We start from the raw sequence: 57159 nt of genomic DNA, 5'->3' as shown, positions 1-57159 counted from the left end.
TTCGACGCCCCCGGCGACTACGGCAGCCCCGGCCGTCCCCAGCTGACCAAGACCGCGCCCTCCGCCTCCGGCCCCGGTGACCTCGGCCCCATCGACGTGGTCCTGCTCTCCCACGACGAGCACCCCGACAACCTCGACACCTCCGGCCGGGCCCTGCTCGACCGCATACCCCTCACCCTGACCACGCCCGGTGGCGGCGAGCGGCTGCGCGAGAGCCTGGGGGAGCGGGTTCGGGGCCTGGCCGACTGGGGGTCCGTCGCGCTGGACCGCCCGGGCGGCGGCACGGTCACCGTGACCGGCGTCCCCGCCCTGCACGGCCCCGGACCCCGCGAGCAGGTCGAGCCGATCACCGGTCAGGTCGTCGGTTTCGTTCTGACCGGCGAGGGCCTGCCCACCGTTTACGTCAGCGGCGACAACGCCTCACTCGACGCCGTCCGCGAGATCGCCGGCCGCTTCGGCCCCGTCGACACGGCCGTGCTCTTCGCCGGCGCTCCCCGCTTCCCCGTCCTCTTCGACGCCCAGGTCCTCGTCCTGGACAGCGCGATGGCGGCCGAGGCCGCGCAGATCCTCGGAGCCCGCCGCGTGGTCCCCGTCCACTACGACAGCTGGGCCCACTTCACCGAAGGGGGCGACGAGCTGGCGGCCGCCTTCACCGCCGCCGGACTCGCCGACCGCCTGGACTGGGGCAAGGGCGCCTGACGTGGGGCGAGGGCGCCTGACCTGCCGTCACTTCCGCCAGAACAGGTGATGGATCACGCCGCTGGGGCTCGGCACCACATCGCAGTGGAAGCGGTCGAGCAGGTCCTCGGGGGACTCCCACAGCCGTGAGCCGGACCCGAGCACCACATCGGGCGAGACCGCCACGTGCAGCGTGTCGACCAGGTCGGCGTCCAGGAACTGCCGGATGACCGTCGCCCCGCCGCCGAGCCGTACGTCCTTGCCCCCGGCCGCCTTGCGCGCCTGGGCGAGGACCTCGGCGGGATCCCCGCCGACGAAGTGGAACGTCGTGTCGGAGAGGGTGAACGAGGGACGCTCGTGGTGCGTCATCACGAACACCGGCGTGTGGAACGGCGGCTCGTCGCCCCACCAGCCCTGCCACTCGTGATCCTCCCAGGGGCCCCGCTGCGGGCTGAACTTGTTGCGGCCCATGATCTCGGCGCCGATGCCGTGGTGGAAGTCGCGCACCAGGTAGTCGTCGAGGCCGCGGCTCCCGCCCGGGTCGGTGCGGTTCGGCCAGCTCGCGGTCGCGCCGGCCCAGGCGAACATCGTGCCGGGATCGGCATGGCCGAACGGTCGCTCCAGGCTCTGGCCCTCACCGGCACCGAATCCGTCACTCGAGACGTTGAAGTTCTGCACACGCAGCAACTGGGACACGGGGCTCCTCCTGTGGTCGATGCAAGAGAGACCGCCCGGACCGGCGACACTCATCGGCTCGGGTCGGGCGAATCCCGCGGGCTGGGCGAATCCCAAGCGCGGCGAATCCCACGGGTCGGGCGAATCCCACGGGCCGACGTATCCCCCGGCCCGGCGGTTTCAAAGGCCCGGTCTCACCCGGCCTGCGCCACCACGTGGTCGATCACCTGCTTGAAGTCCGCGTCCGGGGAGAACTCCACCAGCTCGGTGTCCGCCAGGGCGAGCGGCACATGGCCAGGACCCCAGTGGTACGCCTGCCCCGCCTCGTACTCCTCCTCGCCGGTGGCCGTCCGCATCCGGATCCGGCCCTTCAGCAGATAGCCCCAGTGCGGGCACTGGCACGCGTCGTCGGGGAGGCCCTTGAGGGCCGGGCCCATGTCCGTGCCCTGGGGCAGAGTGATGTAGCTGACCGACATGCCGCCGCCGATCGGCATGTTGCGCACCTCTACGCCGTCGCCTCCGAGTACGACGGGTACGTCATCGCGAGTCGCTGCCGTCATGGCTCCTCCGCTCGCCGTGGAATCGGCCGTGAAACGGACTTCCTCCTTCCACCCTGAACCGCCGGGGAGCCACCCGCGACATCACGATCCGGTCAAGAGGTGCCTGTGGGGGCTTGATTTACCGCCGTGTAATCGATTCCATCCCTCCGTCGGTGTAATCGATTCCACGAGTACTCGCCCCTGTCGGCGCGGGTGCTCCCACGACTGATCCACAAGGAGGTGGAGCGGCGGTGGCCAGCATCAAGGACGTCGCTGCCGAGGCCGGCGTATCCGTCGCCACGGTCTCGCGCGTCCTGAACGACCACCCGTCGGTCAGCGCCGACGCACGCACCCGCGTGCTGGCCGCCGTCGAGAGCCTGGGCTACCGCCCGAACGCCGTCGCCCGCTCCCTGCGCACCGACCAGACCCACACCCTCGGCCTGGTCATCAGTGACGTGATGAACCCCTACTTCACCGAGCTGGCCCGCTCCGTCGAGGAGGAGGCCCGTGCGCTCGGCTACAGCGTCATCATCGGCAACGCCGACGAGCGGCCGGACCTCCAGGACCACCACGTACGGAACCTCCTGGACCGCCGCATCGACGGACTGCTCGTCTCACCCACGGACGGCGGCTCGCCGCTGATGCTGGACGCCGTACGGGCCGGTACGCCCATGGTCTTCGTGGACCGGTGGATCCCGGGCGTGGACGTGCCGGTGGTGCGGGCGGACGGGCGGAGCGCCGTACGGGACCTCGTGGCGCATCTGCACGGCCTCGGACACCGGCGGCTCGCCATCATCGCGGGCCCGGCGGCGACCACGACCGGCCGCGAGCGCGTCGAGGTCTTCCGGGAGGCGCTCGGCGCGTACGGGCTCGAACTGCCCGACACCTACATAGGGCAGGGCGACTTCCAGGCCGAGAGCGGCCGGCTGGTCACCGAGGGCTTCCTCGACCTGGCCGAGCCTCCCGAGGTCGTCTTCGCCGCCGACAACCTGATGGCACTCGGCGCGCTGGACGCCGTGCGGGCGCGTGGCCTGCGCGTACCGGACGACCTCGCGCTGGCCGCGTTCGACGACATCCGGTGGTTCGTGCACACCGATCCGCCGATCACCGCGATCGCCCAGCCCACGGGCGAGCTGGGCCGGGCCGCCGTACGGGCCCTGGTCGACCGCATCGAGGGACGTCCCGGTGAGTCCGTGACCCTCCCCGCCCGGCTCGTCGTACGCCGCTCGTGCGGCGAGAACCCCACCCCAGTGCAAAGGAGCACGACGTGAGCAACGCGGACGAGTTGCTGCGCATCGAGGGCATACGGAAGACCTTCCCGGGCGTGGTCGCGCTGGACGGCGTCGACTTCGATCTGAGCCGGGGCGAGGTGCACGTCCTGCTCGGTGAGAACGGTGCCGGCAAGAGCACCCTCATCAAGATGCTCTCCGGTGCCTACACCCCCGACGCCGGGCGGATCCTGGTCGCCGGTGAGGAGACCCGCATCCAGGGTGCGCAAGACTCCGAGCGGCTCGGCATCGCCACCATCTACCAGGAGTTCAACCTGGTGCCCGACCTCACGGTCGCCGAGAACATCTTCCTCGGGCGCCAGCCGCGCCGGTTCGGAATGATCGACCGGGGGCGGATGGAAGCCGACGCCGAGGTCCTGCTGAAGCGGGTCGGCGTGGACGTGTCACCCCGCGCGCGGGTCCGCGAACTCGGCATCGCGCGCCTGCAGATGGTCGAGATCGCCAAGGCGCTCAGCCTGGACGCCCGCGTGCTCATCATGGACGAGCCGACCGCCGTGCTCACCTCCGAGGAGGTCGAGAAGCTCTTCGCGATCGTGCGCGCGCTGCGCGAGGACGGCGTCGGGATCGTCTTCATCACGCACCACCTGGAGGAGATCGCCGCGCTCGGCGACCGCGTGACGGTCATCCGCGACGGGAAGAGCGTGGGCCAGGTGCCCGCGTCCACGCCCGAGGACGAACTCGTGCGGCTCATGGTCGGGCGCTCCATCGAGCAGCAGTACCCGCGCGAACGGGCCGACCGGGGCGCCGCGCTGCTGTCCGTCGGGGGACTCACCCGGGACGGCGTCTTCCACGACGTCGGCTTCGAGGTGCACGCCGGTGAGGTCGTCGGCATCGCGGGACTGGTCGGTGCCGGCCGGACCGAGGTCGTACGGGCCGTCTTCGGAGCCGACTCCTACGACAAGGGCACGGTCAAGGTCTCCGGCGCCCCGGTCGCCAAGTACGACGTCAACGCGGCCATGACCGCCGGTATCGGGCTCGTTCCCGAGGACCGCAAGGGCCAGGGCCTGGTGCTGGACGCCTCCGTCGAGGAGAACCTCGGCCTGGTGACGCTGCGGTCGGCCACGCGCGGCGGGCTCGTCGACCTCAAGGGGCAGCGCGAGGCCGCCGAGCGGATCGCGCGGCAGCTCGGCGTGCGGATGGCCGGGCTAGGCCAGCACGTACGCACGCTCTCCGGCGGCAACCAGCAGAAGGTCGTCATCGGCAAGTGGCTGCTAGCCGACACCAAGGTGCTGATCCTCGACGAGCCGACGCGCGGCATCGACGTCGGCGCCAAGGTCGAGATCTACCAGCTGATCAACGAACTCACCGCGGCCGGCGCGGCCGTCCTGATGATCTCCAGCGACCTGCCCGAGGTGCTCGGCATGAGCGACCGGGTGCTGGTGATGGCCCAGGGCCGGATCGCCGGTGAACTCTCCGCCGACGAGGCGACCCAGGACGCCGTGATGGCACTCGCCGTAAGCAACCCCAGCACTGACAAGGAGGCCTCCCGTGGCCACTGACACGCTCAAGAGCGCGACGGGCGCGGGTGGCGCCTCGGGAGGCCTGCGCCGCCTCCTGCTCGACAACGGGGCGCTCACCGCGCTCATCGTCCTCGTCATCGCGATGTCGGCGCTGTCCGGCGACTTCCTGACGACGGACAACCTCCTCAACGTGGGCGTGCAGGCGGCCGTGACGGCCATCCTCGCCTTCGGCGTGACCTTCGTGATCGTCTCCGCGGGCATCGACCTGTCCGTCGGCTCGGTCGCCGCGCTGTCCGCCACGGTCCTCGCCTGGAGCGCGACCTCGGCGGGTGTCCCGGTCGTCCTCGCCGTCCTCCTCGCCATAGCCACGGGCATCGTCTGCGGCCTGGTCAACGGCATCCTGATCTCCTACGGCAAGCTGCCGCCGTTCATCGCCACGCTGGCCATGCTGTCGGTGGCCCGCGGCCTGTCCCTCGTCATCTCCGAGGGCTCCCCGATCGCCTTCCCCGACTCCGTCTCCCACCTCGGCGACACCCTCGGCGGCTGGCTGCCGGTGCCGGTGCTGGTCATGGTCGTCATGGGCCTGATCGCGGCCTTCGTGCTCGGCCGGACCTACATCGGCCGCTCCATGTACGCGATCGGCGGCAACGAGGAGGCCGCGCGGCTGTCCGGCCTGCGCGTGAAGAAGCAGAAGCTCGCCATCTACGCCTTCTCGGGTGTCTTCGCCGCCGTCGCCGGTGTCGTCCTCGCGGCCCGGCTGTCGTCCGCGCAGCCCCAGGCCGCCGACGGCTACGAGCTGGACGCGATCGCCGCCGTCGTCATCGGCGGCGCCTCCCTCGCGGGCGGTACGGGCAAGGCGTCCGGCACGCTGATCGGCGCCCTGATCCTGGCGGTGCTGCGCAATGGGCTGAACCTGCTGAACGTCTCCGCGTTCTGGCAGCAGCTCGTCATCGGTGTCGTCATCGCGCTCGCGGTGCTGTTCGACACGCTGCGGCGCAAGGCGGGGGCGACCCCGGTCGCCGGTGCCTCCCAGGGAGGCAAGGGCAAGCAGGCGGCGACCTACGGGCTCGCGGCCGTGGTCACCGTCGCGATCGTCGGCGCCACGTCGTTCCTGCACAACGGCTCCGCCGCCGCGGACAAGCCGAAGATGGGCCTGTCGCTGTCGACCCTCAACAACCCCTTCTTCGTGCAGATCCGGGCGGGCGCCCAGGCCGAGGCGAAGAAGCTGGGCGTCGACCTGACCGTCACCGATGCCCAGAACGACGCCTCCCAGCAGGCCAACCAGCTGCAGAACTTCACCAGTTCCGGCCTCGGCGCGATCATCGTCAACCCGGTGGACTCGGACGCCGCGAGCAACTCGGTCAAGGCTGCCGACAAGGCGGACATCCCGGTCATCGCCGTGGACCGCGTCGTCAACAACGCCAAGCTGGACACGCTCGTCGCCTCCGACAACGTCGCCGGCGGTGAACTCGCCGCCAAGTCGATCGCCGAGAAGCTCGGCGGCAAGGGCAAGATCGTGATTCTCCAGGGCCAGGCGGGCACCTCCGCGGCCCGGGAGCGCGCGCAGGGCTTCGCGAACGGCCTCAAGGCCTACCCGGGCATCAAGGTCGTCGCCCAGCAGCCCGCCGACTTCGACCGCACCAAGGGCCTCGACGTCATGTCGAACCTGCTCCAGGCCCACCCGGACGTGCAGGGCGTCATCGCCGCCAACGACGAGATGGCGCTCGGCGCGATCAAGGCCCTGGGCTCCAAGGCCGGCAAGTCGGTCTCGGTCGTCGGCTTCGACGGCACGCCGGACGGACTGAAGGCGGTCGAGGGCGGCACGCTGTACGCGTCCGTGGCGCAGCAGCCGTCCCAGCTGGGGAAGATCGCCGTGGACAACGCCCTGAAGGCGCTCCAGGGCAAGGACGTCGAGGAGACGGTCAAGGTGCCGGTGAAGGTGGTCACGAAGGAGAACGTGGCCGGCTTCAGCGGCTGACATCGGGGAACGGCCGGGCGGTTGCCCACAGCGTGGGGTGACCACCCGGCCATGTCACTCACGTGGGGAGCAACGCATGTACGACTACGACCTCCTGGTCGTGGGGTCGGCCAACGCCGACCTGGTGATCGGAGTGGAGCGCCGGCCCGGTGCCGGTGAGACCGTGCTCGGCTCCGACCTGGCCGTCCACCCGGGCGGCAAGGGCGCGAACCAGGCGGTCGCCGCCGCCCGGCTCGGTGCCCGCACGGCCCTGCTGGCCCGGGTCGGCGACGACGCGCACGGCCGGCTGCTGCTGGACTCGCAGCGCGAGGCGGGCGTCGACACGGTGGGAGTCCTGGTGGGCGGCGCGCCGACCGGCGTCGCACTGATCACGGTCGATCCGTCCGGAGACAACAGCATCGTCGTCTCGCCCGGCGCGAACGGCCGCCTCACGCCCGAGGACGTCAGGGCCGCGGGGTGTCTCTTCCAGGGCTCCCGGGTGGTGTCGGCGCAGCTGGAGATCCCGCTGGAGACGGTGGTGGAGACCGTACGGAACCTTGCTCCCGGGAGTCGTTTCGTGCTGAACCCCTCGCCGCCGCGCCCCCTTCCTTCGGAGGTGCTGGCGGCCTGCGACCCGCTGATCGTGAACGAGCACGAGGCGAAGGTGATCCTGGGTGACTCCGCCGTCGGGGACACCCCCGAAGACTGGGCGAGGATCCTGCTCGCCAAGGGCCCGAGGTCGGTGGTGGTGACACTGGGCGGACAGGGCGCGCTGGTGGCGTCCTCGGAGGGGGTCTCGCGGGTGCCGGCCGTGCAGGTGGACGCGGTGGACACGACGGGAGCGGGCGATTCCTTCACGGCGGCGCTGGCCTGCCGGCTGGGCGCGGGCGAGTCGCTGGCGGAGGCGGCGGCGTACGCGGCGCGGGTGGGTGCCGTGACCGTGACGAAGGAGGGCGCGCAAGCGTCCTTCCCGACGGCGGCGGAGGTCGCCGGGGCATGAAGAAGGCCGGAATACTGAACCGCCACCTCTCCGGTGCGCTGGCCGAGCTCGGCCACGGCGACGGGGTGCTGGTGTGCGACGCGGGCATGCCGATCCCCGACGGCCCCCGGGTGGTGGACCTGGCCTTCCGGGCCGGGGTGCCGTCGTTCGCCGAGGTGCTGGTCGGGCTGCTGGCCGAGCTGGTGGTCGAGGGGGCGACGGCGGCACGGGAGCTGCGGGACGCCAACCCGGAGGCGTCGTCGCTGCTGGAGGGGCACTTCCCCGGACTGGACCTCGTGTCGCACGAACGGCTCAAGGAGTTGTCGGCGGGGGCCCGGCTGGTCGTCCGCACGGGCGAGGCGCGGCCGTACGCGAACGTCCTGCTGAGGTGCGGGGTCTTCTTCTGACACCCGCGAAGGGGTGCGGGAGGCTCTGAACGGTTTCGAGGGGGCCCGGTCCGTCGACCGGGCCCCCTCGGCTTTTCCCCTCCGCGTCAGGAACCCCACGATCCCCCCAGATCCCTCCCCCAAGGGTCCTGACACCAAGTACGACCCGCGGGGGGCGGGAAGGGTTGCACGGCGAGTAAGAAATTCTTGCCGGACTCTCGGGGAACTCTCCCGCGTCGGGGCGTCGTACGCTGAATTTATGGCGCTTCTTCGGGCCAATAGGGGGCATACGGGACAGGAATCGTCGGGCGAGCGGAGTTCCCCTGTGTTCGTCGACTCCTCCGGCCGGCGTGCGCGGTATCTGCGACGCACCGGCTACGGGCTTGCCACCGCCGCGGCCACGTACATGGCGGTACTGGTCCTGAGCCTGATGGGAGCAACTCCCTTCGCCCCGGGGGCCATCCTGCCCGGCGACATCGCGGCGCCCGCCGCGCCGGGGCCGCGCACACCCGGCCCGACCGCCCGGGTACCCGGCGAGCTACCCGCGTCCGGCCGTGTGGGCCCCGGCTCCCCGAGCACCCTGCTCGTTCCGCAAGCCGGCGAACCGGGCCCTCTCCTCGCTCCGCCCCAGGTGCCCGGCGACCCAACGGTCGGCTCACCGGCACGCCCTGACACATCAGAACCGCAAGCACCACCAACCTCACCGGGGCAGCCCGCGACCCCCGGTGATCCCGCTGCTCCCAGTCCCACGCCCGGCACGGGCACCGCCCCCGCACCCGGCGCGGGCACCACCCCCGCCTCGCCGCCGCCCGCTCCCTCCGCTCCGCCCGCCCCGCCGACCACCGCCCCACCGGCCCCCGGGTCCCCGGCGCCAACACCGCCGCCCGGCTCCCAGCCCCCGGCGCCGGCCCCCAGTCCCGTGGCGCCGTCCGGTTCCACGGCCACCCTCCTGCCCTCTGCCCCCTCTGCCCCCTCTGCCCCCTCGGCGGCCGAGGCCTCCTGATGCGGCGGCGCCCTCACCGGTCACCCGGCCGCTCACCGAGGGCGCCCGGTCCGCGGCGGACGCGAGCGCTGCGGCCGAGGCACCGGTTCCGCATCGTCGTTCCCCTCGTCCTGCTGGCCTTCGTCGCCTCGGTCCTCCTGATCGAGGGGTACACCACGCGGGGCTTCACCGGTGACCAGGAAGGGCGCGCCGGACGCCCCTCGACCGGAGTCCCCCGCGCGATCGCCGGCGGCGGCCCGGTCGTCGACACCACCCACGATCACCTGCGGACCTATCGCCCGCCGGCCAGGACCGTCGTGCTGACCTTCGACGACGGCCCCGACCCCACCTGGACGCCGCGCGTCCTGGCCGTTCTCGACCACTACGACACACCGGGCACCTTCTTCGTCACCGGGCAACAGACCGTCCGGCACCCCGGAGTTCTGCGCCGTGTGATCCGTTCCGGTCACGAGGTCGGTGTGCACACCTTCTCCCACCCGGACCTGGCCACCCAGTCCTCGAGCGCCGTCGACCGTGAGCTCGCGCTGACCCAACTCGCCCTCGCCGGGGCCGGGGGCATCAACACGTCGCTGATGCGGATGCCCTACTCCTCGACCATCTCGGCCCTCGACAACCGGGCCTGGACCGTGACCCGGCGCCTGGGGGAGCAGGGCTACGTCCTGGCCTTCATCGACCAGGACACCGACGACTGGCGGCGGCCGGGCGCCCGGGCCATCGCCGACGCGGCCGTGCCCGACGCGCCGGCCGGCGGGGTCATCCTGCTGCACGACGCGGGAGGAGACAGATCACAGACCGTCGAAGCCCTCGAAAGCCTGATTCCCCGGCTGAAGGCCCAGGGGTATCGATTCACCACCCTCGCCGACCTCGTCGGCACCGACAGTTTCACCAGCCCCGTCGGCACAGCGGAGTTGTGGCAGGGCCGCATCTTCGTGGCCGCTGTCACCGTGTCGGGGACAGCGGTGTCGGCCGTCAGCGTGCTGCTGCTCGTGGTCGGTTCGCTCGTCCTCGCCCGCTGTGTGCTCCTGCTCGTGCTGGCGCGCCGTCACGCCCGTCGGTACCGCCGCCGGCCCACCGGCGCCCACCGGCCCGTCACCCGGCCTGTCAGCGTCGTCGTACCCGCCTACGACGAGGAGCTGTGCATCCCCAAGACACTCCGGTCGCTCGCCGCGAGCGACCACCCCGTCGAGATCATCGTCGTGGACGACGGGTCCCGCGACGGCACGGCAGACCTCGCGGAGTCCCTCGCCCTGGAGAACGTCACCGTCGTCCGGCAGCCCAACCGCGGCAAACCGTCCGCCCTCAACAACGGTGTCCTGCGGGCCTCGCACGACCTCGTCGTCATGCTGGACGCCGACACCGTCTTCGCCCCCTCGACCGTCGGCCGCCTCGTCCAGCCGTTCGCCGACCCCCGCGTCGGCGCCGTCGCGGGCAACGCCAAGGTCGGCAACCGTCGGCGGCTGCTCGGCCGCTGGCAGCACATCGAGTACGTCATGGGCTTCAACCTCGACCGCCGCATGTACGACCTGCTGCACTGCATGCCCACCATTCCCGGTGCCGTGGGGGCATTCCGGGCCGAGGCGCTGCGGGACGCCGGGATGATGAGTGCGGACACGCTCGCCGAGGACACCGACATCACCATGGCCCTGCACCGGGCCGGGTGGGAGATCCGCTACGTGCCGGACGCGCTCGCCTGGACCGAGGCACCGGCCTCGCTGCGACAACTGTGGCGCCAGCGCTACCGGTGGAGCTACGGCACCATGCAGGCGGCGTGGAAGCACCGGCACGCGCTGGTCGAGCATGGCCCCGCGGGACGCTTCGGCCGCATCGGTCTGCCCGTGCTGACCGTCTTCCAGATCCTCACCCCGCTGCTCGCCCCGCTGATCGACATACTGGCCCTGTACGGCCTGGTGTTCGGGAACGCGCTCACCACGCTGCTGGCCTGGAGCGGCGTGCTGGCGGTGCAGGCCGTCTGCGCCGCGTACGCCTTCCACCTGGACGGCGAACGGCTCCGGCCCCTCTGGGCGCTCCCGCTCCAGCAGGTCGTCTACCGCCAGGTGATGTACCTGGTCCTCGTCCAGGCCTGCCTGACCGCGATCAACGGCTACCGGCTGCCCTGGCAGCGGCTCAACCGCAGCGGAGACGTGATGCTGCCGCCTCAGCCCTCCACCGGCCGGACGTGAACCGGCCTCGAGCGGCGGGCGGTGCGCCCCCTGGGCCGGATGGCTCACCCGGTTCACCGAGACCACCGAGGTCACCGACACGCTCTGACGCCGCCCTTGCCCCCGCCGGCCCGCTCGATCGCCCTCAGCACATCGCACGATCGGGTTGAGTTGGCCCGCCCTCGGGGCCGTCAGCCTTTCTCCCGGGTGCTCTGCGCTCAGGGTGTGATCATGAAAACTTCCCGACTGCACTCCGTGCACCGTTCGCTCGCCCACTCGGCCGGAGCGACCGTCATCGTCCTCGCGGCAGCCCTGACCTCCGCCGCCCCCGTCGCGGCCCACACCGCCGCGCCGCCCCACCACGGCGAAGGCGAAAGCCTTTCGTGCCAGACCACCCGCGTGCAGAGGCAGGGCCTCGAAGGCATCGTCTGGAGCGTGCTGTTCGGGCCCCAGGGCTTGCAGCCGCAGGCGGCCGGGTGCGACGTGGGCACGGCGGCGGGCAAGCAGGAAGAGACCAGAGATGTCCTGCCGCCCAAGCTGGCCCCCTGACCTGCTGACGCGCAGTGCAGCCGAAGTGGTGCGGGCGCCTGGCGCCCCTCCCGGCGGTTTCGGGTACGGGGAGGGAGCCCTGGGCTCCCTCCTGTATTGGCCTTCTCGACACGGAAACGCGGACGGACGGGGCGAGACGCGGAGAGCCGCCGGAGGGCGCCGCACCCGTACGTCAGCTGGAGCGCACCGGGAGCCGGCGCGTCAGCACGTACGTGAGAGCGCCGTCGTCCTCCACGATGTCCCGGGTGTGCTCGAACCCCATTCTGCCCAGCAGGCGCAGTGACGCCTGGTTCTGCGCGGCCACGGTGGCGTGCACCTCGGTCAGCCCGAGCACCTCGAAGCCGTAACCCACCAACGCCTCGGCCAGTTCCGTTCCGAGCCCGCTGCCCCAGACCTCAGGCCCCAGGGCGTAGACGATCTCGTGACCACCGGCCTCTTCGGTGCGCTTGATCTCCGCGTGCCCGACCAGGAGCCCTCCACGCCGGACCGCCCACACGTCGAACAGGTCCCCCGCGTACACCTTGCTGAAGATCCGCCCGAACAGCGCCCGGTCCTCCGCCTCGGCAGCGGGCCCGTCGCCCATCCACCGGGACACCCTCGTGTCCTGGAACAGAGCGACGAAGCTCTCCTCGTCGTCCGGGCTGTAGGCGTCGAGCAGCAGGCGTGGGGTGCGCAGCGTCGGGGGCATGCCGCGGGACCCTACTCACGGCGATCGCGGGGCGGCAATCGACTTTCGCCCGCCCTCAGCGCCCGGTCGCCGAGGCGGTCGCGGCGATGCGCGCGACGGACACCCTGACCGAGTCCAGCGCCGCTGCCCGTTCCTGCTCGGTCAGCCGGGCCGGTCCGTAGGTGATGACCGGGGCGAGGACCTGGAAGCCGACGAACTCCAGCATTCCGCGGTGGATGTGGAACAGGAAGTCGTCCATCGGGCCGAACGCGCCACCGGGCCGGAACGCCTCGCCGGACCCTCCGGTCGTGAACAGCAGCATCGCGCGCTTCCCGGCGAGCGCCGCCTCACCGAAGAGCCCGTGAGGACCGCCGAAGACCCCGCCCATCACGAAGACCCGGTCCACCCAGCCCTTGAGGACCGCGGGCAGCGAGAACCACCACAGCGGGAACGACAGCACGAGCAGATCGGCGGCGAGCAGCCGGTCGAGGTGGCCCCGGACGGCAGCGTCCAGCGTCCCCTCCGCGATCGCGCGCAACTGTGCCGCCTGCGGCTTGAACGGGCCGTCCACCGGCGCGAACTCCTCGCGGGCCAGGACCGGGGCCCAGCCCTCGGCGTACAGATCGAGGACGTCGACGCGGTACCCGGCCTCGCGCAGGGACTCGGCCGCGGCGGCCATCTGGGCGGAGCTGAACGACCGTGGCTGGGGGTGGGCGTGGACGATCAGGGCGGTGGGCGCAGCAGCGAAGGTGGACATGAAGAGATCATATCGACGTATCCCGATTCGTCAATGCGTGCTGATGGGCGCTGACCGGCGGCGGTTCTCAGACGGTGGTGCCGATCGCCCGGGCCAACTGCGCCAGCCGCTCCTCGTCGCGCCGGTAGTGGGTCCACTTGCCGATCCGGGTGGGCCGCACGAGCCCCGCCCGTTCGAGCGTGCTCATGTAGCTGGAGACCGTCGATTGCGCGAGCCCCGCCTTCGCCTGGATGTGCGTGACGCACACGCCGACCGTGCCCCGGTCCGCGATCGGCTCGTACGCGCCGAAATGCGCCTCGGGGTCCTTCAGCCACTGCATGATCTGCAAGCGGGCGGGATTGCCGAGGGCCTTGAACACCTCGATCAGATCACCCGGTTGGAGTTCCGCCGTCGCGGTCATGCGCCACCCTTCCTGACGAGTACCGACACACCACGATATCTCGATGCGGCACGCCCGCGGGGTTTCCGGCCGGCCCTCACCGCCGCAGGCTGTAGCTCACCATGGACGCCCCCACCACCGACCCGAACGCCGGCAGCAGGAACTGCGCGAAGGCCTCCCAGCCCCAGACGATCCCCGCGCACGCCGCCGTGACGTTGATGGCCAGGGACATGATCCACAGGGCGACGCTCTGGGCCTGGGGTGACATCGTTCCTCGTCGTCGTTCGTCGTCGTTCGGGGCCGTGGGAATGGGGCGGCCGAGGCGCGATCAATCCGGCCCCGGACCGAAAAGGGACGGGAATGCCGGCGGCGGCGCCACATTCGGCGGAGCACCGGATGTGCTCACGTTCGGCGCGGAGGCCCCCGGGGCCACGATCGCGTGATGCCCGGACAGGGGAGCCGTCGCGAGCAGGGTCAACGTGCCGACGGCGCACAGACCGACGAGAAGCGTGCCCGCCGTGTACGCGCGCCCGGGGGTGCTCGGGCCTGAGGGGCGCATCGGCATCACGGTCGCTCCGGAATCGAGTCCGCCCCCCTTTTTTCATGGACCTCTGAATTCTTCCACGAGGTGGAATCACAAAGAGGGCAGGCCGGATGCTTGAAGTGTAAAGCTTCCGGCTCTCTTGTGGATTCACCGTGAAAAGGTGAACCCGCCACCGCATACTGATCGGTCGCTTTATCCGAAGGGCCGTTCCGGAGGTCCTGGTCCCGCCACGCTGTCGTACCCGGGCGGTACGGTCGGATCATGACCGATCAGGCGGGGGCCGCCCAGGCGGGCGAGCGGCGACTGGCCACGCTGGAGGGCGTACTCGAACGCATCACGTACGCCAACGAGGAGAACGGCTACACGGTCGCCCGGGTCGACACCGGCAGAGGCGCCGGTGACCTGCTCACGGTCGTCGGTGCCCTGCTGGGCGCGCAGGTCGGCGAGTCCCTTCGCATGGAGGGCCGCTGGGGCTCCCACCCGCAGTACGGCAAGCAGTTCCACGTGGAGAACTACACGACCGTCCTGCCGGCCACCGTCCAGGGCATCCGCCGCTACCTCGGCTCCGGCCTGGTCAAGGGCATCGGCCCGGTCTTCGCCGACCGCATCACCCGGCATTTCGGCATCGACACCCTCACGATCATCGAGGAGGAGCCCAAGCGCCTCGTCGAGGTCCCCGGGCTCGGCCCCAAGCGCACGAGGAAGATCGCCGACGCGTGGGAGGAGCAGAAGGCCATCAAGGAGGTCATGCTCTTTCTCCAGACCGTCGAGGTGTCCACCTCCATCGCCGTGCGCATCTACAAGAAGTACGGCGACGCCTCCATCTCGGTCGTGAAGAACCAGCCTTACCGGCTCGCCTCCGACGTCTGGGGCATCGGCTTCCTCACCGCCGACAAGATCGCCCAGTCCGTCGGCATCCCGCACGACAGCCCGGAGCGCGTCAAGGCGGGTCTGCAGTACGCGCTGTCCCAGTCCACCGACCAGGGCCACTGCTTCCTCCCGGAGGAGCAGCTGATCAAGGACGCGGTCAAGCTCCTCCAGGTCGACACGGGCCTGGTCATCGAGTGCCTGGCCGAGCTGGCCGAGCCGCAGGAGGACGGTGGGGACCCCGGCGTCGTACGGGAGAAGGTGCCCGGCCCGGACGGCGGCGAGCCCGTCACCGCGATCTACCTCGTCCCCTTCCACCGCGCCGAACTCTCCCTCTCCGCCCAGCTGCTGCGCCTCCTGCGCACCGGCGAGGACCGGATGCCGGGCTTCCGGACGGTCGCCTGGGACAAGGCGCTGAGCTGGCTGAAGGGGCGTACGGGCACCGATCTGGCCCCCGAGCAGGAGGCCGCCGTCAGGCTGGCGCTGACCGAGAAGGTCGCCGTCCTCACCGGCGGCCCGGGCTGCGGCAAGTCCTTCACGGTCCGCTCGATCGTGGAGCTGGCCCGCGCGAGGAAGGCCAAGGTCGTGCTCGCCGCCCCCACCGGCCGGGCCGCCAAACGCCTGGCCGAGCTCACCGGCGCCGAGGCCTCCACCGTCCACCGCCTGCTGGAGCTCAAGCCCGGCGGTGACGCGGCCTACGACCGGGAACGCCCCCTGGACGCCGACCTGGTGGTCGTCGACGAGGCGTCCATGCTCGACCTGCTCCTCGCCAACAAGCTCGTCAAGGCCGTCCCGCCGGGGGCGCACCTGCTGTTCGTCGGAGACGTCGACCAGCTGCCCAGCGTCGGCGCGGGCGAGGTCCTGCGGGACCTCCTGGCCGACGGCGGCCCGATCCCCGCGGTCCGGCTCACCCGGGTCTTCCGGCAGGCCCAGCAGTCCGGTGTGGTGACCAACGCGCACCGGATCAACGCCGGCCAACACCCGGTCACGGACGGCATGAAGGACTTCTTCCTCTTCGTCGAGGACGACACCGAGGCCGTCGGCCGGCTCACCGTCGATGTGGTTGCCCGCCGCATTCCGGCCAAGTTCGGCCTGGACCCGCGCCGGGACGTCCAGGTCCTCGCCCCCATGCACCGCGGCCCGGCCGGCGCGGGCACTCTCAACGGCCTGCTCCAGCAGGCCGTCACCCCGGGGCGCCCCGACCTGCCCGAGAAGAGATTCGGCGGACGGGTGTTCCGTGTCGGCGACAAGGTCACGCAGATTCGCAACAATTACGAGAAGGGCAAGAACGGTGTCTTCAACGGCACCGTCGGGGTGGTCACCTCGCTCGACCCGGTCGACCAGCGCCTGACGGTGCTCACGGACGAGGACGAGGAGGTGCCGTACGAGTTCGACGAGCTCGACGAGCTGGCCCACGCGTACGCCGTGACGATCCACCGCTCCCAGGGCAGCGAGTACCCGGCTGTCGTCATCCCGGTCACCACGGGCGCCTGGATGATGCTCCAGCGGAACCTGCTCTACACGGCCGTCACCCGGGCCAGGCAGCTGGTCGTCCTCGTCGGTTCGCGCAAGGCGATCGGCCAGGCGGTGCGCACCGTTTCGGCAGGCCGGCGGTGCACGGCACTCGACTTCCGGCTCGGTTCCGCAAAAAATGATCGATCAAATGAGTCGTGAAGGTCACAAGACACTTCCGGAAGGGGAACGCAGGGGGCAGGATGAGCAAGTTGGCGGCACTCAGTGCCGTCAATAGGCCCGATGGTCGACCCCGAGTGCACTCTCCTGAGCCAAGTGGGGGATGGTAGAGACAGTCAGGGCAACCTCGAAGATGAGGCACAACGTCGGTGAGGGAAGACGTGAGCGACAACTCTGTAGTACTGCGGTACGGCGACGGCGAGTACACCTACCCGGTGATCGACAGCACCGTCGGTGACAAGGGCTTCGACATCGGAAAGCTCCGCGCCCAGACCGGTCTGGTGACGCTGGACAGCGGTTACGGCAACACGGCCGCGTATAAATCCGCCGTCACGTACCTGGACGGCGAAGCGGGCATCCTGCGGTACCGCGGCTACCCGATCGAGCAGCTGGCCGAGCGCTCCACCTTCCTGGAGGTCGCCTACCTGCTGATCAACGGCGAGCTGCCGACCGTCGACGAGCTCTCGGTGTTCCAGAACGACATCACGCAGCACACCCTGCTGCACGAGGACGTCAAGAACTTCTACAAGGGCTTCCCGCGCGACGCCCACCCGATGGCGATGCTCTCCTCGGTCGTCTCGGCGCTGTCCACGTTCTACCAGGACAGCCACAACCCGTTCGACGAGCGCCAGCGCAACCTCTCCACGATCCGCCTGCTCGCCAAGCTCCCGACGATCGCCGCGTACGCGTACAAGAAGTCGATCGGTCACCCGTTCGTCTACCCGCGCAACGACCTCGGCTACGTCGAGAACTTCCTCCGCATGACCTTCTCGGTCCCGGCGCAGGAGTACGAGCTGGACCCGACCGTGGTCTCCGCGCTCGACAAGCTGCTGATCCTGCACGCGGACCACGAGCAGAACTGTTCGACCTCCACGGTCCGCCTGGTCGGCTCCTCGCAGGCGAACATGTTCGCCTCGATCTCCGCCGGCATCAACGCGCTGTGGGGCCCGCTGCACGGCGGCGCCAACCAGTCCGTGCTGGAGATGCTGGAGGGGATCCGCGACTCCGGCGGCGACGTCGACACCTTCATCCGCAAGGTGAAGAACAAGGAGGACGGCGTCCGCCTGATGGGCTTCGGCCACCGGGTCTACAAGAACTTCGACCCGCGCGCCAAGATCATCAAGGCCGCCGCGCACGACGTGCTGTCCGCTCTCGGCAAGTCCGACGAACTGCTGGACATCGCGCTGAAGCTGGAGGAGCACGCGCTCTCCGACGACTACTTCGTCCAGCGCAGCCTCTACCCGAACGTCGACTTCTACACGGGTCTGATCTACCGGGCCATGGGCTTCCCGACCGAGATGTTCACGGTGCTGTTCGCCCTCGGCCGACTGCCGGGCTGGATCGCCCAGTGGCACGAGATGATCAAGGAGCCGGGCTCCCGCATCGGCCGCCCGCGCCAGATCTACACGGGCGTGGTCGAGCGCGACTTCGTCCCCGTCGAGGAGCGCTGAGCGCAGTAACGCGTCAGGTCCCCGTATCCGCTTGCCGGGTGCGGGGGCTTTTGCATGATCTCTCACGGGATTTCTTACGCAATGAAGAAGGCGCCCCGGCGTCGGTCCCCCCACGGGCCGACGACCAGGGCGCCTTCCCAGTCCCGGTACGGATTCCCCCCACGGGATCCGGCCGGGCGTCTGTGAGGACAGCGCCTGAATCGCTGTTGAGCAGAACGAGCAGAACTCGTCGTACCTCTGTGAGGTGCGATCTGCCGGGACAGCGCACGCCCGGGAGGGCCGCTCAAAGCTTCCCGGTGTACGTGCCCCGGCAACGCATCTCTGAGGAAGTCCCCCAAGACATCCCCAGATGTCAGGTAACGCCCCCCAAGACGCTCCCCGACATCGTCAACTTAGACCTTCGAACCCCTCAGATGGTTACGTTCACATCACTGTGATCTGCGTCTCTTGCATATGTCCGTTAGATGCGCAAGAGCCTCGGATATGCCGTCCGAGGCCCCAGCGTAAGGAAGATGCGCGAGCCTTGTGAAGAGCTTATGTGAGCCGGGCCCGGGACTCCAGAGGGGCTCAAAATCGCGTTCACCGTGAACTTAGGGGGAATTCGGGCGACTTCACCGAAATGTCCGCAGTCGCAGACTGTTCGTGACGACGAAGACCGACGAGAAGGCCATCGCGGCCCCGGCGATCATCGGGTTCAGCAGGCCCGCGGCGGCCAGCGGCAGCGCGGCCACGTTGTAGCCGAAGGCCCACACCAGGTTGCCCTTGATCGTGGCCAGGGTCCGGCGGGACAGCCGGATCGCGTCCGCGGCCACCCGCAGATCGCCGCGGACCAGCGTCAGATCACCCGCCTCGATCGCCGCGTCCGTCCCGGTGCCCAGGGCCAGGCCCAAGTCGGCGGCGGCGAGCGCGGCCGCGTCGTTGACGCCGTCGCCCACCATGGCTACGACCCGCCCCTCGGCCTGCAGCCGCCGTACCGCTGCGACCTTGTCCTCGGGCAGGACCTCGGCCACCACCTGCTTGATCCCCACGGCCGCGGCCACCGTCCCGGCCACCGTCCGGTTGTCCCCGGTCAGCAGCACCGGCGTGAGCCCCAGCGCGCGCAGCTCCCGCACGGCTTCGGCGCTGGTCTCCTTGATCGCGTCCGCCACGGCCAGCACGGCCCGCGCCGTCCCGTCCCAGCCGGCCAGGACGGCCGTACGCCCGGTCCGCTCGGCCTCGTCCCGCGCGCGGGCCAGCTCGGGCGGGACGTCGTCGAAGAGCCGTCCGACGGCGACGTCACGGCCCTCCACGCGGCCGCGTGCGCCCCGCCCCGGGACGTTCTCGAACCCTTCGACCTCCGGGAGCGGCCCGGTGCTCTCCTCGGCGCCCCGCGCGATCGCACGGGCGACGGGGTGCTCGGAGGCGTGCTCCACGGCGCCCGCGAGCCGCAGCACCTCCTTCTCGTCGGTGCCCTCGGCGACGTGCACCTCCTGGAGGGCCATCCGGCCGGTGGTGACCGTGCCGGTCTTGTCCAGGACGACGGTGTCCACCCGGCGCGTGGACTCCAGGACCTCCGGGCCCTTGATGAGGATGCCGAGCTGTGCGCCCCGGCCCGTGCCGACCATCAGCGCGGTCGGGGTGGCCAGACCCAGCGCACACGGGCAGGCGATGATCAGGACCGCGACCGCCGCGGTGAACGCGGCGACACCGTCCCCGGTCAGCCCGAGCCAGGCCCCGGCCGTCGCCACGGCGATCAGCAGCACCACCGGCACGAAGATCCCGGAGACCCGGTCGGCGAGCCGCTGCACCTCGGCCTTGCCGTTCTGCGCGTCCTCCACCAGCTTCGCCAACCGCGCGAGCCGGGTGTCGGCGCCGACCCGAGTGGCCTCCACGACCAGCCGGCCGCCCGCGTTGACCGTCGCGCCGGTGACCGTGTCCCCGGCCGTCACGTCCACCGGCACGGACTCGCCGGTCAGCATCGAGGCGTCGACCGCGGAGGTGCCCTCGACGACCGTGCCGTCGGTGGCGATCTTCTCCCCGGGCCGTACGACGAACCGGTCGCCGACGGCCAGGCGCTGCGCCGGGACCCGCACCTCGCGCCCGTCCCGCAAAACGGCCACGTCCTTGGCGCCCAGTTCCATCAGGGCCCTGAGCGCGGCCCCGGCGCGGCGCTTGGAGCGGGCCTCCAGGTAACGGCCCAGCAGGATGAAGGCGGTGACGCCGGAGGCGACCTCCAGATAGATCGAGGAGGCGCCGTCGCCACGCGAGACCGTGAACTCGAACGGGTGCCGCATGCCCGGCATGCCCGCGTCACCGAGGAACAGCGCCCACAGGGACCAGCCGAACGCGGCGAGCGTGCCCAGGGAGACCAGCGTGTCCATGGTGGCGGCGGCGTGCCGTGCGTTCGTCCAGGCGGCCCGGTGGAAGGGGAGTCCGCCCCAGACCACGACCGGTGCGGCGAGCGTGAGCGAGAGCCACTGCCAGTTGTCGAACTGCAGGGCCGGGGCCATCGCCAGCAGGATGACGGGCAGGGCGAGGGCGGCGGAGACGGTCAGGCGCCGCCGGAGGGTCGAGAGCTCGGGGTCCTCCTCGGTGCCGGCGGTCTCCTCCCGCGGGGGCGCGGGCTCCTCGGCGGTGTAGCCGGTCCTCACCACGGTGGCGATCAGATCGGCGACCTCGGTGCCCTCGGGATAGGCGACCCGTGCCTTCTCCGTCGCGTAGTTGACCGTGGCCGTGACGCCGTCCATGCGGTTGAGCTTCTTCTCGACGCGGGCGGCACAGGAGGCGCAGGTCATCCCGCCGATGAGCAGTTCGACCTCGGCGAGCGCGGGCTCCCGTGCGGTCGGCGGCTTGGCGGTGGTGCTGGTCATGTCCTCACTCCTGGAGATGCGGGACGCCCGGAAGCGGAACGGGCCGTACGGGCCGGGGCGGCGGCGAACGGCCCGTACACGGGTACGAGTGCCAGGGCCGGCGCGTCTCAGACCTGTCGGCCGGTGCCGGAGCCGGCGCGTCTCGGACCTGCCGGCCGGTGCCGGGCCGGCAGGGCTCCGACGTGTCGGTCGCTGCAGGGCCGGCGCGTCTCGGACCTGGCTGCCGCCCGGCCCGGGCGGCTCAGGCCCGGCCGGCGAGTTCGAAGCCGGCCTCGTCGACAGCGGCGCGCACGGCCTCGTCGTCGACGGGGATCGCGGAGACGACGGTGACCTCGCCGGTCTTGGCGACGGCCGTCACCGAGCTCACGCCGGAGATCTGGGAGATCTCGCCGGAGACCGCGCCCTCGCAGTGTCCGCAGCTCATGCCGGTCACCTTGAAGACGGTGGTGACGGGGCCCGTGGTGTCGGTCTGGGCGGTCATGTCGTTACTCCTCGCAGAGGCATGTGGGGCTGTGGGGTCCACTGGGGGATCCGCGCCATCCACTGTACCCCTAGGGGGTATCGGTGCACGACGCACCCGCCAGCGGTCGCAAATACCGCAGAAGGGCGTCCTTCAGCTCCTGGATGTACGCCTCCCGCTCGGCGCCCTCATGGGCCAGGATCAGCTCCAGGCCGGCCTTGTAGATGCCGACACACATCCGGGCGGTGCGGGTGACGGCCGGGGCGGAGGCGTCGGGTACGAACGGGACGAGGAGCGCCTCGACCCGGGCGACCAGTGTGGTGTGCAGTGCGTCGTGCTCCTCGGCGATGCGACCCGGGATGTCGGGGCCGTGCATCAGTGCGAAGAAGGCCGGGTGGCGGCCGTTGAACTCGATGAAGCGGTCCACGGCCCCGGTGATCACCTCTTCGAGTGAGGTCATGGCGGGGTCGATCGGGGTCAGGACCTCGTCGTACGACTGCCGCATCTCGTGCATGAGCCGGCTGCCCAGCTCGATCGCGATGGCTTCCTTGTTCGGGAAGAACTGGTACAGCGTGCCCGGCGAGACGCCTGCCTCGCGGGCGATGGCGTTGGTGCTGGCGGCCGTGTAGCCCGTCGTGGAGAAGACCGCGGCGGCGGCCTCGAGCAGCTGGGTGATGCGGCGCTCGCCGCGGGCCTGGCGGCGGCGCGGCCGCTCCTCGGCCGTCGGCGTCGTGGTCGTCGTGGTCGCCGCGCTCTCTGTGGTGTCCGTTGCGGACTTATCGGTCTTCTCGGGCACGCGTTTTCCCCAGGTCTCATCACGCGATTGACAAACGCGAGTGGTCACTCGCATTCTGGATCCAGGAATGCGAGCGATCTCTCGTGTTTGCCAGTCTATGGCAGCCCCGTGCTGTCAGGCTGCGCCTGGACACGGGTCACGGTGAAGGGGACACCGCACGATGACCGAAGTCAACACACCACCGCGCGTCGGGGGCTGGACCCGTTTCGTCACCGCCCGGCCCAGACTGTCGCTGCTGGTGGCGCTCGTGCTCACCGCGCTCGCGGTCCTGGCCGGCAGCGGCGTCGCCGACCGGCTCGGCGCCGGGGGCTGGGAGGACCCGGCCGCCGAGTCCACGTACGCGACCAAGGCCCTGGAGCGCGAGTTCCCCGGCTCGCAGCCCAACTTCCTGCTCCTGCTCGACGCGGGCGGAGCCTCGGTCGACGACCCGGCCGTCGCCGCCGAGGCCGAGCGGCTCACCGAGCGGCTGGCGAGCGAGCGAGGCGTCACCGGCATCGGCTCCTACTGGCAGTCCGGCGCCCCGGCCCTGCGTTCGGAGAACGGTCACGAGGCACTGATCGCCGCCCGCATCACCGGTGACGAGAAGACCGCCGGCGAGACCCTGGAGCGCATCGCGCCCCACTACCGTGGCGTGCACGGCCCGGCGGAGGTCACGGTCGGCGGACCGGTCGCCGTGCGGCACGAGATGCAGACGATCATCCAGGAGGACCTGACCAGGGCCGAGCTCATCGCCCTGCCGGTGACGCTCGTCCTGCTGGTGATGGTCTTCGGCAGCGCCGTCGCGGCCCTGCTGCCGCTCGGCATCGGCATCGCCGCCATCCTCGGGACCAACGCGATCCTGCGCGCCCTCACCGAACTCACCGACGTGTCCGTGTTCGCGATCAACCTCACCACGGCACTCGGACTCGGCCTCGCCGTCGACTACGCCCTGTTCATCGTCCGCCGCTTCCGCGAAGAACTGGCGACGGGCGCCGAACCCGTGACGGCGATCGGCACGACCCTGCGTACAGCAGGCCGCACCGTGCTGTTCTCCGCCCTCACCGTCGCGGTGTCCCTGGCCGCGATGCTGGTCTTCCCGCAGTACTTCCTGCGGTCGTTCGCCTACGCCGGGATCGCCGTCGTCCTGCTGGCCGCGGCGGCCGCGCTGATCCTGCTCCCGGCCGCGCTGGTGCTGCTCGGGCACCGGGTCGACTCCTGGGATCTGCGCCGCGTGTTCCGGCGAGGCCACCGGCCGAGGCCGGCCGGGGAGGAGGGCAGGGCGTGGGCGCGCACGGCGGCCCTCGTCATGCGCCGAGCCCCGTTCTTCGCGCTGGGCACCACGGCCGTTCTCGTCCTGCTCGGACTGCCCTTCCTGGGCGTGAGGTTCGGCACCGCGGACGACCGCCAGCTCCCCTCGGCCTCCGAGTCCCACGTCGTGCAGCAGCACATCCGGGAGGGCTTCCCGGGCAGCCCCGGCGGCGGTCTCGAAGTGCTGGCCGAGGGCCGCGCCACCGAGGCGCAGTACGGCGCCTACAAGGAGCGAATCGCCCGGCTCCCCGATGTCGCGAGGGTGGACGGGCCACTGGTGAAGGGCGAATCCGCGTTCTTCACGGTGCTGCCGAAGGGCGAGGCGGTCGGCGATCCGGCCCAGCGTCTCGTCGGCGAACTGCGCGAGACCCGGGCCCCCTTCGACACCAAGGTGACGGGTACGGCGGCCGTCCTGGTCGACTCCAAGGACGCCATAGGGGAACGCCTGCCCCTCGCAGCCGTCTTCATCACGATCGTCACCCTGCTCCTGGTCTTCCTCCTCACGGGCAGCGTGCTGATCCCGGTCCAGGCGGTCGTGCTGAACGCGCTCAGCCTGACGGCCATGTTCGGCGCGGTCGTCTGGGTCTTCCAGGACGGCCACCTCTCCGGCCTGCTCGGCTTCACCAGCCCCGGATCCATCGAGACGACCCTGCCGGTCCTGATGTTCTGCGTGGCCTTCGGCCTGTCCATGGACTACGGAGTGTTCCTGCTCTCCCGCATCAAGGAGGAGTACGACCACACCGGCGACCACGACCAGGCCGTCCGCCGCGGCCTCCAGCGCACCGGCGGGCTGATCTCGGCGGCGGCCGTCATCCTGGCCGTGGTCATGGTCGCGATAGGCACCTCCCGGGTGACCAACACCAAGATGCTCGGCCTGGGCATCGCCCTGGCGGTCCTGATGGACGCGATGATCGTCCGCAGCCTCCTGGTCCCCGCGGTCATGCGCCTCACGGGCCGCGCCACCTGGTGGGCCCCGGGCCCCCTGCGCCGCTTCCACGCACGGTTCGGCCTGACCGAGGGGGAGGAGACGGCACCGGCGGGGGAGGCGGAACCGGCCCGGGACAAGGCCGGGGCCCGGGGCTAGCGTTCCCCCGAGGCGCGACCGACCGGGGCGCCGGCGACCGGGGCGCGACCGGCCGGCGCGCAAGGGCGATGGGCGGTCCCGGACACGAACGGAAGGCGGGGTGGGTCCATGCGGGCCGTGGTGTTCGAGCGGTACGGGGAGACGGCCGAGGTACGGGAGGTCGCGGACCCGGAGCCCGCGGAGCACGGGGTCGTCGTACGGGTCGGGGCCACCGGGCTGTGCCGCAGCGACTGGCACGGCTGGCAGGGGCACGACCCGGACATCGTCCTGCCGCACGTGCCCGGGCACGAACTGGCCGGGGTGGTCGAGGCCGTGGGCGCCCGGGTGACCGGATGGCGGCCCGGCGACCGGGTCACCGTGCCGTTCATCTGCGCCTGCGGCACCTGCCCGTCCTGCGTGGCGGGCGACCACCAGGTGTGCGAGCACCAGACCCAGCCGGGCTTCACCCACTGGGGATCCTTTGCCCAGTACGTGGCGCTGGACCACGCCGATGTGAACCTCGTGGCGCTGCCCGGGGAGCTGTCCTTCGCGACGGCGGCCTCGCTCGGCTGCCGGTTCGCCACGGCGTACCGGGCGGTGGTGCAGCAGGGCCGGTTGCGGGCGGGGGAGTGGGTCGCGGTGCACGGCTGCGGCGGGGTCGGACTCTCCGCGGTGATGATCGCGGCGGCGTCGGGCGCACGGGTGGTGGCCGTCGACGTGTCGGCCCAGGCCCTGGACCTGGCCCGGACGTTCGGGGCCGCACAGTGCCTGGATGCCACGTCCGTGCCGGACACCGCGGCGGCCGTCCGGGACCTCACCGGCGGCGGCGCCCACCTCTCCCTCGACGCCCTCGGCTCACCCGGCACGTGCGCCGCCTCCGTGAACGGCCTGCGCCGACGCGGCCGGCATGTCCAGGTCGGCCTGCTGCCCTCGCCGGACGGCACGACACCCGTGCCGATGGCCCGCGCGATCGCCCTGGAGCTCGAACTGCTCGGCAGCCACGGCATGGCCGCGCACAGCTACCCGCCGATGCTGGAGCTGGTTCGCAGCGGCGTGCTGCGCCCCGACCTGCTGGTGACGTCGACGATCGGGCTGGAGGAGGTGCCGTCCGCGCTGGCGGCGATGGGGACGGCACCGGGAGCGGGAGCGACGGTCATCGAGCCGTGGAGCTGACGCGGAGCTGACGCCCCGGCGGGCGACCGTGCCCCACGCGACGGTGGGGCACGGGGCGCAGGGATCGGGTCAGTCGGTTCTTCGGCCGCGGTTGCCGGGCCTGGAGGCGACCCAGGCCCGGACCGTGTCGGCGTACCAGTAGGGCTTGCCGCCCTCGACATGGTCCGGCGGGGGCAGCAGCCCGTGTTTTCGATAGGACCGCACGGTGTCCGGCTGCACCCGGATGTGCGCGGCGATCTCCTTGTAGGACCAGAGTCTTCGGTCGGTCATGACGTGCACCTCCCCGCGCGCACCACGGCGGCGGCCGTGGACGGCCGTCCGGGGGAGCCGGGCGCTGCGCTGGCGATCAACAAGCCTGTGTCCGGTCAACGACGCCCAGTGAGACCGGGCAGGGCCTGTGCGCGGGGTGTGACGGAAGACCCGCGTACACGCGACATGTGTGACAGGGGAGGGGCGTTTGTGACACAGCCGGGGCAAAGACGCGCGCCCGTGCGGCGGCGGGGCGCCTTGACGCTTCACCCGGCAGGGTGCGGACGGGGCGCCGCATGGAGAAAGCGCTGTCATGATCTGGTCCGAATGTCTGGACAAAACATTGACAGGGTGTCGAGAGGGGGGCTACAAAGCCGGGGAGAGCCGAGCATCTAGGGGACACCGATGACGTACGACCTGATCACCATGGGGCGGATCGGAGTGGATCTGTATCCGCTGCAGACCGGCGTCCCACTGCCGCAGGTCACGTCCTTCGGCAAGTTCCTCGGCGGTTCGGCGAGCAACGTCGCGGTCGCGGCGGCCCGTCTGGGACTGCGGACGGCGGTGATCACCCGCACCGGCGACGACCCCTTCGGCACCTATCTCCACCAGGCCCTGCGGGACTTCGGCGTGGACGACCGCTGGGTCACCCCGGTCCCCGGCCTGCCTACCCCGGTCACCTTCTGCGAGGTCTTCCCGCCGGACGACTTCCCGCTGTACTTCTACCGCCGCCCCAAGGCCCCCGACCTGGAGATCGACGCCCACGAACTCGACCTCGACGCCGTCCGTGACGCCCGGGTCTTCTGGGTCACGGGCACGGGTTTGAGCGAGGAGCCCAGCCGTACGGCGACCCTCGCGGCCCTCGCCCACCGCGCCAAGTCCGGCACGACGGTCTTCGACCTCGACTGGCGCCCGATGTTCTGGGCCGACCCCGATACGGCCCGCCCCTTCTACGCGGAGGCCCTGCGGCACACCACCGTCGCTGTCGGCAACCTCGACGAGGTGGAGGTGGCCACAGGCGTGCGCGAACCCCACGCCGCCGCCCGTGCGCTCCTTGACGCGGGCGTCGAACTCGCCGTCGTCAAGCAGGGCCCCAAGGGCGTCCTCGCCGTGAACCGCGAGGGTGAGAGCGCCGAGGTCCCGCCGCTGCCGGTGAACGTCCTCAACGGCCTCGGCGCCGGCGACGCCTTCGGCGGCTCCCTCGTCCACGGCCTGCTGGCCGGGTGGGACCTGGAGAAGACCATGCGGCACGCCAACGCCGCCGGGGCCATCGTCGCCTCCCGCCTGGAGTGCTCCTCCGCGATGCCCACTCCGGACGAGATCGAGGCGGCCGTCACCGCGGGGGCCGTCCGATGACCGTCGACATCTCCGAGCTCGTCAACCTGCGCAGCCACCGCCCCGAGGCGATCGCCGAGGCCGCCGCCCGCCGCACCCGCCGGCCGCTGCTTAACACCAGCGGCCGTTTGATGATCGTCGCGGCCGACCACCCCGCCCGCGGTGCCCTCGGCGTCGGCGGCCGCAGCCTGGCCATGGCCAACCGCGCCGACCTCCTCGAACGCCTCTGCCTGGCCCTCTCCCGGCCGGGCGTCGACGGCGTCCTCGCCACCGCCGACATCCTCGACGACCTGCTCCTGCTCGGCGCCCTCGACGGCAAGGTCGTCCTCGGCTCGATGAACCGCGGCGGCCTCCAGGGAGCGCGCTTCGAACTCGACGACCGCTTCACCGGCCACCGCCCCGAGGACATCGAGCGCCTCGGCTTCGACGCCGGCAAGCTGCTCCTGCGCATCGACTACGACGACCCGGGCTCCCTCACCACGATGGAGTCCACCGCCCGCGCGATCGACGACATGGCCGCGCGTCGGCTCCCCGTCTTCGTCGAGCCGTTCCTCAGCCACCGCGACGAGCAGGGCCGGCTGCGCAACGACCTCTCCGCCGAGGCCGTCACCAAGTCCATCGCCATCGCCTCGGGCCTGGGCGGCACGTCCGCCTACACCTGGCTGAAGGTGCCGGTCACCGAGAACCCCGACGACATGGCCGAGGTCATGGCGACCTCCACCCTGCCCGCCGTCCTGCTCGGCGGCGAGGTCGGGGGCTCCGCCGAGGAGCAGGCCGGGGCGTACGAGAAGTGGCGCGGCGCCCTGCGACTGCCCACCGTGCGCGGGCTGGTGGTCGGCCGCTCGCTGCTGTATCCGGCCGACGGCGATGTGGCCGCCGCCGTGGACACCGCCGTCGGACTGCTGTGAGGGCCGCGTCATGACCACCCCCACCTTCACCACGGGCGACAGCACAGAAGACCGAGCGTTCCCCCTCCCGGGCAGGTCCCGGGTCCAGATCGCCTCCGGCGCGGGAAGCCGCTTTGCTTTGGCAGGAGCGAAGAGCGAGCGACAACTCCCCGCCCGCTACGGCCCCGCGCCGGAGGTCTCCCCAGCGAGACGCACGCCGCCTCGCCCGGTGAACGCCCGGTGCGGCCGTCGCGTATCCGTGACCACCCGGCGGGAGGGACACCGATGACCTCGACGACGAGACTGACGGTCGCACAGGCGCTCGTGCGCTTCCTGTCGGCCCAGTACACCGAACGCGACGGCGTCCGGCAGCGGCTCATCGGCGCCACCTGGGGCATCTTCGGCCACGGCAACGTCGCCGGGATCGGCCAGGCCCTCCTCGAGCACGCCGGGGAGATGCCGTACCACCAGGGCCGCAACGAACAGGCCATGGTGCACGCGGCGGTCGGCTACGCCCGGCAGTCGAACCGCCTGTCCACCCACGCGGTGACGACCTCCATCGGCCCGGGCGCCACCAACCTCGTCACCGGCGCCGCCCTCGCGACCGTCAACCACCTGCCGGTGCTGCTCCTGCCCGGCGACATCTTCGCGACCCGGCCCGCCGACCCGGTCCTGCAGCAACTGGAGGTGCCGTACGCGGGCGACGTGTCGGTCAACGACTGCCTGCGCCCGGTCTCCCGGTACTTCGACCGGATCACCCGGCCCGAGGCCCTGGTCCCGTCGGCGCTGAACGCGATGCGCGTGCTCACCGACCCGGTCGAGACCGGCGCCGTCACCCTCGCCCTGCCGCAGGACGTGCAGGCCGAGGCGTACGACTGGCCGGAGGAGTTCTTCGCCGAGCGCGTCTGGACCGTACGGCGTCCCGGCGCCGACCCGGCGGAACTGGCCGAGGCGGTGGGGATCATCCGCTCAGCGAAGAGGCCCCTGGTCATCGCGGGCGGCGGCGTCCACCACAGCCGTGCCGAGGAGGCCCTCGCCGAGTTCGCCGGGGTGACCGGCATCCCGGTCGCCTCCACCCAGGCGGGCAAGGGTTCACTGCGCCACGACCACCCCCAGGACGTCGGCGGCGTCGGCCACACCGGCACCGCCACCGCGGACGAGCTCGCCCGCACCGCCGACCTGGTGATCGGCGTCGGCACCCGCTACACCGACTTCACCACCGCCTCCGGCACGCTGTTCGGCAACCCGGACGTCCGCTTCCTCAACCTCAACATCGCGCCCTTCGACGGCCACAAGCTCGCCGGGCAGCCGTTGGTCGCGGACGCCCGCAGCGGCCTGCAGGAGCTCACGGGCGCCCTCCGGCTGCACGCGTACCGGGTCGCCGGTACGTACGCCACCGAGTACACCGAGGACAAGGAGCGCTGGGAACAGCGGGTCGACGCCTGCTACGAGGTGGACGAACCCGACACCCGCCCGACCCAGCCCCAGGTCCTCGGCGCCCTGGACGAGATCGCCGACGCGTCGGACATCCTGATCAACGCCGCCGGTTCCCTCCCCGGCGATCTGCACAAACTGTGGCGGACCCGGTCACGCGACCAGTACCACCTGGAGTACGGCTACTCCTGCATGGGCTATGAGATACCGGCCGCCATCGGCGTCAAGATGGCCGCCCCGGACCGGCCCGTGTGGGCGCTGGTCGGCGACGGCACGTACCTGATGATGCCCACGGAGATCGTGACGGCCGTGCAGGAGGGCATCGCGATCAAGGTCCTGATCGTCCAGAACCACGGCTACGCCTCCATCGGCGGCCTGTCCGAGTCGGTCGGCGGCGAGCGGTTCGGCACCGCCTACCGTTTCCCGGCCGAGGACGGCTCGTACACCGGGGCGCCGCTGCCCGTCGACCTCGCCGCCAACGCGGCCAGCCTCGGCATGCGTGTCCTGCGCGCGAAGACCGTCCGGGACCTGCGCGAGGCCCTCGCCGAGGCCCGGGCCGCCGACACTCCCACATGTGTCTACGTCGAGACCCAAACGGCAGACACAGTGTCGGGCGCGCCTCCCGCCCAGGCCTGGTGGGATGTACCCGTGGCCGAGACCGCGACACGGCCGTCCGCGGTCAAGGCACGTGAGCTGTACGAACGGCACGTCTCCACCCGACGCCGCCATCTGTGAAGGAGTTCCCGGCCATGACGAAGATCGTCAACCACTGGATCGGCGGCAAGACCGTCGAAGGCGCCTCGGGCACGCACGGGCCGGTGACCGATCCGGCGACCGGCGAGGTGACGACGAAGGTCGCGTTCGCCTCGGTCGACGAGGTGGACGCGGCGGTCGCCGCCGCGAAGGACGCCTACCTGAGCTGGGGCCAGTCCTCGCTGGCCCAGCGCACCTCGATCCTGTTCACGTTCCGCGCCCTGCTGGACGCCAACCGGGACGCGATCGCCGAGCTGATCACCGCCGAGCACGGCAAGGTCCACTCCGACGCCCTCGGTGAGGTCGCCCGCGGCCTGGAGATCGTCGACCTGGCCTGCGGCATCAGCGTGCAGCTGAAGGGCGAGCTGTCCACGCAGGTCGCCAGCCGCGTCGACGTCTCCTCGATCCGCCAGCCGCTGGGCGTCGTCGCGGGCATCACCCCGTTCAACTTCCCGGCGATGGTGCCGATGTGGATGTTCCCCATCGCCATCGCGTGCGGCAACACCTTCGTGCTGAAGCCGTCCGAGAAGGACCCCTCGGCCTCCATCAAGATCGCCGAGCTGCTCGCCGAGGCGGGCCTGCCCGACGGCGTCTTCAACGTCGTCCACGGCGACAAGGTGGCCGTCGACCGCCTGCTGGAGCACCCGGACGTCAAGGCCGTCTCCTTCGTCGGCTCCACCCCGATCGCCCGCTACATCCACACCACGGCCTCCGCGAACGGCAAGCGCGTCCAGGCGCTCGGCGGCGCCAAGAACCACATGCTGGTCCTGCCCGACGCCGACCTCGACGCGGCCGCCGACGCCGCCGTCTCGGCCGCCTACGGCTCCGCCGGTGAGCGCTGCATGGCCATCTCCGCGGTGGTCGCCGTCGGCTCGATCGGCGACGAGCTGGTGGAGAAGATCCGCGAGCGCGCCGAGAAGATCAAGATCGGCCCGGGCAACGACCCGGCCTCCGAGATGGGCCCGCTGATCACCAGGGTCCACCGCGACAAGGTCGCCTCCTACGTCGAGGGCGCCGCGGCCGAGGGCTGCGAGGTCGTCCTGGACGGCACCGGCTTCACCGTCGACGGCTTCGAGGACGGCCACTGGATCGGCATCTCGCTGCTCGACAAGGTGCCCACGTCCGCCAAGGCCTACCAGGACGAGATCTTCGGCCCGGTGCTGACCGTGCTGCGCACCGAGACCTACGAGGAGGCCCTGGACCTGATCAACGCCTCCCCGTTCGGCAACGGCACCGCGATCTTCACCCGGGACGGCGGCGCGGCCCGCCGCTTCCAGTTGGAGGTCGAGGCCGGCATGGTCGGCGTGAACGTCCCGATCCCGGTCCCCGTCGGCTACCACTCCTTCGGCGGCTGGAAGGACTCGCTCTTCGGCGACCACCACATCTACGGCAACGACGGCACGCACTTCTACACCCGCGGCAAGGTCGTCACCACCCGCTGGCCGGACCCGGCCGACGCCCCGGCGGGCGTGGACCTGGGCTTCCCGCGCAACCACTGACACCGAGTGTCCCGGGGCCGTCCGCATCGCAGACGGCCCCACTTCTTCCACGGACAGGCTCAAGAGGGGCGCGGGGAACCGCGCGAACACCACGACGCACCCGCACCCGGCAGATCCCGGCACCTCCCGAGCTCCCCGTACACCACCCGCAGTACGCGGAGAACTCCGTGTACACCCCTGGGAGGGCTCCCACTTCGGCCTCCGGTCGACAACTGTTCGACAGCTTCACCCCGTACCGTTGACGCATGGATCTTCGACTGCCCGGACTCCACGGGCTGCTGCGGAGGCCCCGGAGGCTCCTCGCCGCCGGGGCCGCCGTCGTCGTCCTCGCGGGCGCGGGCACGTGGACGGCCGTCGCGAACGACGAGACGCCCCCGGTCCACCGCGAAGACCGCCTCCTGGCCACCGGCGACGGCGTCCGCGTCGACACCTCGTTCTTCACCTCCGGAACAGACCGCCGCCGCCCCGCCGTCCTGCTCGGGCACGGCTTCGGCGGCAGCAAGAAGGACGTACGGCAGCAGGCCGAGGACCTCGCCCGGGACGGCTACGCGGTCCTGACCTGGTCGGCCCGCGGCTTCGGCAAGTCCAACGGGAAGATCGGCCTCAACGACCCCGAGGGCGAGGTCGCCGACGTCTCGAAGCTCATCGACTGGCTGGCGAAGCAGCCCCAGGTCGAGCTCGACAAGAAGGGCGACCCCCGCGTCGGCATGGCAGGCGCCTCCTACGGCGGCGCGATCGCCCTGCTCACCGCGGGTCATGACGACCGCGTCGACGCCATCGCCCCGGCGATCACGTACTGGAACCTCGCCGACGCCCTCTTCCCGAACGGTGTCTTCAAGAAGCTCTGGGCCGGCATCTTCGTCAATTCCGGGGGCGGCTGCGAGAAGTTCGAGCCCGCGCTGTGCCGGATGTACGAGCGGGTCGCCGAGTCGGGCAAGCCGGACGCCGCGGCGCGCAGGCTGCTCCAGGAGCGTTCGCCGTCCGCCGTCGGGAAGAACATCAAGGTCCCGACCCTACTGATGCAGGGCCAGACCGACTCCCTCTTCCCGCTCGGCCAGGCCGACCGGGCCGCGAAGACGATCCGGGCCAACGGCGCCCCCGTCGACGTCGACTGGATCGCCGGCGGCCACGACGGCGGCGACATGGAGACCGGCCGGGTCGAGGGCCGCGTGACGTCCTGGTTCGACCGCTACCTCAAGGAAGACAAGGGCGCCGACACCGGCCCCGCCTTCCGCGTCACCCGCACCCTCGGCACGGGCTCCGGCGACGGTGAACCCCGCCTGACCGGAGTGACCTCGGACCGCTACCCCGGCCTGGAGAGCAAGCAGCGCTCCGTCTCCCTGGCCGGCCGCGAGCAGAGCTTCGACAACCCGCCCGGCGCCAGCCCGCCCGGCGTCTCCGCCCTGCCCGGCCTCGGCGGCTCCGGCGGTCTCAGTCAGCTCTCCACGCTCGGCATCGGCGTCTCCCTCGACTTCCCCGGCCAGTTCGCCGCGTTCGAGTCCGCCCCCATGCGCGAGGACCTCCAGATCACCGGCTCACCCACCGCCACCGTGCACGTGAAGTCCACCAGCGACGAGGCCGTCCTCTTCGCGAAGCTCTACGACGTCGGCCCGGGCGGCGGCACCCAGCAGGTGCTGCCCTCCCAGCTCGTCACACCCCTCAGGGTCGAAGGCGCCAAGGCCGGCAAGGACGTCACCGTCACGCTCCCGGCGATCGACCACGAGATCGACGACGGCCACCGGCTCCGCCTGGTCCTCGCCTCCACCGACCTCGGTTACGCCTCCCCGACCGCCCCGGCCACGTACACCGTCTCCCTCGAGGGCGATCTGACGGTCCCCTCGGCCCTCGGGCAGCGCGACACCCAGGACGGACTGCCCGCCTGGGTGTGGTGGCTGCCGCTCGCCGGCGCGGGCATCGCGCTCGCGCTGATCCTCACGGGCCGCCGCCGCACGGCCGCCCCCGCCCCGCCGGACCCGGCCCTGGCCGAAGTCCCCCTCCAGATCACGGACCTGACCAAGCGGTACGCGAAGTCCACCGACCGGTACGCCGTCAAGGACCTCTCCTTCCGCGTGGAGCAGGGCCAGGTCCTCGGCCTGCTCGGCCCCAACGGAGCGGGCAAGACGACCACCCTGCGCATGCTGATGGGGCTGATCAAGCCCGACGGCGGCGAGATCCGCGTCTTCGGCCACGCCATCGCCCCCGGAGCCCCGGTCTTGTCCCGGGTCGGCGCCTTCGTCGAGGGAGCCGGCTTCCTGCCGCACCTGTCCGGCCGCGAGAACCTGGAGCTGTACTGGCGCGCCACCGGCCGCCCGGCCGAGGACGCACACATGGAGGAGGCCCTGGAGATCGCGGGCCTGGGCGACGCGCTCGCCCGGGCGGTGCGCACCTACTCCCAGGGCATGCGCCAGCGCCTCGCCATCGCCCAGGCCATGCTCGGCCTGCCGGACCTGCTCATCCTCGACGAGCCGACCAACGGCCTGGACCCGCCCCAGATCCGCGAGATGCGCGAGGTGATGATCCGCTACGCCGCCGCCGGCCGCACGGTCATCGTCTCCAGCCACCTCCTCGCCGAGGTCGAGCAGACCTGCACCCACCTCGTGGTCATGGACCACGGGCAGCTCGTCCAGGCGGGCCCCGTCGAGGACATCGTCGGGTCGGGCGACACCCTCCTGGTCGGGACGGCCACGCCCGTGGACGAGCCCGTCGTGGAGAAGGTCGCCGCCCTGCCCGGCGTCGCCTCGGCCGTGCGCGCCGACGAGGGCCTCCTGATCCAGCTCGACGCCGACGGCACCCCGCAGCGCCTGGTCGCCGACCTCGTACGGCTCGACGTGGCGGTGCGCTCGGTCGGCCCCCACCGCCGCCTGGAGGACGCCTTCCTCACCCTGATCGGAGCCGAAGCATGAGCCAGCTCGCCGAGCCTCCCGTCGAGGTCGCCGCCGGCTACCGCGCGGGCCGCACCCTGCCCTTGCGCGTCGAGCTGGCCCGGCAGCTGAAGCGGCGCCGCACGATGGTGATGGGCGGCGTCCTGGTCGCCCTGCCGATCATCCTGCTGATCGCCTTCCAGGTCGGCGGCGACCCGGGCGGCAACAACAACCGCATCAACCTCATGGACACGGCGACCGCGTCCGGGGCCAACTTCGCCGCGGTCAACCTCTTCTCCGCCGCGGGCTTCCTGCTCGTCATCCCCGTCGCCCTGTTCTGCGGCGACACGGTCGCCTCCGAGGCGAGCTGGTCGTCCCTGCGCTATCTGCTCGCGGCCCCCGTGCCCCGGGCCCGGCTGCTGTGGTCCAAGCTCGCCGTCGGACTCACCCTGAGCCTGGCGGCGATGGTCCTGCTCCCGGTCGTCGCCCTCGCCGTCGGCACGGCCGCCTACGGCTGGGGCCCGCTCGAACTGCCCACCGGAGGCAGCCTGTCCACCGGCACCGCGGCTCAGCGCATCCTGATCGTCGTCGCATACATCATGGTGTCCCAACTGGTCACCGCCGCCCTCGCGTTCTGGCTGTCGACCCGGACGGACGCCCCGCTCGGCGCGGTCGGCGGCGCGGTGTTCCTCACCATCATCGGCAGCGTCCTCGACGAGGTGACGGCCCTCGGCGACTGGCGCCACTTCCTGCCCGCGCACTGGCAGTACGCCTGGCTCGACGCCGTCCGGCCCCGGCTGGAATGGTCGGACATGATCCAGGGCACGTCGATCTCCGTGACCTACGCACTCGTGCTGTTCGCCCTGGCCTTCCGCGGTTTCGCCCGCAAGGACGTCGTCTCCTAGGCCGGCGTCAGGTCAACGGAGGGTCACCCACCGGTCTCGAAGGGCCGCCCCCGTGGCCGCTTCGAGACGCTTCCGCAACGCCCCGTACCGCACGTTCGGGCCCCCTGCGCCGTCACAGTCGCAAGAAGCCGACGCCAACGGATGCAGGGGGTACGGACGATGGAGCGGTTCCGGACACGACAAGCGCTGCTCGCCCTCACGGCCGTGAGCGGCCTGCTGCTCACCGCGTGCGGCGGGGGCGCCGGCACCGGGGAGGGCGGCAAGGCCGCCGACCGCCCCGAGTACGGCTCGGGCGAGCCCGCACCCGCCCACGGCGACGAGGACGGCAGCAGCGAGCGGGACGACCTCCGCGAAAACCCCGACCACGTCTCCACCTTCGCCCTCGACGTCGACACCGCCTCCTACGACTACGCCCGCCGCGCCCTCGCCGACGGGCGGCTGCCCGACCCGTCGACGGTCCGTCCCGAGGAGTTCGTCAACAGCTTCCGCCAGGACTACGACCGGCCGGACGGCGACGGCTTCTCGGTCACCGTGGACGGCGCCCGCACCGAGGACGAGGACTGGTCCCTGGTCCGCGTCGGCCTCGCCACCCGCACGACGGAACGCTCCGGTGAACGCCCGCCCGCCGCCCTCACCTTCGTCATCGACGTCTCGGGTTCCATGGACGAGCCGGGCCGCCTGGACCTCGCCAAGGAGTCCCTCTCGGTGATGACGGACCGGCTGCGCGACGACGACTCGGTCGCGCTCGTCACCTTCAGCGACGAGGCGAAGACCGTCCTGCCCATGACCCGCCTCGACGGCAACCGCGACGAGATCCAGGACGCCGTCTCCGACCTGGACACCCAGGACTCCACCAACCTCGGCGCCGGCGTAGAGACCGGCTACGAGACGGCCGCCGAAGGCCTGCGCGAGGGCGCCACCAACCGGGTCGTCCTCATCTCCGACGCGCTCGCCAACACCGGCGACACCGACGCGGACGCCATCCTGGAGCGCATCGCCGGCGAACGCCGCGAGCACGGCATCACGCTCTTCGGCGTCGGCGTGGGCAGCGACTACGGCGACGCCCTGATGGAACGCCTCGCCGACGAGGGCGACGGCCACACCGTCTACGTGTCCGACTCCGACGAGGCCCGCAAGGTCTTCTCCGAGCAGCTCCCGCGCAACGTCGACCTCGCCGCCCGCGACGCCAAGGCCCAGGTCGCCTTCGACCCGGAGACGGTCGAGGAGTTCCGCCTGGTCGGCTATGACAACCGGCGCGTCGCCGACGAGGACTTCCGCGACGACCGCGTCGACGGCGGCGAGGTCGGCCCCGGACACACCGTCACCGCCCTGTACGCCGTGCGCACCGAGCCCGGCGCCGAGGGCCACCTCGCCACCGCCACCGTGCGCTGGCTCGACCCGGAGACCCGCGCCCCGCACGAGGAGACCGGCGATCTGGAGGCCGGCGCCCTTCACGGCTCCCTGCGCGCCGCCCCCAGCCGCTTCCAGGTCACCGCGGTGGCGGCCTGGTTCGCCGACGCCCTCCGCTCGCGGGACGACCGCCACGACCGCCTCCCGGGCGCTCCGGCCGGCTTCGCCGAACTCGCGGACCGGGCCCGTGTATTGTCCGGCGCCACGGAGGACGGGGCAGTGCGCGGACTCGCCCGGGCCATCGGACAGGCGGAACGGCAGCGGGACTGAAGACCTCCCGGCCTTCCGGGGCGGGACGCGGGCCAACCGGGTGAACCTGCGGAACCAATTCTTCTGCACCGGGTTGATGAGGCAGTAGAGCATGCGGCGCCACGAGAAAGGAACGCGCAGTGCTCAAGGAGGCAATGATCGCTGCGGCGGCCGCCGCTTCCGCCATTGATGTGCCGGTGACGGCCGCTGTCCCGGCACTCGCCGGCGGACCGGTCGTCGCGCAGGGCAACGGCGCGTAACGCCGTCTCCGCAGCCCTTGAGCCGCGAGGCAGCATTCGACACGCCTGATTCCTGTTCAGCGCTGCGACCTGTTCATGCCGCCGCACCGTCGGCCCTGGATGTGGACCCCCGCACCGAGGCCGGCCGCCCCGATTCTTCAAGCAGGAGGACAACTGCAATGCGACAGACCCTGAGCAAGGGAGCGTTCGCGGCGGCCGCCGCCACGGGGATTCTGTCCCTGTACGGCAGCCCCGCCCTCGCCGACTCCGACGCGTCGGGAGTGGCGAAGGATTCTCCTGGTGTGCTGTCCGGGAACAGCGTGCAGGTGCCGGTCGAGGTGCCGGTCAACCTGTGCGGCAACACCGTCAACGTGCTCGCGGCGCTCAACACCGCGTTCGGCAACTCCTGCAGGAACATCTCGCACAAGTCGTCGGGCCACGAGGAGGGCGCGGACGCGTCGGCGGTCGTCAAGGGTTCTCCCGGCGTGGGTTCCGGGAACAACGTGCAGGTGCCGGTCGAGGCGCCCGTGAACGCCTGCGGCAACAGCGTCAACGGGGGCGCGCTGTTCAACGACGCGCTCGAGAACGACTGCGAGAACGGCTCCTACGGCGGCGGCTACGGCGACGACGACAAGCCGTCGACGGAGGAGGAGAAGCCGAAGCCCCCGGCCAAGGGCGGTTCCGTCCCGCCGGACAGCGAGAAGCCGCGTTCCACGACCCCGGACACCGAGGACTCGTCCATCACCGAGGAGGCGGAGGAGCAGGAGGAGCCCGGCTCGCTGCCCCAGCTGGCCGAGACCGGCAGCGAGGCCCTGGCCGCCGCATCGGCCGCCAGTGCCGTCCTGATCGCGGGCGGAGTGCTGATGTACCGCCGCGGCCGCACCACCTCGTCCCGCTAGCCGTTCCCGAGGCGGCCGGGTGCCGGAAACCTCTCCCGTACCCGCACGCCACGTCGCCATCTCTCCGAGGGCGAGGCTGTGGCCGCCCCGGACCGCACGACCCGCACCCCCCGTCGACCTCGGTCCGGGGGGTGTCGGCCGTCGTGTCACACCGGTTTGCCCGACCGGCCTTCCCGGTACGGAGGCGGGCCGCTGACGACGCTTCAGCCGTCAGCGGCCCACGGGTCACCGGGCGGGGCCCCCGGTCAGCGGTGCACGGGCGCCGGCGACTCGCTCCGGCTGCCGTCCACGGGAGCGGGGACGACGCCGCCCACCGGCATGGCGCCGAGCCGGCGGCGTACTCCGCGGACGAGTGTCGACGCCGTGAAGGACGCGCCCTGCACGAAGCGCATGGCAGGGCCGAAGCCCGAAGCCGTCACCAGACCCGCGAGGAACAGGCCGGGGTAGGAGGACTCGAAGCTGCGCCCGACCTCCGGGGAGCCGTCCGGCAGTGCCGCGAGCGTCCCGCGCAGCTCGGGGGTGAGCAGTCCGAGCCGGTCGCAACGGGCCCGGAACCCCGTGGCGGCGATGACGTGTTCGGTCTCCAGACTGCGCGGGGCACCCGTACGGCTCGCCATGTCCAGCCGCACCCCGCCCGGCACCGCACAGGCCGCGGTGACCTCGTGGCCCGGCAGCAGCTCCACCACGCCCTCCACCCGGTCCCGTACCCACCAGGCGCCCGCAGGCCCCAGCGCCGTGGTCGCGATGCGTGCCCGGGTCGGCTCAGGCAGCCGCCGGAAGAGGTTCGGGCGCTCCGAGTAGAACCAGTTCCGCCAGCCGGGGCCGAGGCCGCTGTGGGGGGAGCGGGCCGACTGGTACCAGGGGCGCTCCCAGGGCGGGGGCACGTCGTTCCACCGCAGCTGTTCCGCCCTCGCCAGCACACGGACTCGCGTGCCCTGTTCGGCGAGCAGTGCCGCCGTTTCCAGGGCCGCCTGCCCGCCACCGATCACCGTGACGTCCTTGTCGCGGAAGCGGTCGAGGTCGCTGTGGTGGCTGCTGTGCGTCACCAGGGCGGGATGCAGTCCGCGCAGTGCCTGCGGTACCTCGACGAAAGGCATCACACCGACCGCCAGGGCCACCGTTCGCGCCTGCACCTCCTCCCCGTCCTCGGTGACCGCCGTGAAACCGCCCGGCCCGGCCGCCACACGGGTCACCGTGCGCTCGTCCACCTCCGGTACGGCATTGCGCGCGAACCACAGGCCGTACTCCGCGAACGCCTCGACCGGGATCGGCTGCGCATGACGTGCCGTCAAGCCGTGCTGCGCGCAGTAGACGTCCAGACGCCACTGCCCGGCCGGGTCGGAGAGGTTGGACGCCCACGGCTCCGACTTCAGGAACATGCCGCGGGGCATGTTGTCCCGCCAGGACGCCATGGGCCGGCCGAACACGCGCAGGTTCAGCCCGGCGGCCGCGGCGTGGGACGCGATCGACAGACCGTACGGGCCTGCGCCCACCACCAGAAGGTCGTACACCATCAACTGCTCGCTTTCTCGTTGTCGGTCAGGGAGGGCGAGGCCGCCCGGGGGATCCGCCGAGGCGTCGGCACCGTCGTCGTGCTCAGCCGCTCGTACAGCCGGCGCGACACGTGCCGGCACCACTGGGCCCACATGACCCGCCCGGGGGAGCGGTCGTCCGCGGCGTACCAGGCCAGTTCGCGCCCGCCCGGCGCCGCACGCAGCGCCGCCATCGGCGCGTAGTTCTCCACCACGAACGCCCGCCCGGCCATCGGGGCCCCGGCCGGCAGTGAACGGCCCGTCAGATCCAGGTGCAGGGCCCGCACGACGTCCAGGCCCGCGCTGTCGGCGAAGAGCCGGAACTGGGCGCCGGCGCGCGGGTTGAAGTCGAGCAGGTGGTAACGGCCCGTCTCGCCGCAGCGGCGGAAGTCGAGGTCGAAGATGCCCCGGTAGCCCAGCTCGCCGGTGAGCCGCTCGGCCAGCGCCTGCACCTGGGGATTGGGAGTCCAGCAGCCCACCGCGGTCAGGCCCGCCCCCCGCGGCCAGGCCAGCTGCTTGCGGCCCGGACCGCCCGCGCGCACGCCGCCCGAGCGGTCGGCGTAGCCGTGGAAGAACCAGTCCCGGTCCGGCCCCGGTGACAGGTACGCCTGGAGCAGCAGCCGGGTCCCCGCTTCCTCGGTGCGCAGGAAGAGCTCCCGGGCCTGCTGCGCGGACCGCACCAGCACCGTGCTGCGCAGCCCGCTGCCGGTGGGCAGCAGCCAGGGACGGCTCCACTTCGCCACCAACGGCAGCCCGAGCTGCCGCAGGGCCTCATCGACCTCGGCCCCACTGTCCGGGATCAGCGTCTGCGGGTGGGGGACATCGGCGGACGCGCACACGGCGGCCAGTTCCGCCTTGTCGGCGACGCGCTCGGCCAGGGTGCCGGGCATCTCCGGCAGAAGGTAGGAGGGCGCGAGTTCGTCCCGCATACGCCCTACGGTGATCGCGCTCGCGTCGTCCATCGGGACCAGGACGGCGGGTCGCGCGATCCGGTCGGCCACGCGGCGCAGCACGGCGAGGATGTCCTGCGCGGACGCTCCCGGGGGCGGCGGCGGGTGCATTTGCCGTACGTAACGTGACGCTCCGACGGGACTTCCCGCGGTGTCAGCGACGACGTGTACCTCCACTCCCGCCCTGCCGAGCGAGCGCACGGCCCCCAGCGTTCCGTGGTGGAAAGGATTCCGGTCGATCCGCAGCACAACAGCGGGGACGCGGATGTCGAGCAGCGACACGAATTCTCTCTTTCTCTTCGATCGGCTCACCCGCACGGGCGATCCCGGCACTCGAAAGCCGCAAGGGCACTGGCGCTCCATGCTTTTCTATGACTCACTTATATGACTGCCCGTCAATAACACCAATTGCGGCAGCACTCCGGACGAGAGCGAAGAAAGGAGCAGGCATGGCTCCACAGCACAGGCGGGCCAAGGCCCGCCGGCTGGCCTTGGGCGCGGCAGCGGTCGCCGCGTCGGCCGCCCTGGCGTCCGGCCTCGTGGCGGAGGTGGGGGTGGCGCAGGCCGCCGAGCCCCGGGCTCCGGCGCCGACCCCGGTGGCGCCCGCCGTCACGCCCTCGGCCCTCACACCTCCGGCCCTCACACCTCCGGCCCTCACGCCTCCGGCCGTCACGCCTCAGGCCCTCGCACCTCAGGCGATCGCCCAGTCCCCGACGCCCACCCCGGTCGCCCCCACCGCGGCGGACGGTGAGGGGATTCCCGCCTTCGGCGTCTTCCTCAAGTCCGATGCCCGGGGCGTGGCGCGGATGCCGCTGTTCAGCCACTGGCTGGGGGGCACGGAGCTCCGCGTCGGCCACACCTACCTGCCGGGACACCGCTGGCGCGACATCGAGGGTGCCGCCGACTTCCTTGACGTGTGGGCGCACTGGCGCAACAAGAAGGCCGACCGGATGCTGGTCCTCAACGTCCCCATGCAGGAGCGCAACGAGGAGGGCGTCTCCGACAACGAGGTCCGGCAGCTGCTGCGGCGCGGCGCTGCCGGGGAGTTCGATCACCATTTCCGCGTCCTCGCCGAGCGGTTGGTCGCGCTGAAGGTGCCGGACACGGTCATCGTGCTCGGCTGGGAAATGAATGGCACCACGTACACCCATCGCTGTGGGCCGGACCCGGAGGCCTGGAAGAAGTACTGGAACAGAATCGTCGCCACCATGCGTTCCGTGCCGGGCCAGAAGTTTCGGTTCGATTTCACGCCGAGCCGTGGCCAGGATGCCGTTCCCTGGACGAAGTGCTACCCGGGGGACGACACGGTCGACGTCATCGGCATGGACTCTTATGACCAGCCGAACGGAATGTCGTTCGATCAACAGGTGAAAGAGCCCTACGGGCTGCAGCACCACGTGGATTTCGCGAAGGCTCACGGCAAACCCATTTCCTATCCGGAATGGGGGCTCTTCCGCAACGGTGACAATCCCGAGTACATGCGGCGCATGCTCGCCTGGATGGACGAGTACAGGCCGCTCTACAACACGCTGACCGACTACTGCCCGCACGGTGTGTGGCAGTGCGGCGCCAACCCGAAGTCGTCCCATCTCTACCGGTCCACCCTGTTCGGCCGCGGCGACCAGGCTGCCCCGCCCCTCACGCCCACGCCCACGCCGAAGCCGACCCCGCCCGGCACGACGCCGCCCCCGGCGGACTGCACGCCCCTGGACCTGGGCAGTTGGGTCGAGGAGTGGCTCGGCGGAAAGCTCTGCCTCCGCTTCGACTGGTGGTGATCCGCCGGCCGAGTGAGACGCCGCTCCCCGGTGCCGTGCCGGAGCGGGCCCGCCGTCGTCACCGTTGTCCGCGCACATCTGCGGCGGCGGCCGGGCCGGGCACGGAGGGGGCGGGAGCGACCTCGCCGTCCCGGCCGCTCCTCCTGGGCCGCGCCAGCAGGGCCAGGCCGCCCAGCAGACCGCCGGCGCTCGCCCCCACCAGACCGGTCACCGCCGGCGACGCGGACGTCGGCTCGCGCGGCTCCACCGCCCGGGAGAACTTCACGAGCCGCACGTGGGTGCTGTCGCTGCTGTCGTCCGCGTGGCGGGTCAGGGAGCGGGTGACCGCGTTGGCCATGTCGACGGCGAGGCCGGGGCGCGAGGAAGTGGCCGAGACGGCGACCATCGGCGCGTCCGGCGACGTCGCCGTGCGCACACTGTGCTGCAGGGTTCGCACCGGGACGCCCGCGTACACCTGAGCGTCCCCGAGCACCGCGAGCTGCGTGGCGACCCGGCCGTACGCCTGGGCGAATCCGAGGGCGGCGTCCGGCGTGGACTTCTCGGTGGGTACGGCGATGACGTAACTCGTGGCCGTGTACGTGGAGGGTGTGAGCAAGCCGTAGGAGCCGCCGAGCAGACCCCCGACGAGGGTGCCCGCCGCCAGCACGGACCACAGGGGAAGGCCCCTGAGACGAGCCGGGGACAGGCGGTGCTGACGGGGCGGAGTGTCGGTCATGACGAGGTGGCTCCCAGAGGTGAGAGGGACGGCGAACTGGAGACCGCTGTCGCGTACACGTCCGTGAGACGGGCCGCGCAGTGGGTGATGCTGTAGTGGTGGGCGACCTCCGAGGCACTGCGGGGCCCGGCGCCGGCCGCGCGGACCTCGGTCATCGCGCGGGCGTAGGCCTCGGGGCCGCCGCGCACGCACCGGGCGCCGGCGGCGGCGGACGGCCGCACGTCCTCGATGGCCGGGCAGGAGGCGTAGAGCACGGGCAGTCCGGACGCCAGAGCCTCCACGGCCGCCAGACCGAAGGCCTCCTCCGTGGACGGGGACGCGAGCAGGTCCATCGCCGAGGTGAGCGAGGGCAGATCCGGTCCCGGCGCGTCGCCGCGCACGTAGGGACGTTCGCCGGTGAAGACGACGCGCTCGGCCACGCCGGCCTCGTGGGCCGTGCGACGCAGTGCGGGCTCCTCGGGGCCGCCGCCCACCAGCAGCAGCCGGCACTCGTCCGGCAGCAGGGCGAGCGCGCGGACGAGGACGTCGAACCGCTTCCCCGCGGTGAGCCGGCCGACACCGCCCACGACCCAGGCGTCCTCCGGCAGGCCGAAGTGCCGGCGGGCGTGCGCGCGCCGCTCCGGGTCGAAGCGGAAGCGGTCGAGGTCGATGCCGTTCGGGACGACCTCGATGCGGGGCGCGGGCACGCCCCAGCGCTTCAGGCGCTCGGCCACCGTCGGGGACACGGCGACCGTCGCCGAACCGAGCCGCTCACTGGCGAGGTACAGTCCCCGCACCCCTGCCGTCAGGCTGCGGCCCTCCATCTGCGAGTCGCCCAGGGAGTGTTCGGTTGCGACGACCGCCCGGACCCCGGCCGCGCGGGCGGCGAAGCGGCCGTAGACGCAGGCCCGGTAGAGGTGGGTGTGCACCAGGTCGTAGCCGCCGGCGCGGATCAGCCGGACCAGGCGCGGCAGCGCGGCCAGGTCACGGTTGCCGCCCATGCCGAGATGCGTGACGCGGACTCCGTCGGCCGCCAGGCCCTCGGCGACCGCGCCGGGGTTGGTGAGCGTCACGACGTCGCAGTCGACGGGCAGATGACGCAGCAGCAGGCGCAGCTGCTGCTCGGCCCCGCCGACACCGAGGCCGGTGATGATGTGCAGAGCCCTCATCTCACAGGCCCTCCACCGGGCGCCGGCGCAGCCGGTGCAGCCAGTGCTTGAGGTGCAGGCGCCACGCCGTGTCGTCCTGGCCGACGTACACGCGCGGCAGGGCGTGCGGACCGGTCAGCGGGCCCGGGTCGATGGCGCAGGCGTAGGTGTACCCCGCCTCCCGTACGGCCGCCACGGCGCGGGCGTCGATCGTGCCGTACGGATAGCAGAAACCCTCGACCGGGGTGCCGGTCAGCTCCTCGAGCTGTGCGCGGCTCTCGGCGACCTCCGCCTCGAGCGTGCGGTCGTCCGCCTTGGTGAGGTCGACGTGCGTCAGCCCGTGCGAGCCGATCTCCACGCCTTCGGCGGCCGCGCGCCGGATGCCGTCCCCGGTCAGCAGCGGCTTGCGCGGGCCGAGCGGATCCCAGGCGTTGTCGCCACCGAGCCGTCCGGGCAGCACGAAGAGGGTCGCGCCGCAGTCCCAGCGGTGCAGCAGCGGCAGGGCGTCGGTGACGAAGTCGGCGTACCCGTCGTCGAAGGTCAGCCCGACCATGTCGTGCCCCTCGCCCCGGGCGCGGGCGGCGAGCAGCTCGGTCACGGACACGCCCCGCAGCCCGCGCCGGCGCAGCCAGGCCAGCTGCGCCTCGAGCCGTGCGGGCGTGACCGTGATGCGGTACGGGTCGTCCGAGCAGTCGCCCACCGAGTGGTACATCGCCACCCAGGGGGCCGGGCCCTTGCGCGGGGCCCGGGGTCTGTCGGTGCCGGGGGAGTCAACGGAAACGGCCATGTGTGAGCCTTCGTGTGACGGCGCGTAGGGAGCGCAGAGCGGACGCGGAACTCTGGGCCCCGAAGGCCCAGCTGAGCGGGACGAAGACGAAGGTCACGGTCAGGAGGCCGGCCGTGAGGCCCGCCGCCGGGGACGACGGCCGGCTCGCGGCGAACGCCCCCGCGGCCGTGGCGACGGCCGCGGCGGACACCAGCCTGCTCAGCTCGGCCAGGACCGGCCGGACACGGACCGAGACGCCGTGAGAGCTGTTCGGCCGGCCCGTTCGCAGCCCGACGAGCAGCAGGGTCGCCGTGACGGTGATGCCGAGGGCGTTGGCGGCGGCGATCCCCGCCACTCCCCAGGAGTGCACGGAGCCGGCGCCGATCCAGGACGTCACGGCGATGCCCGCCGCCATCGCGCCGAGCGGGTACCAGCTGGCCCGGCCCGCTGAGAAGTAGGACCGCACGAGGGCGCCCACCAGGGTCTGGCCCAGCAGCCCGAGGGCGTACACGCGCATGACGTCCGCTGTCGCCTCGGTGTCACCCGGGGTGAACGCTCCCCGCTGGAAGAGCAGTTCGATCATCTGGGGGGCGCAGGCGATCACCGCGCACATGCCCAGCAGCACCAGCCACGAGGCGAGCGCCAAGTCCCGCTCCACGCGGCTGCGGGCCCGCGCGGTGTCCCCGTCCGCGAGAGCCCGCGCCACCACCGGGAAGGTGACGGTGCACACCATCAGCGACAGCGTCATCGGGATCTGGGCGACCTTCTGCGCGTAGTTCAGATGCGAGATGGCACCGGAGGGCAGGCCGGACGCGAGGAAGCGCTCCGCGAGGACCTGCGACTGGCGGCACAGGGCGAACAGGAGCACAGCGGCGATCAGGGCGAGTTGCATCGGCCGCTCCTCGACCACCGCACCGGCCTTGGAGAGGGGTGGCGTGGGCGACGACAGCCGCCGCCACAGCGACGGCAGTTGCACCGCCACCATCAGACAGCCGCCCACCGCGACCCCGACCGCGGCGGAGCGCACGCCCCAGCCCTCGCCGAGCAGGAACATCGCGGCGATGATGCCGGTGTTGTAGACGACGTAGATCGCCGCGGGCGCGAGGAAACAGCGGTGGGCCCGCAGGGCGGCACTGCAGTACCCGGCGAGCCCGAAGGCCAGCACGCAGGTGGCCGTGATCCGGGTGCAGTCGGCGGCGAGCCGGGGGTCGGGCAGACCGGGAGCGAGAGCCCGCACCAGGAGGGGAGCCGTGCCGGCGATCAGGGCGGCCACCGCGGCGAGGGCGAGACAGAGCCGGGGCAGGGTGGCGCCGACCAGGGCGCGGACCGGGTCGCCCGGCGCACCCCGGGCGCGGCGGGCCAGCGCCATGCTGAACGCCGGGATCAGCGCGATCGCCAGCCCGTCCTCGATGAGCAGCGTGGCGGCGAACTCCGGGACCGTCCACGCCACCAGGAAGGCGTCGGTGTCGCTCCCGGCGCCGAACAGCCGCGCCAGCGACTGGTCACGCACCAGGCCGAGCAGTGAACCGGCGATGGACAGCGACGCCGTGACGAGCGCGGCCCTGGCAAGGAAGCTCCCGGAGACCGACGACGGCGCCGAGGCCTGGTCGGTACCGTCGCCGGTCTCGGTGGCGGCCCGCGCCGAGGGCACGGTCACCGCATCGTCCGTGTCGGATCCGGGGGAATGCGAAGGCACCACCGTCATCGGACCAGGGCCTCCTCGGCGGGCTCGCGCACCCCGCTGCGGGGCGCCTCCGCGCGCACGTCGCCGGTCAGCGCCCACCAGGCCCCGAGCCCCATCGCCACGGCGATCAGCACGGTCGAGGGGCCGCCGATGTCGCCGTACATGAAATCGGTCAGCAGCCAGATCAGCAGCCCGCAGGCGACGAGCCCGCAGTCGGCTCCCGGGCCGCGGTCGCGGACGCGCACGAGCCGCCGCACCCCGCACACCAGCAGCGCCAGCCAGCTTCCGGCGAGCGCGAGCAGCCCGATCAGGCCCTGCTCGCTCAGCACCAGCAGGTACATGTTGTGCGGGGACAGCAGCGGCTGCCGCTGGTACGCCGCTCCCGCGCCTTCTGTCTCGCTGCCCGACGACAGCGCGAGCGTGGCGTGTCCGTCCCGGTACTCGGGGAAACCCTTCAGCCCGACCCCGGTCAGCGGGTGCTGCCGCCACATCTCCGTGGCGGACGCCCACAGGGTGTACCGGTCGACCACGGACTGGTCGGGGGCGTCGGCGACCTGGGCGATGCTGCCGATGCGCTGTTGCAGGAGAACCGAGCCCACACCGAAGCCGCCCACCAGGATCACACCCACGGCGACCGCGGCCGCGGCCACCTTGAGAGCACGCCGCCATCCGGTCAGGACCAGCTGCACGGCGCACGTCAGGAACGTCGCGATCCAGGCCCCCCGGCTGAAGGAGAGCGCGAGCGGCAGCAGCAGCACCGCTGCGCACGCGGCGGCGGCCGCCCGTTGCCGTACGGGCACCCGGCCCAGCGCGATACCGACCGCGCACACCAGGCCGAGCGAGACCGCCGTCGCCATGCCCATCACGTCGTGCGACCCGAAGGTGCCCACCGCCCGGATGTCGGCGCCCTGGTAGGAGGCACCGGTCCGGGTGACGAACTGGTGGACGCCGATGGCCCCCTGGCACAGACCGAGCCCCACGCAGGCCCAGGCCACCAGCCGGAAGCCGGTCCGGTCGCGCAGCAGCAGCAGTACGGCCGCCGGAACGAGGACGAAGGTCTGCAGATAGCGGCCGAGGCCGGTGAGCCCGGCCTGGGGAGAGAACGCCCCCATGGTGGAGAGCGCGAGCCCCACGACCGGCAGGCCCAGAATCACCACGGCGGCGGGCGACAGCGGGCGCCGCCGTTCGAGCAGGAGGCGGATCACGCAGTAGACCACCACCAGCCCGGAGAACACGTCGGCGGGCCCCGCTCCGTCCGACGTCAGGGGCAGGGCCAGCAAGGCCGGTACGGCCACTACGAGCAGGGCCGGTGTCAGCGCGGTGTCGCGGCGGGGGAGCGCTGTCAGCGCGAGGCTCACCTGTCTCAGCTCCCCGTGGGACGTACCACCGTGGCGGCGGTGCGCAGCAGAATGCAGACGTCCTGCCACAGGGACCAGTCGTCGATGTAGGCGTTGTCGAAACGGCTGCGGTCCTCGATCGAGGTGTCGCCGCGCAGGCCGTGGATCTGGGCGAGGCCGGTGATGCCGGTCCGCATGCGGTGGCGGACCGAGTAGCCGGGATAGGTCTGGCCGAACTGGGCGACGAAGTAGGGGCGTTCGGGGCGGGGGCCGACCAGGCTCATGTCGCCCCGGAGCACGTTCCACAACTGGAGCAGTTCATCGAGCGAGGTGCGCCGCAGCATCCGGCAGAACCAGCGCATCTCGTTCTCGTTCGCCACGCTCCACCGGGTCGCCGACTCGTGCTCGTCGACCGGGCGGTGCGTACGGAACTTCAGCAGGGTGAACGGCTCACCGCCCCTGCCGATGCGCTCCTGCCGGAACACCACGCCCGGCCCGTCGCTGATCCGCAGCACCGCGGCGAAGGTCAGCAGCAGCGGGCTGATGAGCAACAACAGCGTCCCCGACACAAGGATGTCGAGCGCCCGCTTGGCCGCGCTGTCCCGCCGGGCCGGGGACATGTCCAGCCGTCGGCAGGCAAACCCGGCCAGCCGCTCCCGCGCCGCGTACGACGGGGTGTCGGCGTCGACCTCCCAGACCACGCAGCCCGAATCGGCCAGCGCCCGCAGCAGCGGCTCCTGTTCGGCGCGTACGGAGGGGTGCACGGCCAGCACCGCCCGCACCCCGTTCTGGATGACCGCCCGCTCGACCTCCTCGGGGGTCGTCAGCACCGGCAGTGTCTCGGTGCCCTCCGGCTGCTCGGCGACGATGCCCACCGGCCGCACACCGCAGCGTGGATGACGCAGTACGGCGGCGGCCACCCGCTGCGCGGTCGTGACCGGGCCGAGGACGAGTGCCGTGTGCGGGTGGCGCAGCAGGGCGGCACGCCGCCGCGCGTGCACGGTTCCGCGCAGCGCGCAGCCGGCCGCCGTGTGCAGGGCGAGGCCCGTCAGCACGGTCCGCAGGGACAACGCGTGCTCCGGCCGGTACGCCGCCACGAGCGCCGCGAGGGCCAGCCACGCCACCGCGATGCGTCCGCACAGGGCGGGCAGTTCGTCCAGCAACCCTGGCCCCGGCGGCCGTCCGCCGCGGCGCAGCAGCAGCGAGGCGACGATCAGCAGGGTGACGAGGAGCGGGTGGCGCTGAGCCCCGGTGAGCGCCAGTGTGCCAGCGAGGGCGGCGAAGCCGTCGGCCACGAGCAGCGGGACGGGTGAGGCAGGCCGGGCCGGGGGCCGCGGGGCGGACGACCGGAAACCGGTGGTCGTGCCGCGCGGGGGCATGACCGAGACTGGTGAGGACCCGTGCTCCCGCGGCGATACGCCGGGGGAGGGCACGGTACGTTCGGCGGTCACGAGTGGATGGACTCCCTGTACTCGGTGGGCTCGACGCGCTGTACTGGCCGGTTCGCCTCGGCGCCACGTCCGGTGTCGAGCGGCTGACCGTGCTCAGCGCTGGGGGTGGTGGCGGTCCATGGGCCGAGCAGGTCGCGATAGACGTCCGAGACCGCTTCGGCGGTGAGCCGCACGTCGTGCGCGGACAGCACGTGCCGGCGGCCCTGGTCGCCGAGCGATGCGCGCAGCAGCGGGTCTGCCAGCAGCGCGGTGACGGCTTCGGCCAGCGCCGCCGGATCCTCCGGCGGAACCAGGCACCGGGCGGAGGTGGAGGAAGGCAGACTCTCCCGGGCGCCGTCGACGTCCGTGACCACGACCGGCCGCCCGCAGGCCATCGCTTCCAGCGGGGCAAGGGCCATGCCCTCCCAGCGGGACGGCAGGACGACGAGATCGGCGGCCTGGTACCAGGGGGAGGCGTCGGCGACGGCCCCCGCGAACACCACGGATCGCGGGGCGTTCTCGCGGAGCCGGTCGTGGTCCGGCCCGTCGCCGACCAGGACGAGACGGGCGTCGGGCACCTGCTGTTCGACGGTTTCCCATGCCTGCAGCAGGACGTCCTGCCCCTTCTGCCGGCACAGCCGCCCCACGCACACCGCGAGCGGCGCCGTGGGGTGGATGTCGGCGAGCGGGGCGAGTCCGGCCCGTACGGCGCCGGCGGCGGCCGGACGAAAGCGCTCCGGGTCGATGCCGTTGGGGACGACGGTCCAGCGGCCGGTGATCCTGGCGCCCATGCCCGTCGCGCGTTCCGCCTCGCTCACACACACCACGCGGGAGGCCCACCGCGCTCCCCAGCGTTCCCACATGAGCGCCAGGGTCGCGGTGCCCCCGCCGACCGCCTCGAACGACCAGGCGTGCGGCTGGAAGACCGTCGGGATCCGCCCGCGTACCGCGAGCCGTCCGGCGAGTCCGGCCTTCGCGCTGTGCGCGTGGATCAGATCCGGACGCACCTCGTCGATGACCCGTGCCAGGTGCCGTACCTCCCGGATGAGCGACGTACCGGGAGACCGCGTGGCGTGCCAGTGCCGTACGCGCGCGCCGAGCGTCCGCAGTTTCGTGGTGAGCGCGCTGTCGGGGCAGGCCACGGTGACGTCCAGGCCGTCCGACAGCTGCGCCTGGACCAGGTCCGTGACCACGCGGGCGACACCGCCGTCCACCGGCTGGGTGAGGTGCAGGACTCTGGGATGAGGTGCGGTCGATGACACGTGCATGTGCGCGGATTCCTCGCTCGCGAAGGCGTTCGGGGCGGGCGGCGACGTACTCACCGCCGTGCGTCGACGGCGGCGAAGAGCACGCCGGCCCACGCCGCGTCCTGCTGAGACTGGATCCGGAAGGTCATCTGGTCCCCGCCGTTCTGCAGGGCGCTTCCGAGATCGAACACGTCGGAGTCGTAACCGAGGGTGTTGGTGTGGGCGGGCACACGGGACGCATCCGCCCCGGGCTCGCTGATGGTGGAGTTCAGGACGTCGTCGCGGGGGTTGGCGGAGTTGCTGAGGGCGGTCCCGGACTGGCCGGTCGTCACGGTGAACGAGTCTCCGCCGGTGCCGCGGTCGCCGTTGTACGCCACCAGGCCCGCACGGCCCCACGCGCCCGCGGCGAAGTCGAGGCCGCCCAGGCCGATCTCCTGACCCCCCAGGGGGGTGAAGCCGTCCCAGACCGCGAGGTGCCGCAGCGGCTCCGCCGGGTTCTCGTAGGCCACCACGAGCGTCCAGCCGCCCCAGGCCCCGGCCGTGGATCTGCCCATGGCGATGTTGATCTGCGCCACGGTGTACAGACCCGCTCCGCCCTCCCGCACCAGCCGTGTCACGTCGGCCGAGGCCTGGAAGGCGTCCATGCCGTCCATGACGCGGTGTCCGACCGTCGTGTCCGCGAGCAACTCCTTGTACTCGCCGCCGGGTTCGGCGATCAGCACGCGCCCGTTGTCCTGTGGCGGCTTCTGTTCGCCCACGCGCAGGTTGCCACCCCAGTAGAGGCGCGCGTACGTCACCCGGGAGCCGCTGGGCAGACGGACCTCCCCGCGGGAGGAGTTGTACGTGTTGGCGTCGCGGTCGACGTCGACGTAGAACATGTCGAAGTCGCCGTTCACACCGGGGCCGCCCGCCTGGACATCGGGACACGAAGAGCTCTGGGCCGTGCGGCAGGTGATCGATGCGTTGGCAGCGCGTACGATGCCGCCGTGCTGGAGCGCGCGGTACCGCTCGCTGAAGCTGAGACGCTCGGCTTCCGGCGACGGCGCGGCAGCCGGTGCGGCGGAGGGTGAACTGCCGGCCGCCCACACGGCGGCAAGAGCGAGGACGCCCACGGTCGCGCGGCGGAACAGCGGGCCCAAGGAATGACGCATGACCGGTCGTTGCCCTTTCGAACGGGGGGCCGTGGCAGAGCGCCACGAAGGCGATGTGTCCGCGCTGAGAGTGCGTCGGGCGGTTCGCAACTCTAGTCATTAACCGGACATAGTCGATGAAATCCGATGAAATCTGACAAGTGTGTCGGAATCGTGAAAGCGCGAGTCTCTGCTGCTTCCGGCCGTCGGCCTGCCCCTCGGTAGCCGCCCTCCGCTCCGCGCGGGCCGCCGCATTGCTCCGTCAGGGCACGGAGCGGTGCGCCCTTACGAACCGTCTGATCAGCCCTGACGCGGCGAAAGGGGGAATTGCGGAATCCCGAAAAGCGTATGAGCGGTTGCGGGAAGGCGTGGGTGCTTTCACGGTGGGCTCAAGATCCAACGCCGTCGAAAGGAATTCCCATGTGTGCTCTGCCCGTGCGGCGCATCGCGTCCGGTGCGCTCTGCGCCGCCCTTCTGGTCGGGATCACCGGCCCCGTCGCCATGGCGGCCGAATCGTCCCGCGGGCACGGCCATGTGGCGCCCGAGGCCCGGCTTCCCGGCGTGGAGGCGCGGCTCGCGCAGATCGAGAAACTGCACTGGGGCGAGCTCACCCCCGTCGCCGACCTGCTGACGACTGTGCTCCGGAACAGCAACGGCACACTGCCTCCGGCGGAGGCCAGGAAGCTCGGAGCCGCCGCGAAGGCCGCCCTGACCGAGGCGGCCGCCAAGCGGACGCGAACCCCGCTCATGTCGACGGTGGTGCGGCTACCCGCTCCCGCCCTGCCCGTCGCGGTACCCGGGGTGCCGGTGCCGCGCGCCGCCGACCCCGTGACCGACCTGCTGGACCTCGTGGTCGGAGCGGTCGACGGCCTCCTGGAGGCGATCACCTCGCGTGTCGACGGCGTCCTTCCCTCGGTCGACGGTTTGCTGACCGGAGTGGACGACCTCCTGGCCGCGCTGGACGGAGGTGGCCTCTCGCTCCCGGACGAATCCGATGCGTCGGCACCGTCCGAGGAGTCGTCCGCCGAGCCGGCCGGCCCGTTGCCGACACCGGAACCCGCCGAGACGGCTGTCACGCTCCCCGAGCTCTCGGAGATCCAACTGCTGACGCCGGTCGTGTCGCCGACTTCTTGACCCAGAGCCCGTCAGTCGTGGTGCCGACCTCAGGGAGCGGCGCCACGACTGTCGCTCTTCCCGCCCCACTTCGTGTTTCCTTCGGTTTCTTCCCGGCCCCGGTTCCGGTCTTTTAATAGGTCTCGTATGAGGTATCGGCAATCTTCGGGATCTCGGTTTCCGCCCAGACCAGGGCTCGTTAGGCACGGCGACAGAATCCCCTCCGGCGACGTGCGTTGCCGAAGAAAGGAACACGATGAAGTCTCTGAAGGCTGCCGCCGTCTTTGCCGGGTCACTGATCGCCGCTGGATCCGCCACCCCCGCGATCGCCTACAACGCTCCGCAGCAGGCGCCGACCGGCTACAGCGCCCCCGACCAGGCGCCGGCTGCTCAGAGTGCTCCGTACTACGCGTCGGCTCCTCAGCAGGCTGCTCCCTACCAGGCGCCGGCTCCTCAGCAGGCTGCTCCCTACCAGGCGCCGGCTCCTCAGCAGGCTGCTCCCTACCAGGCGCCGGCCCCGCAGCAGGCTGCTCCCTACCAGGCGCCGGCTCCTCAGCAGGCTGCTCCCTACCAGGCGCCGGCCCCGCAGCAGGCTGCTCCCTACCAGGCCCAGGCCCCGCAGCAGGCCCCGGCCCCTAGCCCCGCCCCGGAGCAGGCGCCCGCAGCGCCGGAGGGCCACCGCGCCCGGGACCTGGCAGCCACCAGCATCAGCGGCGACGCGACCACCCGGGTTCCGCTCGACGTGACCGCTGAAGGTTCGAACGCGCTGCTCCCCACGGCCAAGGAGGCTGCGGCTGCGCTGAATGAGGCCAAGCCGGCGCACGGCAACCTGTGGCTGTAGGGCCGAGACCCACCAGTCAGGAGGCGGTCCTCAGTGGTGCTGGGGGCCGTCTCCGTGTTTGTCCCACCCGGTGCAGCGACCGGACCGCTGCGAGACTCCTGGTGCATCGTCCTGACGGACACAACGGTCGCCTACCGCTGGCTCCCGTGTCACTGCAATGGCCGCGCCATGGTGACCGCCCCTCGGTGTTCCTCGGTTACGGCTATGGGACAACCGAAGGGACGTGGAGCGAATCATGGTCGTCGACATCGGCGCGGTACCGGCCGGCGCCGCGGGTGCGGCACCGCGCCCGCCGCAGCCCGGAAGGGAACGAACCGCACGGCGAGACGCGGTGCGAGGTCTGGCCGCGGGCGCACTCGCCGCGGTCATGGTCCGGTTCGCCACCGCTTCCCGACCTCGACGCCCCGGCCCGGAGTCCGGGAACGCGATGCCCGACACCCGCTTCGACGAGACCTACGGCGGCCGCCGCATCCGAGGTGTGCGGATCTCCGAGCGTGGTACGGCTGAGGGCGGCCGGTGGCTGGTCATGGTGGACGGCCGACCACTGCACCTGATGCGCCGGGCCGACGGTACCTGGCTGAGCATGGTCGACCATTACTGCTCCTACCGGTCACCGCTCGAGGCCGCCCGCGCGGCCGTCGACCAGCTCGGCCCCGGTCAACGACTGCGCGAGCCGGCCCGGAGCCCCGGAGGCACGGGACATCTGCACACGGGAGGCCGACATGGCGTACGTACGTAAGGACGCCGGCATGCTCACCAAGACCGAGCGGCGCCGCTTCGTCAGGGCGCTGCTGGAGGTCAAACGGCGGGGTGAGTACGAGGAGTTCGTGCGGATGCACATCGAGTACTTCTCCGCGGACGGTGAGCATGGGCTGCGCGCCGCGCACATGGCGCCCTCGTTCCTGCCCTGGCACCGCCGGTTCCTGCTCGAACTGGAGCACGCGCTGCGCCGGGTGGACTCCTCGGTGACGGTGCCCTACTGGGACTGGACGCGTGACCGCACGACCACGTCCGCGCCATGGACGGCGGACCTCCTCGGCGGCAACGGGCGCCGGTCCGACCACCAGGTGACGACCGGTCCGTTCGCTCACCGAGAGGGCGACTGGCCCATCACGACGGGCGTGACCGACCTGAAGTTCCTCACCCGTGACCTCGGCCGCCGCCGCGCCCGGATCGACCTGCCCACCAAGAGCGAGCTGGAGTGGGCACTGAAGGATCCGGTGTACGACATGGCGCCCTGGAACTCGACGGTCCCCCGAGGTTTCCGCAACAAACTGGAAGGCTGGGGTGGCGGCCGAGGCGCCACCTCCTGGCACAACCACAACCGGGTGCACCGCTGGGTGGGCGGGACGATACTCGGCGGGGCCTCCGTCAACGACCCCGTCTTCTGGCTGCACCACGCCTTCGTGGACCTCCAGTGGCACCGCTGGCAACTGCGTCACCGCAGGGCGCGCTATCTTCCCGCCACGCCGCCGGGACAAGACGACGAGCAGTACGCCCGGATCGTGGCGAGACACCAGACACTGCCGCCGTGGGACGTGACACCGGACGAGCTGGAGGATGTCAGCCACATCTACCGGTACGCGTGAGTGCGAAGCTTCACGGCAAGAGCCCCGGCGCTGGGCGCGCCGGGGCTCTGGGGGGAACGGCAGGATCAGTGGCCGTGGTGGTGACCGGCCTTCTTGTCGGCCTTCTTGCCGGCCTTCTTCTTGTCCTTCTCGTCGTCGCCGTTCTTGCAGACGCCGGAGGCCTCGTTGAGCGCGCCGATCAGAGTGACGGTGTTGCCGCACACATTGATGGGCACGTGGAGCGGGACCTGGACCACATTGCCGGACAGGAAGCCCGGCGAGCCGATCGCCGCAGCCTTGGCGCCGGCGTCCGCGGCGGCCAGACCGGCCCCGCTGAGCACCATGGCGCCCGTGCCCAGTGCGACAGCGCCAACCTTCGCGATGTGAGACATCACGTTCTCCTTAGTGATTCCGAATGAGTGCGGCAGCGGCGCGCGACCGCACTGCCCGTTCAACGCGACGGCCGGGGGCCGGTCACGGCTGCCGAAACGATGGTTTTTTCATGAAAGTTGCGCTTGTGCGCGTTTTGTCTGTGAAGAGGCAGAAAAAATCGTCTACTGTCAGCGACTGTAAGTGACCGATCCGTAACGGATCGTGTTGACCCGAGAAACGGAGAAGTAATGCGCAAGTTCCAGAAGGCCGCGGTCGTCGCGGCCATGCTCGGCAGCGTCAGCTTCCTCGGTGCTGGCGTCAGCCAGGCCTACGGTGGCGACAAGCCGAACGTGGACATCGACACCGTCCAGAGCAACGTCTGTGGCAACGAGTCGCAGTCGGGCGTTCTGAACATCGGTCGCGCCAACGTCCAGATCCTGGACATCCTGGCGAACCAGCCGGTCGAGCAGAACACCTCGGTGACCTGCGGTAACGCCGTCGGCGTCGGCAAGTGAACCGTCGCTGACCAGGTGACCTGAGCGGGCCCCGCGCCCGGACCATGTGTCCGGACGCGGGGCCCGCTCGCTGTTGTGCGGGCCCGCCGGTCGTCGGCGTCGCCGTGGGTCCCTCACGGGCATTTCAAGAAAATGGCGCGACTCGGCGTTTCGCCTGTCAAAAGCCGCGAACGTCTCCTAGGTTTAACACTGTCGGTAGGCGGTCCATCACGGACCGTGTGCGACGTAAGAAACGGAGAGGTAATGCGCAAGTTCCAGAAGGCCGCGGTCGTCATGGCCGCGCTCGGCACCGTCACCTTCCTCGGCGCCGGCGTCAGCCAGGCCGGCGACGGGTCGCTCGAGGTGGACACCAAGCAGTCCAACACGTGCGGCAACGAGAGCCAGTCGGGCGTCCTCAACATCGGCCGCATCAATGTCCAGGTCCTGGACATCCTGGCGAACCAGCCTGTTGACCAGAGCAAGTCGGTGTCCTGCACCAACGCCTTTGCTCTCGGCGGCGGTCACTGAACAGGTGACCCGGGCGGGCCTCGAGACTCGAACGACGTTTCGGGCCCCGGGGCCCGCCCCCGGCTTTTGCCGATGCAAGTTCTCGAAGGTCCCCGTCGTCCACTCGGGGAATCGCCGTAAAGGAGTATGGACATGCCGAATGCAAAGAGGATCGCAGTCGTAGCGGGGGTT

Annotated in this window: 49 protein-coding genes and 1 pseudogene (2 of these 50 running past the window's edge); 29 read left to right on the top strand and 21 right to left on the bottom strand. The window is 71.6% G+C overall.

Going from position 1 to position 57159, the window contains the following annotated elements:
• Positions 1-699 carry the 3' portion of an MBL fold metallo-hydrolase gene (locus ABTX60_RS26175; RefSeq protein ID WP_352099438.1) on the top strand. The gene continues 102 nt to the left of window position 1, outside the view, so 699 of the gene's 801 nt are visible here — the last part of the coding sequence; the start codon falls outside the window, past its left edge; the stop codon is at positions 697-699.
• Between the two features lie 27 nt (positions 700-726).
• On the opposite strand, the gene ABTX60_RS26170 is transcribed toward ABTX60_RS26175, so the two are convergent.
• Together ABTX60_RS26170 and ABTX60_RS26165 are read right to left on the bottom strand one after the other, a co-directional pair.
• Positions 727-1374: a dihydrofolate reductase family protein gene (locus ABTX60_RS26170; RefSeq protein WP_352099437.1), complete on the bottom strand. Its 648-nt coding sequence runs from the start codon at positions 1372-1374 to the stop codon at positions 727-729.
• Between the two features lie 173 nt (positions 1375-1547).
• Entirely contained in the window at positions 1548-1913 is a 366-nt protein-coding gene (locus tag ABTX60_RS26165) for a cupin domain-containing protein (RefSeq protein ID WP_352099436.1), read from the bottom strand.
• 230 nt (positions 1914-2143) lie between these two features.
• Here ABTX60_RS26165 and ABTX60_RS26160 point away from each other — a divergent pair, with 230 nt between their 5' ends.
• The 7 genes from ABTX60_RS26160 to ABTX60_RS26130 all read left to right on the top strand — a co-directional run bounded on the left by ABTX60_RS26160 (position 2144) and on the right by ABTX60_RS26130 (position 11674).
• A complete protein-coding gene (locus tag ABTX60_RS26160; RefSeq protein WP_352099435.1) occupies positions 2144-3163 on the top strand; it encodes a LacI family DNA-binding transcriptional regulator in 1020 nt (339 codons plus the stop codon).
• On the top strand, positions 3160-4680 hold the full coding sequence (locus ABTX60_RS26155) for a sugar ABC transporter ATP-binding protein (RefSeq protein ID WP_352099434.1): 1521 nt from the start codon (positions 3160-3162) through the stop codon (positions 4678-4680). Before ABTX60_RS26160 ends, ABTX60_RS26155 begins: the two co-directional genes overlap by 4 nt.
• On the top strand, positions 4670-6619 hold the full coding sequence (locus tag ABTX60_RS26150) for an ABC transporter permease/substrate-binding protein (protein ID WP_352099433.1): 1950 nt from the start codon (positions 4670-4672) through the stop codon (positions 6617-6619). The genes ABTX60_RS26155 and ABTX60_RS26150 overlap by 11 nt, the downstream gene beginning before the upstream one ends.
• A gap of 76 nt (positions 6620-6695) precedes the next feature.
• A complete protein-coding gene (locus ABTX60_RS26145; protein ID WP_352099432.1) occupies positions 6696-7598 on the top strand; it encodes a ribokinase in 903 nt (300 codons plus the stop codon).
• Positions 7595-7984, top strand: a complete 390-nt coding sequence (gene rbsD, locus ABTX60_RS26140) for a D-ribose pyranase (protein WP_352099431.1) — start codon at positions 7595-7597, stop codon at positions 7982-7984. The genes ABTX60_RS26145 and rbsD overlap by 4 nt, the downstream gene beginning before the upstream one ends.
• 981 nt (positions 7985-8965) lie before the next feature.
• The gene (locus ABTX60_RS26135) at positions 8966-11146 is read left to right on the top strand and encodes a bifunctional polysaccharide deacetylase/glycosyltransferase family 2 protein (RefSeq protein ID WP_352099430.1); all 2181 of its coding nucleotides are present in this window, start codon (positions 8966-8968) and stop codon (positions 11144-11146) included.
• A gap of 210 nt (positions 11147-11356) precedes the next feature.
• Positions 11357-11674 (top strand): hypothetical protein, encoded by a 318-nt coding sequence (locus ABTX60_RS26130; RefSeq protein ID WP_352099429.1) that lies wholly within the window; start codon positions 11357-11359, stop codon positions 11672-11674.
• Positions 11675-11846: 172 nt separating this feature from the next.
• On the opposite strand, the gene ABTX60_RS26125 is transcribed toward ABTX60_RS26130, so the two are convergent.
• The 4 genes from ABTX60_RS26125 to ABTX60_RS26110 all read right to left on the bottom strand — a co-directional run bounded on the left by ABTX60_RS26125 (position 11847) and on the right by ABTX60_RS26110 (position 13745).
• A complete protein-coding gene (locus ABTX60_RS26125; RefSeq protein WP_352099428.1) occupies positions 11847-12362 on the bottom strand; it encodes a GNAT family N-acetyltransferase in 516 nt (171 codons plus the stop codon).
• Between the two features lie 55 nt (positions 12363-12417).
• A complete protein-coding gene (locus tag ABTX60_RS26120; protein WP_352099427.1) occupies positions 12418-13098 on the bottom strand; it encodes an NAD(P)H-dependent oxidoreductase in 681 nt (226 codons plus the stop codon).
• Positions 13099-13165: 67 nt separating this feature from the next.
• Positions 13166-13498 (bottom strand): ArsR/SmtB family transcription factor, encoded by a 333-nt coding sequence (locus tag ABTX60_RS26115; protein WP_352099426.1) that lies wholly within the window; start codon positions 13496-13498, stop codon positions 13166-13168.
• 76 nt (positions 13499-13574) lie between these two features.
• Positions 13575-13745 (bottom strand): hypothetical protein, encoded by a 171-nt coding sequence (locus ABTX60_RS26110; protein WP_159038809.1) that lies wholly within the window; start codon positions 13743-13745, stop codon positions 13575-13577.
• Between the two features lie 537 nt (positions 13746-14282).
• Here ABTX60_RS26110 and recD2 point away from each other — a divergent pair.
• A complete protein-coding gene (recD2, locus tag ABTX60_RS26105; RefSeq protein WP_352099425.1) occupies positions 14283-16562 on the top strand; it encodes an SF1B family DNA helicase RecD2 in 2280 nt (759 codons plus the stop codon).
• Positions 16563-16741: 179 nt separating this feature from the next.
• Positions 16742-18031, top strand: coding sequence for a citrate synthase (locus ABTX60_RS26100; protein ID WP_189588784.1), 1290 nt, complete (start codon positions 16742-16744; stop codon positions 18029-18031).
• Positions 18032-18642: 611 nt separating this feature from the next.
• Here the strand turns inward: ABTX60_RS26100 and ABTX60_RS26095 are convergent.
• The 3 genes from ABTX60_RS26095 to ABTX60_RS26085 form a co-directional block, all read right to left on the bottom strand.
• Positions 18643-20880, bottom strand: coding sequence for a heavy metal translocating P-type ATPase (locus ABTX60_RS26095; RefSeq protein ID WP_352099424.1), 2238 nt, complete (start codon positions 20878-20880; stop codon positions 18643-18645).
• Positions 20881-21121: 241 nt separating this feature from the next.
• Positions 21122-21361 carry a heavy-metal-associated domain-containing protein gene (locus ABTX60_RS26090; protein WP_352099423.1) on the bottom strand — a complete coding sequence of 80 codons (240 nt, stop codon included), beginning with the start codon at positions 21359-21361 and terminating at the stop codon, positions 21122-21124.
• A 70-nt stretch (positions 21362-21431) separates the two neighbouring features.
• Positions 21432-22136 (bottom strand): TetR/AcrR family transcriptional regulator, encoded by a 705-nt coding sequence (locus ABTX60_RS26085; protein ID WP_502992390.1) that lies wholly within the window; start codon positions 22134-22136, stop codon positions 21432-21434.
• Between the two features lie 160 nt (positions 22137-22296).
• Here ABTX60_RS26085 and ABTX60_RS26080 point away from each other — a divergent pair, with 160 nt between their 5' ends.
• Both ABTX60_RS26080 and ABTX60_RS26075 read left to right on the top strand, forming a co-directional pair.
• On the top strand, positions 22297-24507 hold the full coding sequence (locus ABTX60_RS26080) for an MMPL family transporter (RefSeq protein ID WP_352099422.1): 2211 nt from the start codon (positions 22297-22299) through the stop codon (positions 24505-24507).
• 108 nt (positions 24508-24615) lie between these two features.
• Positions 24616-25659 (top strand): zinc-dependent alcohol dehydrogenase family protein, encoded by a 1044-nt coding sequence (locus ABTX60_RS26075; protein ID WP_352099421.1) that lies wholly within the window; start codon positions 24616-24618, stop codon positions 25657-25659.
• Positions 25660-25728: 69 nt separating this feature from the next.
• Here the strand turns inward: ABTX60_RS26075 and ABTX60_RS26070 are convergent, their stop codons facing one another.
• Positions 25729-25929, bottom strand: a complete 201-nt coding sequence (locus tag ABTX60_RS26070; RefSeq protein WP_104779857.1) for a helix-turn-helix transcriptional regulator — start codon at positions 25927-25929, stop codon at positions 25729-25731.
• A 384-nt stretch (positions 25930-26313) separates the two neighbouring features.
• On the opposite strand from ABTX60_RS26070, the gene iolC reads away from it, so the two are divergent.
• The 9 genes and pseudogenes from iolC to ABTX60_RS26030 all read left to right on the top strand — a co-directional run bounded on the left by iolC (position 26314) and on the right by ABTX60_RS26030 (position 38379).
• Positions 26314-27264: a 5-dehydro-2-deoxygluconokinase gene (gene iolC, locus ABTX60_RS26065; RefSeq protein ID WP_352099420.1), complete on the top strand. Its 951-nt coding sequence runs from the start codon at positions 26314-26316 to the stop codon at positions 27262-27264.
• Complete coding sequence (locus ABTX60_RS26060) at positions 27261-28151, top strand: Cgl0159 family (beta/alpha)8-fold protein (RefSeq protein ID WP_352099419.1); 891 nt, start codon at positions 27261-27263, stop codon at positions 28149-28151. The genes iolC and ABTX60_RS26060 overlap by 4 nt, the downstream gene beginning before the upstream one ends.
• A 64-nt stretch (positions 28152-28215) precedes the next feature.
• Positions 28216-28386: pseudogene (locus tag ABTX60_RS43265) on the top strand (5-deoxy-glucuronate isomerase); the annotation flags it as partial.
• A 29-nt stretch (positions 28387-28415) separates the two neighbouring features.
• Positions 28416-30299 (top strand): 3D-(3,5/4)-trihydroxycyclohexane-1,2-dione acylhydrolase (decyclizing), encoded by a 1884-nt coding sequence (gene iolD, locus ABTX60_RS26055; protein ID WP_352099418.1) that lies wholly within the window; start codon positions 28416-28418, stop codon positions 30297-30299.
• Between the two features lie 14 nt (positions 30300-30313).
• Entirely contained in the window at positions 30314-31816 is a 1503-nt protein-coding gene (mmsA, locus tag ABTX60_RS26050; RefSeq protein ID WP_352099417.1) for a CoA-acylating methylmalonate-semialdehyde dehydrogenase, read from the top strand.
• Positions 31817-32061: 245 nt separating this feature from the next.
• Entirely contained in the window at positions 32062-34719 is a 2658-nt protein-coding gene (locus ABTX60_RS26045; RefSeq protein WP_352099416.1) for a CocE/NonD family hydrolase, read from the top strand.
• Positions 34716-35582, top strand: coding sequence for an ABC transporter permease (locus ABTX60_RS26040; RefSeq protein ID WP_352099415.1), 867 nt, complete (start codon positions 34716-34718; stop codon positions 35580-35582). The genes ABTX60_RS26045 and ABTX60_RS26040 overlap by 4 nt, the downstream gene beginning before the upstream one ends.
• Before the next feature lie 159 nt (positions 35583-35741).
• The gene (locus ABTX60_RS26035; RefSeq protein ID WP_352099414.1) at positions 35742-37262 is read left to right on the top strand and encodes a vWA domain-containing protein; all 1521 of its coding nucleotides are present in this window, start codon (positions 35742-35744) and stop codon (positions 37260-37262) included.
• A gap of 397 nt (positions 37263-37659) precedes the next feature.
• On the top strand, positions 37660-38379 hold the full coding sequence (locus ABTX60_RS26030) for a chaplin (RefSeq protein WP_352099413.1): 720 nt from the start codon (positions 37660-37662) through the stop codon (positions 38377-38379).
• Between the two features lie 245 nt (positions 38380-38624).
• Here the strand turns inward: ABTX60_RS26030 and ABTX60_RS26025 are convergent, their stop codons facing one another.
• Positions 38625-39893, bottom strand: coding sequence for an NAD(P)-binding domain-containing protein (locus tag ABTX60_RS26025; RefSeq protein ID WP_352099412.1), 1269 nt, complete (start codon positions 39891-39893; stop codon positions 38625-38627).
• Positions 39893-41143 (bottom strand): carboxylate--amine ligase, encoded by a 1251-nt coding sequence (locus ABTX60_RS26020; RefSeq protein WP_352099411.1) that lies wholly within the window; start codon positions 41141-41143, stop codon positions 39893-39895. Before ABTX60_RS26020 ends, ABTX60_RS26025 begins: the two co-directional genes overlap by 1 nt.
• Before the next feature lie 167 nt (positions 41144-41310).
• On the opposite strand from ABTX60_RS26020, the gene ABTX60_RS26015 reads away from it, so the two are divergent.
• Positions 41311-42636: a glycoside hydrolase family 26 protein gene (locus tag ABTX60_RS26015; protein WP_352099410.1), complete on the top strand. Its 1326-nt coding sequence runs from the start codon at positions 41311-41313 to the stop codon at positions 42634-42636.
• A gap of 58 nt (positions 42637-42694) precedes the next feature.
• On the opposite strand, the gene ABTX60_RS26010 is transcribed toward ABTX60_RS26015, so the two are convergent.
• Genes ABTX60_RS26010 through ABTX60_RS25975 form a run of 8 tightly spaced genes read right to left on the bottom strand, consistent with a single transcriptional unit; the run spans position 42695 to position 52093 of the window.
• Positions 42695-43351, bottom strand: a complete 657-nt coding sequence (locus tag ABTX60_RS26010; RefSeq protein ID WP_352099409.1) for a YveK family protein — start codon at positions 43349-43351, stop codon at positions 42695-42697.
• On the bottom strand, positions 43348-44499 hold the full coding sequence (locus ABTX60_RS26005) for a glycosyltransferase (RefSeq protein ID WP_352099408.1): 1152 nt from the start codon (positions 44497-44499) through the stop codon (positions 43348-43350). Before ABTX60_RS26005 ends, ABTX60_RS26010 begins: the two co-directional genes overlap by 4 nt.
• Position 44500: 1 nt before the next feature.
• On the bottom strand, positions 44501-45265 hold the full coding sequence (locus ABTX60_RS26000) for a polysaccharide deacetylase family protein (protein WP_352099407.1): 765 nt from the start codon (positions 45263-45265) through the stop codon (positions 44501-44503).
• Complete coding sequence (locus ABTX60_RS25995; RefSeq protein ID WP_352099406.1) at positions 45249-46949, bottom strand: lipid II flippase MurJ; 1701 nt, start codon at positions 46947-46949, stop codon at positions 45249-45251. Before ABTX60_RS25995 ends, ABTX60_RS26000 begins: the two co-directional genes overlap by 17 nt.
• Positions 46946-48286, bottom strand: a complete 1341-nt coding sequence (locus ABTX60_RS25990; RefSeq protein ID WP_352099405.1) for an O-antigen ligase family protein — start codon at positions 48284-48286, stop codon at positions 46946-46948. The genes ABTX60_RS25995 and ABTX60_RS25990 overlap by 4 nt, the downstream gene beginning before the upstream one ends.
• 5 nt (positions 48287-48291) lie before the next feature.
• Positions 48292-49716, bottom strand: a complete 1425-nt coding sequence (locus ABTX60_RS25985; RefSeq protein ID WP_352099404.1) for an exopolysaccharide biosynthesis polyprenyl glycosylphosphotransferase — start codon at positions 49714-49716, stop codon at positions 48292-48294.
• Positions 49713-50963, bottom strand: a complete 1251-nt coding sequence (locus tag ABTX60_RS25980; protein ID WP_352099403.1) for a glycosyltransferase family 4 protein — start codon at positions 50961-50963, stop codon at positions 49713-49715. Before ABTX60_RS25980 ends, ABTX60_RS25985 begins: the two co-directional genes overlap by 4 nt.
• Positions 50964-51013: 50 nt before the next feature.
• Complete coding sequence (locus ABTX60_RS25975; RefSeq protein ID WP_352099402.1) at positions 51014-52093, bottom strand: DUF3344 domain-containing protein; 1080 nt, start codon at positions 52091-52093, stop codon at positions 51014-51016.
• Positions 52094-52492: 399 nt separating this feature from the next.
• On the opposite strand from ABTX60_RS25975, the gene ABTX60_RS25970 reads away from it, so the two are divergent.
• The 4 genes from ABTX60_RS25970 to ABTX60_RS25955 all read left to right on the top strand — a co-directional run bounded on the left by ABTX60_RS25970 (position 52493) and on the right by ABTX60_RS25955 (position 55615).
• Positions 52493-53206 carry a hypothetical protein gene (locus ABTX60_RS25970; RefSeq protein WP_352099401.1) on the top strand — a complete coding sequence of 238 codons (714 nt, stop codon included), beginning with the start codon at positions 52493-52495 and terminating at the stop codon, positions 53204-53206.
• A gap of 235 nt (positions 53207-53441) precedes the next feature.
• Entirely contained in the window at positions 53442-54026 is a 585-nt protein-coding gene (locus tag ABTX60_RS25965; protein ID WP_352099456.1) for a hypothetical protein, read from the top strand.
• A 235-nt stretch (positions 54027-54261) separates the two neighbouring features.
• A complete protein-coding gene (locus ABTX60_RS25960; protein ID WP_352099453.1) occupies positions 54262-54765 on the top strand; it encodes a tyrosinase cofactor in 504 nt (167 codons plus the stop codon).
• Positions 54749-55615: a tyrosinase family protein gene (locus ABTX60_RS25955; protein WP_352099400.1), complete on the top strand. Its 867-nt coding sequence runs from the start codon at positions 54749-54751 to the stop codon at positions 55613-55615. Before ABTX60_RS25960 ends, ABTX60_RS25955 begins: the two co-directional genes overlap by 17 nt.
• Before the next feature lie 65 nt (positions 55616-55680).
• Here the strand turns inward: ABTX60_RS25955 and ABTX60_RS25950 are convergent, their stop codons facing one another.
• Positions 55681-55986 (bottom strand): chaplin, encoded by a 306-nt coding sequence (locus ABTX60_RS25950; protein WP_352099399.1) that lies wholly within the window; start codon positions 55984-55986, stop codon positions 55681-55683.
• Positions 55987-56214: 228 nt separating this feature from the next.
• Here ABTX60_RS25950 and ABTX60_RS25945 point away from each other — a divergent pair, with 228 nt between their 5' ends.
• The 3 genes from ABTX60_RS25945 to ABTX60_RS25935 form a co-directional block, all read left to right on the top strand.
• Positions 56215-56481 (top strand): hypothetical protein, encoded by a 267-nt coding sequence (locus tag ABTX60_RS25945; protein ID WP_352099398.1) that lies wholly within the window; start codon positions 56215-56217, stop codon positions 56479-56481.
• A gap of 243 nt (positions 56482-56724) precedes the next feature.
• Positions 56725-56988, top strand: coding sequence for a hypothetical protein (locus tag ABTX60_RS25940; RefSeq protein ID WP_351636738.1), 264 nt, complete (start codon positions 56725-56727; stop codon positions 56986-56988).
• 132 nt (positions 56989-57120) lie between these two features.
• Positions 57121-57159, top strand: the 5' end (the start) of a protein-coding gene (locus ABTX60_RS25935) for a hypothetical protein (protein ID WP_351636740.1). The gene runs 237 nt beyond the window's last position; 39 of the gene's 276 nt are visible here — the first part of the coding sequence; its start codon is at positions 57121-57123; its stop codon lies beyond the right edge, outside the window.

This window comes from Streptomyces sp. NPDC126510 (assembly GCF_040302345.1).
In the GTDB taxonomy this organism is placed as follows: Bacteria; Actinomycetota; Actinomycetes; order Streptomycetales; family Streptomycetaceae; genus Streptomyces.
The sequence above is the reverse complement of the archived record's forward strand: the minus strand, read 5'-3'. Positions and strand labels throughout refer to the sequence as shown.

Bases quoted from the DNA above. Each gene is read 5' to 3' on its own strand.
- iolC (WP_352099420.1), top strand. From the start codon at position 26,314: ATGACGTACGACCTGATCACCATGGGGCGGATCGGAGTGGATCTGTAT.
- rbsD (WP_352099431.1), top strand. From the start codon at position 7,595: ATGAAGAAGGCCGGAATACTGAACCGCCACCTCTCCGGTGCGCTGGCC.
- ABTX60_RS25955 (WP_352099400.1), top strand. From the start codon at position 54,749: ATGGCGTACGTACGTAAGGACGCCGGCATGCTCACCAAGACCGAGCGG.
- recD2 (WP_352099425.1), top strand. From the start codon at position 14,283: ATGACCGATCAGGCGGGGGCCGCCCAGGCGGGCGAGCGGCGACTGGCC.
- ABTX60_RS26060 (WP_352099419.1), top strand. From the start codon at position 27,261: ATGACCGTCGACATCTCCGAGCTCGTCAACCTGCGCAGCCACCGCCCC.
- ABTX60_RS25970 (WP_352099401.1), top strand. From the start codon at position 52,493: ATGTGTGCTCTGCCCGTGCGGCGCATCGCGTCCGGTGCGCTCTGCGCC.
- ABTX60_RS26035 (WP_352099414.1), top strand. From the start codon at position 35,742: ATGGAGCGGTTCCGGACACGACAAGCGCTGCTCGCCCTCACGGCCGTG.
- ABTX60_RS26070 (WP_104779857.1), bottom strand. From the start codon at position 25,929: ATGACCGACCGAAGACTCTGGTCCTACAAGGAGATCGCCGCGCACATC.
- ABTX60_RS26025 (WP_352099412.1), bottom strand. From the start codon at position 39,893: ATGGTGTACGACCTTCTGGTGGTGGGCGCAGGCCCGTACGGTCTGTCG.
- ABTX60_RS25965 (WP_352099456.1), top strand. From the start codon at position 53,442: ATGAAGTCTCTGAAGGCTGCCGCCGTCTTTGCCGGGTCACTGATCGCC.
- ABTX60_RS26000 (WP_352099407.1), bottom strand. From the start codon at position 45,265: ATGGCCGTTTCCGTTGACTCCCCCGGCACCGACAGACCCCGGGCCCCG.
- ABTX60_RS25995 (WP_352099406.1), bottom strand. From the start codon at position 46,949: ATGACGGTGGTGCCTTCGCATTCCCCCGGATCCGACACGGACGATGCG.
- ABTX60_RS26135 (WP_352099430.1), top strand. From the start codon at position 8,966: ATGCGGCGGCGCCCTCACCGGTCACCCGGCCGCTCACCGAGGGCGCCC.
- ABTX60_RS26030 (WP_352099413.1), top strand. From the start codon at position 37,660: ATGCGACAGACCCTGAGCAAGGGAGCGTTCGCGGCGGCCGCCGCCACG.
- ABTX60_RS26120 (WP_352099427.1), bottom strand. From the start codon at position 13,098: ATGTCCACCTTCGCTGCTGCGCCCACCGCCCTGATCGTCCACGCCCAC.
- ABTX60_RS26075 (WP_352099421.1), top strand. From the start codon at position 24,616: ATGCGGGCCGTGGTGTTCGAGCGGTACGGGGAGACGGCCGAGGTACGG.
- ABTX60_RS26125 (WP_352099428.1), bottom strand. From the start codon at position 12,362: ATGCCCCCGACGCTGCGCACCCCACGCCTGCTGCTCGACGCCTACAGC.
- ABTX60_RS25950 (WP_352099399.1), bottom strand. From the start codon at position 55,986: ATGTCTCACATCGCGAAGGTTGGCGCTGTCGCACTGGGCACGGGCGCC.
- iolD (WP_352099418.1), top strand. From the start codon at position 28,416: ATGACCTCGACGACGAGACTGACGGTCGCACAGGCGCTCGTGCGCTTC.
- ABTX60_RS25975 (WP_352099402.1), bottom strand. From the start codon at position 52,093: ATGCGTCATTCCTTGGGCCCGCTGTTCCGCCGCGCGACCGTGGGCGTC.
- ABTX60_RS25945 (WP_352099398.1), top strand. From the start codon at position 56,215: ATGCGCAAGTTCCAGAAGGCCGCGGTCGTCGCGGCCATGCTCGGCAGC.
- ABTX60_RS26080 (WP_352099422.1), top strand. From the start codon at position 22,297: ATGACCGAAGTCAACACACCACCGCGCGTCGGGGGCTGGACCCGTTTC.
- ABTX60_RS26130 (WP_352099429.1), top strand. From the start codon at position 11,357: ATGAAAACTTCCCGACTGCACTCCGTGCACCGTTCGCTCGCCCACTCG.
- ABTX60_RS26015 (WP_352099410.1), top strand. From the start codon at position 41,311: ATGGCTCCACAGCACAGGCGGGCCAAGGCCCGCCGGCTGGCCTTGGGC.
- ABTX60_RS26095 (WP_352099424.1), bottom strand. From the start codon at position 20,880: ATGACCAGCACCACCGCCAAGCCGCCGACCGCACGGGAGCCCGCGCTC.
- mmsA (WP_352099417.1), top strand. From the start codon at position 30,314: ATGACGAAGATCGTCAACCACTGGATCGGCGGCAAGACCGTCGAAGGC.
- ABTX60_RS25940 (WP_351636738.1), top strand. From the start codon at position 56,725: ATGCGCAAGTTCCAGAAGGCCGCGGTCGTCATGGCCGCGCTCGGCACC.
- ABTX60_RS26005 (WP_352099408.1), bottom strand. From the start codon at position 44,499: ATGAGGGCTCTGCACATCATCACCGGCCTCGGTGTCGGCGGGGCCGAG.
- ABTX60_RS25980 (WP_352099403.1), bottom strand. From the start codon at position 50,963: ATGCACGTGTCATCGACCGCACCTCATCCCAGAGTCCTGCACCTCACC.
- ABTX60_RS25960 (WP_352099453.1), top strand. From the start codon at position 54,262: ATGGTCGTCGACATCGGCGCGGTACCGGCCGGCGCCGCGGGTGCGGCA.
- ABTX60_RS26115 (WP_352099426.1), bottom strand. From the start codon at position 13,498: ATGACCGCGACGGCGGAACTCCAACCGGGTGATCTGATCGAGGTGTTC.
- ABTX60_RS26045 (WP_352099416.1), top strand. From the start codon at position 32,062: ATGGATCTTCGACTGCCCGGACTCCACGGGCTGCTGCGGAGGCCCCGG.
- ABTX60_RS26165 (WP_352099436.1), bottom strand. From the start codon at position 1,913: ATGACGGCAGCGACTCGCGATGACGTACCCGTCGTACTCGGAGGCGAC.
- ABTX60_RS26040 (WP_352099415.1), top strand. From the start codon at position 34,716: ATGAGCCAGCTCGCCGAGCCTCCCGTCGAGGTCGCCGCCGGCTACCGC.
- ABTX60_RS26090 (WP_352099423.1), bottom strand. From the start codon at position 21,361: ATGACCGCCCAGACCGACACCACGGGCCCCGTCACCACCGTCTTCAAG.
- ABTX60_RS26010 (WP_352099409.1), bottom strand. From the start codon at position 43,351: ATGACCGACACTCCGCCCCGTCAGCACCGCCTGTCCCCGGCTCGTCTC.
- ABTX60_RS26110 (WP_159038809.1), bottom strand. From the start codon at position 13,745: ATGTCACCCCAGGCCCAGAGCGTCGCCCTGTGGATCATGTCCCTGGCC.
- ABTX60_RS26145 (WP_352099432.1), top strand. From the start codon at position 6,696: ATGTACGACTACGACCTCCTGGTCGTGGGGTCGGCCAACGCCGACCTG.